Here is a 51039-nt window from a genome sequence, read left to right on the forward strand (position 1 = left end):
GGTGGTGCCGGGTGGGCTAAACGATTCCCCGCGCCACTGACAGCTCCACCAGATCCTGTGGCCGCAGCCGCAGCTGGTTCGCCGTTGCGGGCACCTGGTCGTCGCGCCGTTTGAGGATCGCGGCGGCCGCTTCCGGGGACGTGACCGAGAAGTAGCTGTCCGGCGTCACCCACGTCCGGCCCGGGGCGGCGAAGGCCAGGGCACCGCCCGAACCGCCCTCGCCGATCACCAGCGTCGTCACCGGCACCGACGCGCCTGCGATCGCCCCGAAGAGCTCCGCGATCGACGGGCCCGCGCCCGCACGTTCGGCCGCCGCATCGTTGGCCGCGCCGGGGGTGTCGACCAGCGTGAGCACCGGGATCCGCAACCGGTCCGCGAGCCGCACCAGCCTCGCCGCGGTACGGAAACCGGACGGCAGCGTCGCCGTCCCGCACTGCGCCGCGTACGCGATCGTCACGCCGCCGCGCGAACCGAACCCGCACCGCACACCCGGGTCCACGCCACCACAACGATCGCCGCTGACGTCGCAGCGCCAGTCGAAATACGCGTCGAGGTAGGCGTCGGCGTGCGGGCGGCCGGGCGCGCGGGCAGCCCGCACCGCGTCCCAGCCGGTCTCCGGCAACGTCTTCGCGCCCAGCGCCGCCGGAGGCTCCGGCGGACGACCGTCGGCACCGGTCAGCAGTTTCAGCCAGCGGGCCAGCTCGTCCGGCAGCCCCGCGGGTTCGACGATCTTGTCGACGTGCCCGGACGCGAACTGCGCCTCCGCGTTGTAGGCGTCGTGGTCGCCGGGCGGGCGCACCCGCGACCCGGCGAACCCGACCTGCGCGCCGGGCAGCGCGAGCACCACGTCCGCACCCGCACCGAGCGTCGCCCACCCGCCGCCGGTCGTCGGGTCGCGCAGCACCGACACCAGCGGCAGGCCGGCCTTGCGCGTCAACGCCAGCTGCGCAGCGATGCGCTGCAGCTGCGACAGCGCCGCCATGCCCTCCTGCATGCGGCTGCCGCCGGTCGCGACCAGCGACACCACCGGCGTGCCGAGTTCCCGCGCCCTGGTGAACGCCGCTTCCAGCCGGTCGCCGGTACGGCTGCCCAGCGACCCGCCGAGGAACCCGAACTCGAACGAGACGACCGTCGCCTCGACGTCGCCGATCTTGCCTGCGCCGCAGGCCACCGACTCCCGCTCACCGGTGCGTTCCTGCGCTCGGCGGCGGGAATCCTCGTAACCGGGCCAGCCGATCGGGTTGTCCACAGTGGACTCCGGAGCGGTAAACTCCGTGAAGCCCGAGCAGATCGAGGCGATCAGCTCACGCACCGAGGGCCCGCTTCATCACCTTGCCCATATCGTTGCGCGGCAGCGCATCCAGGAACCGCACCACGCGCGGGCGCTTGTGCGGGGCCAGCAGCCGCGCGACGTGGTCGGCCAGCTCCTGCTCCGCGGGCGGTTCACCGGAGGGCACGATCCACGCCACGATGCGCTCGCCGAGATCCGGGTCCGGCTCGCCGGTGACCGCGGCCTCGGCGACGCCGGGATGCTCCAGCAACGCGTTCTCGATCTCGCCCGCGCCGATCTTGTAGCCGCCGCTCTTGATCAGGTCGGTGGCCTTGCGGCCGACGATCCGGTAGTACCCGTCCTCGTCGCGCACCGCCATGTCGCCCGTGCGGAACCACCCATCGACGAACACCTCCGCGGTGGCGTCGGGACGGTTGAGGTACTCGGTGAACAGGTTCGGCCCGCGCACATGGATCTCACCGACCGTCTCGGTCTGCTCGATCGGCACACCGGCCTCGTCCACGAGCCGCACCTCGACGCCCCGCAGCGGCACCCCGACGGTGCCGGGTTTGCGCTCGCCGTCCGCGCGGACGCTCGTGTTCATCAGGGTCTCGGTCATGCCGTAGCGCTCGACCACCCGCTGCCCGGTGGCGGCGGTGATGCGCTGATGGTCGTGCACGGGCAGCGCCGCCGACCCCGACACGAGCAGCCGCGCCTGCCCGAAAGCCTTGGCCAGCTCGGGCTTTTCGGCGACCTCGCCGGCGACGCGGTGATACATCGTCGGCACGCCGAACATCATCGTCGCCCCGCCGGCCAGCTCGTGCGCCGCGGCCTCGACGGAGAACCGGCCGAGATGGCGGACGCTGCCGCCGCGCCGCAGCGGGCCCAGGATGCCGAGGATCAGCCCGTGCACGTGGAACAGCGGCAGGCCGTGCACCAGCACGTCCTCGCTCGTCCACTCCCAGGCGTCCTCCAGGGCGTCGAGCGTGCTGGAAATCGCCCGGCGGGGGAGCACCACGCCCTTGGGCGGGCCCGTGGTGCCCGAGGTGTAGACGATGAACGCGGGTGCCTCCGGCGAGGGCTCGGCAGGCAGCTCGCCCCCGGTTCCGGTGAGCTGAATGTCCTTGCGGGGCAACGCGTTCAGAGCCGCGGGCAGCTCCGCGCCGGCTTCGGCGAGCACGAGCGAGGGGGCGCTGTCGGAGACGATGTGCCCCAGTTCGCGCTCGCCGATCTTGGGGTTGACCGGAACCACCGGCACCCCGGCGAGCAGCGCGCCGACCACGGCGACGCTGGTGTGGATCGTGGGCGTGGCCCACACCGCGACCCGGCCCGGCGGCAGGTCACGCGCGAGGGTGCCGGCCGCCGCGGCGAGTTCGGCGTAGGTCAGCGTGGCGTCCGGGAAGCGCAGCGCTTCCTTGCCGGGCGGGGTCTCGAGCGCGGGGAACAACCGATCTGCCACGCCGTGCCTCCTCGAACTCAGTGGCTAAGTGGCTGAACCACTTTGCGGCGAATTGCCGTACCCTGTCAAGCGTGTCCGACGCGCTGCGCCCGATGAGCCGAACGCGCCTCTACGAACAGGTGCTCGCCCGGCTGCGGGCGTACGTGTCCGACAACGGCCTGCGCGCGGGCGACCGGCTGCCCGCCGAACGTGACCTCGCGGCACGGCTCGGGGTGAGCCGCGCGTCGGTGAAGCAGGCCATCGTGGTGCTGGAGGTGCAGGGGCTGGTCGAGGCCCGGCACGGCGGCGGCACCTACCTGGTGCGGGACTCGCTGGACGCCGAGCCCGTCGAAGAGCTGGTCGAGCGGCGGCAGCGGCTGCCCGACGTGCTCGACGCGCGCGAGGCGCTGGAGACCAAGCTCGCCGAACTCGCCGCGCTCCGGCGCACGGACGAGGACGTGCGGACGCTGGAGGACGCGCTGGCCCACATGGCCTCGGAGATCGCCTCCGGCGGCGAGGGCGCCGAAGGCGACCGGCGGTTCCACGCGGCGGTGACCGCGGCCGCGCACAGCGCGCTGCTGGCGCAGTTCATGCGGTCGATCGCCGAGCAGATCACCGAAAGCCGCACCGAATCGCTGCGCCAGCCGGGACGGCCGCGCGGTTCGCTGGAGCAGCACCACCGGATCCTGGACGCGATCAAGGCGGGCGAGCCCCGCGCCGCCGCCACCGCGATGCGCCGCCACCTGCGCACGGTCGCCAAGGTCCGCCTCCTGACCTGGATGCCGCAAGACTGACGGCAAGCGACCGACGCCGCTGAACTCGGCGTTCGCGGGCTCGGTATCCTGGGAAATCGTGCTGGTTCTCGCCATTGACACCTCGACGCCCGCGGTCACCGCGGGGGTGGCGACGCTGGCGGGTACCGAGGTCACCGTGCTCGCCGAGCGCGTCACGCTGAACCCCCGCGCCCACGGCGAGCTGATCACTCCCCACGTGCTGGACGCGGCACGGGAAGCCGACGTCACGCTGCGCGGGCTCGACGCAATCGTTTGCGGTGTCGGTCCCGGCCCGTTCACCGGCCTGCGCGCCGGTATGGCCACCGCAGCCGCGCTGGGGCACGGCCTCGCCCTCAACGTCTATCCCGTATGCGGCCTCGACGCCATCGCCGCCGAGGTCGGCTCCGCCGAGCCGTTCGCCGTCGTCACCGACGCGCGCCGCAAGGAGATCTACTGGGCCGCCTACTCGGCCGACGGGTCGCGTCAGGACGGGCCGCACGTCGAGGCGCCGCGTGAGCTGGGGTACGCGCTCGCCGCGGGCGACGGCGCCCGGCTGTACGAGGACAGGCTCGGTGCCCGCGTCGTCGAGCCGTACTACCCGGCGACGAAGGGCCTGGTCACGGCCGCCGCGTCCGTGCTGACCGCGGGCGAGCCGCCCGCCCCGCTGACCCCGCTCTACCTCCGCCGTCCCGACGCGACCGAGCCGGGCGCGCGCAAGCGGGTGACCGTGTCGTGAAGCTCGCTCCGCTCCGCCGCAAGGACATCGCGCGCTGCGTCGAGATCGAAAAGCAGCTCTTCGCCGGCGACGACCCGTGGAGCGCCCGCGCGTTCCACTCCGAACTGGACGCCGGCGGCTACTACCTCGGCGCATACGACGACGAGGACCGCCTGGTCGGCTACGCGGGCCTGGTCAGCGTCGGCCGCCCCGGCGATTTCGAGTCCAGCGTCCACACGATCGGTGTCGACGAGGCCTACCAGGGGCAGGGTGTGGGCACCGCGCTGCTGCGTGCGCTGCTCGCGCAGGCCGACGAGCTGAACGCGCCCGTCTTCCTCGAGGTGCGCACCGACAACGACCGCGCGGTCGGGCTGTACGAGCGCCACGGCTTCACGCGCATCGGCGTGCGCAAGCGGTATTACCAGCCCTCGGGCGCCGACGCCTACACCATGAAACGGCCCGCCCGCACCGCACAGGAGGTGCGCTGAATGTCCCGCATCATCCTCGGCATCGAAAGCTCCTGCGACGAGACCGGCTTCGGTCTCGTCCGCCTCGACGACGACGGCACGGTCGAGCTGCTCGCCGACGAGGTCGCCTCCAGCGTCGAGCAGCACGCCCGGTTCGGCGGGGTCGTGCCCGAGGTCGCCAGCCGCGCCCACCTGGAGGCGCTGGTGCCCACGGCCGACCGGGCCTTCGAGTCCGCGGGCCTGAAACTGTCCGATGTGGACGCCATCGCGGTCACCGCGGGTCCTGGTCTCGCGGGTGCGCTGCTGGTCGGCGTGTCGGCGGCCAAGGCCTACGCGGCAGCGCTGGACGTGCCGCTGTACGGGGTCAACCACCTCGCCGGGCACATCGCCGTGGACACGCTCCAGCACGGGCCGTTGCCGAAGCCGTGCCTGGCCCTTTTGGTGTCCGGCGGGCATTCGCAGCTGCTGAAGGTCGACGACATCGCCACCAGCATCACCGAGCTCGGATCCACTGTGGACGATGCTGCCGGTGAGGCCTACGACAAGGTCGCGCGCGTGCTCGGCCTGCCCTACCCCGGCGGCCCGCCGATCGACAAGGCGGCCAAGCAGGGCAACGGATGCGCGATCGCGTTCCCGCGCGGAATGACCGGGCCGCGCGATGCGAAGTACGATTTTTCCTTCTCCGGCCTGAAAACCGCGGTCGCGCGGTGGGTCGAGGAGGTCGAGCGGCGCGGCGAGGAGATCCCCGTCAACGACGTCGCGGCCTCGTTCCAGGAGGCGGTCGCGGACGTGCTGACCGCGAAGGCGGTGCGGGCCGCCCGCGAGCTGGAGATCGGCACACTGGTGATCTCCGGCGGCGTCGCGGCGAATTCGCGGCTGTCCGAACTGGCGCGGGAACGTTGTGCCGAGGCGGGTATCGAACTGCGCGTGCCCCGGCCACGCCTGTGCACCGACAACGGGGCGATGATCGCCGCGCTGGGTGCGCACGTGGTCGCGGCCGGGGTGAGTCAGTCCGCTTTGGACATCTCGGCCAACCCTGCGCTGCCGGTGGACGTCATCTCGCTCTAGGGAAGCCCCAGCACCACGTCGTCCAGCTTCACGAACGCCGCCCGGTGCCCGAACTGGATCTGCACGTACCGCGTTTCGCCGCGCACCACGACGTGCTTCGAGGCGTCGAACGTGGTGGCCCAGTAGTACTCCGAGGGCAGGGTCGGCCCCGCCACGTACTTCTGCCCGGCGAGCAGGGAGTGCTGCAGCGGCACGAGCTCCTGTGGTGTGATGCCCTCGGGATAGGCCCCGGCCTCGGGATACGCCCGCCCATACACCGGAATCGACGTCACGCCCGGCTTCGGGGTGACGACCTGCCCCAGCGCGGGCTGCGCGGCCGGTGCGCTCGCCGGGTTGTGGAACCAGCCCACCTGGCCCAGGAACCAGATCGCCGTCCAGTCGCCCCGGACCTCCGCGACCGCGTAGCGCTGACCGGCCGATACCCGGCTGCCGACGTCGGAGATATCCATTGTGGACGGCGAACCGCCGGGGTGCAGGCCCGGATCGGGCAGCAGCGGCGCGTCCACGCGCGGTTCGCTGCGCAGGACGACCGCCGAGGAACCCCGCAGCGTGCAGGCCGTGCCCGCGGACTCGCACCCGGTGAACGCGGGCCGGTTGGCGGCGAAATCGGGGTTGATCGTGACGAGACCGGTCGCACGCGTGGCCCACGACTTCAGCGGCGCGCCCATCAGCTCGAAGTAGTGCGCCCAGTCCCAGTACGGACCCGGGTCCCAGTGCATCCCGGCCACCGTGTCCGGGGTGGTGCCCGGCACGTTGTCATGGCCGAGGATGTGGTCGCGGTCCAGCGGAATCCCGAACCTGTCCGCCAGGTAGCGCACGAGTTTCGCGGACGTGCGGTACACCGCCTCGGTGTACCAGGTGCCTTGTGCCGCGAACCCCTCGTGCTCCACACCGATCGATTTCGCGTTGACGTACCAGTTTCCGGCGTGCCAGCCGACATCCTTGGTGAGGACGTGCTGCGCGATGTGCCCGTCGGTGGAGCGCAGTGTGTAGTGCCACGCCAGGTAGGTCGGGTCCTGCACGAGCCCGATCGCCGCGTCGTAGGTGCATTCGGTGTCGTGGATGACGATGTGCGTGATGCGCTGGCCGCGCGGCCGTTCCGCCTTGTCGTGGTTGCCGTAGCCGCCCTCGATCTCCTGGTACGGCGCGGGAATCCACTCCGCCGACAGCTCCGTGGGCGCCTCGACGCCGCCGCGTTGCCCGGCGGGCAGGTCCAGCGAGCGCAGCTGCGTGCGCCGCGGCTGGACACCGGGCCGGGCGTCCAGCCGCACCGCCTGCCCGTCGTCGGTGATCCGGCTCGCGCCGCCGGAGATCGTGCCGAACACCTCGTCCGCGAAGAACGCCGCGGCGGTGGAGTCCGAGGCGCCGCTGTAGCGGGCCACCGCGCCGTACCAGTCCGCCGGATCGCTGCTGTCGATACGGAGTTCTCGTTGGTAGTGCGCGAGAACCGCCGCGCCGCCCCGGATGTTCTGCACCGGATCGGTGCGCAGCGATTCGGGTGTGGCGTGCGTCAGTTCGGCCGCAAGATCGACGGTCTGCAGCGACGGGACCGCGGCCGCGGCCTCCGGCGCCCGAACGGTCAGCGGTGTGCGTGCCGTGTCGCCGCGCGGGTCCTCTGCGCCCTTGTCGTGGTGGCTGCCGCCGCCCGCGACCGTGCGCAGATCGGTCAGGTGCATCGGGCCGAACCCGGCGCCGGTGCTCGGTGTGCCCGCGTTGTAGTCCCAGCGGGACTTGAGGTAGGAAACGGCCAGCAGCACGGGTTCGGGCACGGCGAACTCCTCGGCCGCCGCCGCGAACGCGCGCTGCCGGGCCCCGCCCGCGGTACCGGCGAGCGCCCGGCCCGGTGTCGTGACGGTCAGGCCCGCTGTCCCGGCGGCCAGTGCGCGCAACGCGTTGCGGCGCGTGAACGGGTTCATCAAGTCTCCTCGCGTGCGGACGACGGGAGGAAACCTACAACCTGTCCGGGATGTGCGGTACATTCTGTCGTTCGTTGGTGTCAGATTCGCTGCAGATGCGGGTCCCTGTCCGCCACGACGAAGCTCGCCGCGGTTTCCACGGCCGCGCCCGGTCTGGTGACGTAGCGCAGGATCCGGTAGTCGGCGCGCAGCTCGGTGGGCGAAACCTTGGCGCGGACGTAACCGCGCCGGTTCTTGTAGAACTTCACGTGCGGGTTGTCGTCCAGCACCGCTTGTCCCGTGTCCTCGTCACCGTCGCGTTCGGAACTGATGGACGTGGTGATCAGCTCGACGCCCTTGGTCAGTTCGGCCGCGTAGTGCCGGTGCACGTCGCCGGAGAGCACCATGGCGTTGCGCACGGGCGCGAAGGCGGCCTCGACGCGATCACGGTTGGCGACGTAGCCGTCCCACGCGTCGGTGTTGTAGCCCTGGACCGGGCCCGCGATGCGGTCCATCTGGCAGAACACGACCTGCTGGCCGATCAGGTCCCAGCGCGCCGTGCTCTGCCGGAGCCCGTCGGTGAGCCACCGTTCCTGCGTCGCGCCGGTGATCGTGCGCTCGGGCCGGAACCGCTCGTCGCAGCCGACCACGATCCCGTCGCGGCAGGCCTGGTCGTCGCGGTACTGGCGGGTGTCGAGCATGTGGAAGGTGGCCAGTCCGCCCCAGTACAGCCGCCGGTACAGCTGCATGTCGGGGCCGGTGGGGCGAGCGGCCCTGCGTAGCGGCAGATGCTCGTAGTAGGCCTGGAACGCGACGGCGCGCCGGGGACGGAACACGGGGTTCGCGGTCCAGTCGTTCTGGACCTCGTGATCGTCGAACACCGTGATCCAGGGCGCCGTGGCGTGCGCCAGCTGGAGATCCGGATCGCTCTTGTACAGGCCGTAACGGCGGCGGTAGCCGGCGAGCGTGACGGCCTCTCCGCCGGGCACCTCGCGGGCGTCCCCGTCGGCGTGCGCGGTCTCGTACACGTAGTCGCCGAGGTGCAGCACCACGTCCGGCTGGTCCTCGGCGAGCCGGCGGTAGGCGGTGAAGTAGCCGTGGCCGTAGTTCGCGCAGGAGGCGAAGCACATGGTCAGCTCGCCGAGACTGCCGGCAGGCGGCGCGGTGCGGGTGCGGCCGACAGGCGAGAAGGCGTTGCCGGCGCGGAAACGGTAGAAGTACTCGGTACCGGGCCGCAGCCCGTCCGCCTCGACGTGCACACTGTGGGCGCTGTCCGGAACCGCCATGATCTGTCCGGATTGGACGATCGCGGCGAACCGTTCGTCCTCGGCGATCTGGTAGTCGACCGGAACCGCGCGATCCGGCATCCCGCCGTGGCCGTCCTCGGCCAGTGGATCGGCGGCCAGCCGCGTCCACAGCACCACCCCGGTCGGCGACGGATCGCCCGAGGCCACGCCGAGCGTGAACACGTCGGGTGTGCGCGGCCCGCAGCCCGCGGCGAGCGCGACGGCGGCGCCACCGAGCAGGACCGACCTGCGCGTGAGGTCAGGCGAGCGGCGCCGGCTCGGGTCGTTCGTCGAAGGCCTTCCGTGCGGCGAGGATCTCGTCAACATGCTGCTCCGACCATTCGCCAAGGCTGTGGAACAGGTCGCCGACCTCCGCGCCCAGCGTCGTGACGGCGTACTCGACGCGTGGCGGCACGGTGGGGTAGACGGTGCGGCTGACCAGGCCGTCGCGTTCGAGTGCGCGCAGGGTCTGGGTGAGCATCTTCTGCGTGACGCCGTTGAGCCTGCGGCGAAGTTCGTTGAACCGCAACGGCCCGTCGCTGTTGCGCAGCGAAGCCAGCACCAGCAGCGTCCACTTGTTCGCCAACGTGGTGAGCACCGTCCTGGCCGGACATGCGTGCAGGTACGACTGGACGGTATCCATGAGGTACCTGGATATCAAAAAGGTGCCTTCTTCACAACGGGTACCACCGGCTTCCAGGATGAGCGCATGCGAGCGATCACGGTGCGGGCCCTCGGCGGCCCGGAAATGCTGGAGTTCGGGGAGGTCCCCGAACCCGAACCCGGCCCCGGCGAGGTACTGGTGCGAGTGCGCGCGGCGGGGGTCAACCCGGCCGACTGGAAGGTGCGATCGGGACAGGTCGACGGGGTGGGCGCGCCGCCGTTCCGGGTCGGCTACGAGTTCTCGGGCGAGGCGCGGGGCCGCGAGGTTTTCGGGATGTGGCTGACCAGATGGGGTGCCTACGCCGAGTACGTCGCGGTGCCCGAGCACGTGCTGGCACCCAAGCCGCCGAGTCTCGATCACGTACCCGCCGCGGCCTTGCCGACCGCGGCGCTGACCGCATGGCAGGCGCTGCGCGAGGTGTCGGGGAAGCGGGTGCTGATCCACGCGGCGGCGGGCGGGGTCGGGCATCTGGCGGTGCAGGTCGCCAAGGCGGGCGGCGCGTACGTCATCGGCACCGCCCGCGCGGCGAACCACGAGTTCGTGCGTGCGCTCGGCGCGGACGAGCTGATCGATTACTCGGCCGTCGACTTCACCGAAGCCGTCCGGGACGTGGACCTGGTGTACGACCTGGTCGGCGGTTCGTACGGCAAACGGTCGCTGGCGGTGCTGGCGCCCGGCGGGGTGCTGCTGGACGCCCAGGGCAACGACGCCGAGGGCGATCCGCGGTACCGGCGCTTCTACGTGCAGTCCTCCGGGGAAGACCTGGCGCGGATCACCGAAATGGTCGAGTCCGGACGGCTGCGAGTGCACGTCGAGCACACCTTGCCGCTGGCGGAAGCCGCGAAGGCGCACGAGCTGAGCGAGAGCGGGCGGGTACGGGGAAAGATCGTGCTGACCGTGTGAAAGAAGGCCCCCGGTCGACGTTGACCGAGGGCCTTGGCAGGCAAGGCTATGCGATCAGCATTTGCCGCAGCATCCGCACCCGTGACCGGTGCACGAGCTGCAGCAGTTGCATCCACCCATCGGAAGACACCATCCCTTCAGACTGGTCAGTCCCGGGCTGTTTTCGAAGGTAGAGGCGGCGGGCGTGCCGGATAACCGCCCAACGAGTGAGATGGCGGTATCGCTGTGTGACTACCGGTCGCCGTCGCGGAGCAGCGCGGGCACCCGGTTGTCGACGAGTTTGAACAGCACCGCGAACACGATCGCGACGGCCACGACGAGAAGCGAGTTGACCAGCGCCGTGCCGAAGCCGAGATCGGTGACGTCGAGGAAGGGATATGGGTACCAGTCCGTGAAGGCGCCCTGCGTGAAGATGTAGACCAGCCACAGGACGGGCCAGACGAACGCGCCGGCGATGGTGCCCCAGGTGATCCGGCGGCGCGGGCCGAAAACCAGCCAGGCGAGGATCGTCGCCCACGGCGAGATGTAGTGGAAGCCGATTCCCGCGGCGAGGGCCGCGCCGGTCAGGTGCACGATCGGGGCGAGCACGATGTCGTACACGACGCCGGTGATGAGGATGCCCAGCAGCCCGTCGAGACGCACGACCCGCCAGATCCGGCCGTCGGCGGCGGGCCTCAGTGCGAGCACGACCGCGGTCGCGAGCACGAACAGGTTGCTCTCGATGGTGAAGTAGCTGAACAGCCGCCACAGCCGCACGCCGACGCTCACCACCTCGCCCGCCTGCCCGGAGTTCGCGTCCGCGCCGCCGCTGAGCAGCAGGGCGATCTGGACGACCAGCGAGGCGGCGACCACCGCCGCGATCAGTGCGTGGCAGACCCGTGCGGCGACGACGGCTCTCGACGACCGGACGGTGGTGGTGGCGACGGCTTCCATGCGGTTCCTCCCCAAGGCTCCTCTGCGGCGGAGGTAAAGTAACCCGAGGTCATGCGGGACGCCTGTCGAAAACCACGGCGTCCGTGCAGGTCGAAAGCGACCCTGCTTGCGCGGCTAGCACTCGCGTGGCTAGAGTGCTAATTGCACGGCACCGCACACGCCCCGGCACCCGCGACGGCGGGGGTGGTAGGCGCCGAAACCTAGTAAGTACCTGCCAACGCTTTCGACGACCCGTGGAGGTCAACCCGGTGAGCGTGAACATCAAACCGCTCGAGGACAAGATCGTTGTCCAGACGAGCGAGGCCGAGGAGACGACGGCTTCCGGTCTCGTCATCCCCGACACCGCCAAGGAAAAGCCCCAGGAGGGCAAGGTTCTGGCCGTGGGCCCGGGCCGCGTGGACGACAAGGGCAACCGCATCCCGGTGGATGTGGCTGTCGGCGACGTCGTCATCTACTCGAAGTACGGCGGCACCGAGGTCAAGTACAACGGTGAGGACTACTTGATCCTGTCCGCTCGCGACGTGCTGGCTGTCGTCAACTGACAACCGGCTCAAGCGTCGAACGCCCCGGGCCCCGCGAAAGCCGGGGGCCGGGGCGTTCGTCGGTCTAGAGAGGACCCACATGCCTAAGCAGATCAACTTCGACGAGGATGCTCGTCGGGCACTGGAGCGCGGCGTCAACAAGCTCGCCGACGCAGTGAAGGTGACCCTCGGCCCGCGTGGCCGGCACGTCGTGCTGGACAAGAAGTTCGGCGGCCCCACGATCACCCTCGACGGCGTGACCGTGGCGCGCGAGATCGACCTGGACGACCCGTTCGAGAACCTGGGTGCCCAGCTCGCCAAGAACGTGGCCACCAAGACCAACGACGTCGCCGGCGACGGCACCACCACCGCGACGGTGCTGGCGCAGTCGCTGGTCCGCGTCGGCCTGCGCAACGTCGCCGCCGGGGCCAACCCGACGGCGCTGGGCGCCGGCATCGAGAAGGCCGCCGAGAAGGTCGTGGAGGTGCTCAAGGGTAAGGCCACGCCGGTCAAGGGGCGCGAGAAAATCGCCCAGGTCGGCACGGTGACCTCCCGCGACGCCACCATCGGCGCGCTGCTCGGCGAAGCCGTCGAGAAGGTCGGTGAGGACGGCGTGGTCACCGTGGAGGAGTCCTCCACGCTGGCCACCACGCTCGACATCACCGAGGGCGTGCAGTTCGACAAGGGCTACCTGTCGGCGCACTTCGCGACCAACCCCGAGGAGCAGCGGGCGATCCTGGAGAACGCCTACGTGCTGCTGCACCGCGAGAAGATCTCGGCGCTGGCCGACCTGCTCCCGGTGCTGGAGAAGGTCGTCGAGGCCAAGCGGCCGCTGCTGATCATCGCCGAGGACGTCGACGGCGAGGCGCTGTCCACCCTGGTGGTCAACGCGCTGCGCAAGACGATCACCGCGGTCGCCGTGAAGGCGCCGTTCTTCGGTGACCGTCGCAAGGCGTTCCTGGACGACCTCGCGGTCGTCACCGGTGGTCAGGTCATCTCCTCCGAGGTCGGGCTCAAGCTGTCCGAGATCGGGCTGGACTCGCTGGGTTCCGCGCGGCGGATCGAGGTCACCAAGGACACCACGACGATCGTCGACGGTGCCGGGACCAAGGCCGACATCGACGCGCGCATCGCCCAGATCCGCAAGGAGATCGAGACCACCGACTCCGATTGGGACCGCGAGAAGCTGCAGGAGCGGCTGGCCAAGCTCGGTGGCGGCGTCGCCGTCATCCGGGTCGGTGCGGCCACCGAGACCGAGCTGAACGAGCGCAAGCACCGCATCGAGGACGCCGTGGCTTCGACCAAGGCGGCCGTCGAGGAGGGCATCGTGCCCGGCGGTGGTTCGGCGCTCGTGCACGCGGTCAAGGAGCTGGACGACCTCGGGCTGACCGGTGACGAGGCCACGGGCGTCAAGATCGTCCGTGACGCGCTCACCGCGCCGCTGCACTGGATCGCCAGTAACGCCGGCTTCGAGGGCGCGGTCATCGTGTCCAAGGTGCAGGAGCAGGGCTGGGGGCACGGCTTCAACGCCGCCACCGGCGAGATCACCGACCTGCTCGCGGCCGGCATCATCGACCCGGTGAAGGTCACGCGCTCGGCGGTCGCCAACGCGGCCTCCATCGCGCGGCTGGTGCTCACGACGGAAAGCTCCGTCGTGGACAAGCCGGTCGAGGAGAACGAGCAGGCCGGCGGCCACGGCCACGGCCACGCGCACTGAGTTCTCGTTCCGCATTATCGTCCCGCACAAAGGTGCCCCGGAGCCCCCAGCTCCGGGGCACCTTCCTGTCGCGCGCCTACTACGCGAGTCCAGCCTTCCGCGCGCCCGAGTCGAGGGTTGCGTGCGCCCGAGTCGGGCGTTGTGTAGGGCTGAGTCGAGGGTTGCCTGCGGCTGAGTCCGGGTTTGGGCGGAGGCGGCGAGTTGGGCTTTCCGTGCGGCCGAGTTGGGGTTGCGCGGGGCCGAGTCGGGCCTTGGGCGCGGCCGAGTCGGGCGTTGTGCGCGCCCGAGTTGGGGGTTGCGCGCGCCCGAGTCGAGGGTTGCGTGCGGGCGAGTCGGGCGTTGTGTAGGGCTGAGTCGAGGGTTGCCTGCGGCTGGGGTGGGTGTTGCGTGCGGGCGAGTCGGGCGTTGGGCGCGGGCGAGTGGGGCTTCGCGTGGGGCCGAGTTGAGCGTTCCGTGCGGCCGAGGTGGGGGTTGCGCCGGGGCGAGTCGGGCGTTGCGTGCGGACGAGCGGGGCGTTGTGTGCGGCCGAGTTGAGATATGCGGGCGGCCGAGTCGGGCTTTGTGTGCGGCCGAGGAGGCGTTGGGTGCGGGCCGGGTCCAGATTTGCGGGCGGCCGAGTCGACTATTGCCTGCCGCCGAGCCGGGCGTCGGGCGGCCGAGTCGGGCGTTGGGTGCGGCGACCCGCTTGCCCAACCTGCCCCGGCCGACGGGCACGGCCCGTTGACGTTGCTTCGCTCGCCACCCAACACCCCAGCCGGACCTCGCCACCCAACACCCCAGCCGGACCTCGCCACCCAACACCCCAGCCGTACCTCGCCACCCAACACCCCAGCCGGACCTCGCCACCCGACGCCCTACGCCGCGCTGCCGCCGTCGACCGTGATGGCTGAGCCGGTGATGAAACGACCCGCCGGGCCCGCGACGTAGGCGATCGACGCGGCGACGTCGATCGGCTCGGCGTGGCGGCCCAGGGCGCTCGCCGCCCGGCTGCCCTCCGCGCGCGGGCCGTCGGCCGGGTTCATGTCCGTGTTCGTCGGGCCCGGCTGCACGAGCACCGCCGTAATACCGCGCGGGCCGAGGTCCCTCGCCAGCGCCCTGTTCAACCCCACCAGCGCCGACTTCGTCGCGGCGTACACGCTCAGCCCCGGCCGCGGCACCCGCTCCGCGCCGAGGAAGCTTCCGACCGTGATGACGCGCCCGCCCTCCGGCAGGTGCCGGACCGCCGCGATCACCGCGGTGAACACCGCCCGCACGTTGATCGCCAGCGCCCGGTCCACCTCGGCGATCGTGACCTGGTCGATCGTGCCCGTCGGCAGGATCCCGGCGTTGTTCACCAGGATGTCCAGCCCGCCCAGGCCCTCCGCGGCCTGATCGACCGCCGCCGTGACGGCATCCGCGTCGGCCGCGTCCGCCTGGATCGCGACCGCCTTCCGGCCGAGGCCTTCGATCCGGGCCACCACTTCGGCGGCACGGTCGGCCGCCTTCTCGTACGTGATCGCCACGTTCGCCCCGTCCTCGGCCAGGCGCACCGCCGTCGCGGCGCCGATGCCCCGGCTGCCCCCGGTGACCAGTGCGTTCTTCCCCTCCAGTGCCGGCACGAGCTACCTCCTATTTCTGTAGTGATCGGCACAAAATTAGGACCTCGCGACGACGACGGTCAAGGGTTTTTGTGTCGATCGGTATAGAATCATGGCCATGACAGCTCGCGGCCGCCCTCGCGCCTTCGACCGGGACGAGGCGCTCGACAAGGCGATGCGGGTGTTCTGGCACCGCGGCTACGAGGGCACTTCGCTGTCCGACCTGACCACGGCGATGGGCATCGCGTCACCAAGCCTGTACGCGGCCTTCGGCGGCAAGGAAGCCCTGTTCCGCGAGGCCGTCGAGCGGTATCGCGAGCGCTACGGCCAGCCGTGGCGCGAGGCCCCGACCGCCTTCGAGGAGGTGGGCGACTGGCTGCGCACCTCGGCGCGCCGGTTCGTCGACCAGAACCGTCCGCGCGGCTGCATGGTCGTGCTGAGCGGAATCAACTGCACCGACCAGAACCAGCCGGTGCGGGACTTCCTGGCGGTCAAGCGACGGGAAAACCTTGAACTACTTCGCGCCCGCCTCGAACGCGGCGTCGCCGACGGCGATGTGCCGGAAAACGCCGATCTCGATGGCATGGTCCGGTTTTACGGCACCGTTTTGCACGGCCTGTCGATCCAGGCTCTGGACGGGGCGGAGGAAGACGAACTCGTTTCGGTGGTGGAAAACGCGATGGCGTGCTGGCCGCGGTTCACGCACGAAGAAGGGGTGGCACCCGCCTGACGCGGATACCACCCCTTCCCCGCTCCCCCTACTTACTGGCCGGAAAGACTGAGGGTCTTGCCCGCCTTGAGAATGTTCTCCCGTTCGGCTTCCGAAAGCCCACCCCAAATCCCGTAGGGTTCGTGCACGGCAAGCGCGTGCTCACGGCACAGGCGCAGTACCGGACACGCCTGGCATATGGCCTTCGCCCTGGCCTCCCGCCGGGCTCGGGCCGGTCCGCGCTCCCCGTCGGGATGGAAGAAAGCAGCGCTGTCCATCCCTCGGCAGGACCCCTCCAGCTGCCAGTCCCAAATATCGGCATTCGGGCCTGGGAGCCTGCGCGTATCTGCCATCGTGACCGCCTCCGTTTTTCGGTCGGTGACCCTCACTGATCAGTTGCGCTGGGACTACTCCATTCGGTGCAACGGCGGTAACGTTAGAAGCGCGCCAATAGTTGTTCAAGGAAATCTCCCGGATTCAGCCTTTAGGTGTCCCCCGCAAGCGTGAGAACAGATCTTTTCCCAGGTCGCGCTGCATAACATTCGGGTTGCTGGGTAGTCATGCTCCCTGGATATTGGGGTGAATGGACCACCGAGGGTGTGCGGGGAAGGCGGAGCCGACGATGCCGGTTTCGGCCGTGGCCCGCAGGCTCGGCGTCGCCCCCGCGACGCTGCGCACGTGGGATCGCCGCTACGGGCTCGGCCCGAGCAGGCACACCGGCGGCAAGCACCGCCGCTACGGTGCCGCCGACATCAACCGCCTCGAGCTGATGCAGCGGGCGCTGCTGCGCGGCGCCTCCACCGCCGAGGCCGCGCGGTTCGCGCTGGCGCAGGCGCCGGGAACGGTTCCGGACGCCGAGGTAGCCGAACCTTTCGGCCTTCCCGAACCCGCCGAGGCGCCGGACCGGTCGCTGGCCAGACAGCTGCGCTCGGCCGCGCTCGCGATGGACGGGGCGGCGGTGCAACGCCTGCTCGCCGATTCGATCGCCGACGCCGGTGTACTGGCGTCGTGGGAGAACGTGATCGACCCCGTGCTGACGGCGTTCGGCGCGGGCTGGGACGGCACCCACGCCCGTCCGGAGGCCGAGTACCTGCTGTCCGAATGCGTGCTCGGCGCACTGATCAGGGCCACTCCGGTGCCGCGCGAACCTCGTAACCAGCGGCCCGTGCTGCTCAGTTGCGTGCCCGGCGAGCGCGGCGCCCTTCCGCTGTACGCGCTGGCCGCGTGCCTCGCCGAACGTGACGTCGGCACGCAGCTGCTCGGCGCCGCGCCACCGGCCGACGTGCTCGCGGTCGCGGTGCGGCGCAGCGCGCCGTCGGCGGTCGTGCTGCTCGCCCGTCGCGAACCGGTCGCCGAGCCCCGGCTGTTCTCCCGGCTCGCGCGCGGCCGCCAGCGCAGCCGCCTGTTCGCACTGGGCGAGGGCTGGTCGAGGGCGGCGCTGCCCGGCAAGATCGAGATGCTGTCCGACCTGCGGCAGGCCGTCGGACGCGTCGAATATGTCCTACTGGGCCGCTAGGGTGGCCGACGTGCCATCGGAAGCGCTGCGCCGTGCGGCCTTCGGCGACCTCGCCGACCCGGATCCGGCGCTGCTCGCCGCTCCGCGTGCCGCCGGGGACCGGCTGCTGGCCGCGATCGTGCTCGGTGGCCAGGGTCGCTACGCGGCCGCGGCCGCGCTGCTCGGCCCGCTCGCCCACGTGGCGGATCCGGTCCTCGCCTCGCTCGCGCTGAGCACGTTCGCCTCGCATCGCAGGCAGCTCGGCGGGCACGCCGCCGCCTTCGGCCCCGACGGTGCCGCGCTCCGGCTGGTCGCGGGACGTTCCGGCGCCGGGGATGCCGACGGTCTCGACGTCCAGGGCGCCCGCACCGACGCGCTGCTCGGGCTCGCCGCCGACAACCTCGGCACGGGCAGGCTGACGGTCGCGCACCGGCTGCTCGCCCGCGCCGAGCCGGTGTCGTGGCGCTCGCGGGTCCGGCTCGGCTGGGTCACCGCCGAGGTCATGCTGGCCGGTGGCCGCGGGCACGAGGCCGTCCCGCCCGCCGAGACGGCGCTGGAGATCGCGACCGCCGCCGGCGCGCGCAGGCACATCACGAAGTCACAGCTGGTGCTCGCCGCCGCCCTCGGAGCGACCGGCGATCGGGAACGAGCGATGCACCTCGTCGACGACGCGTTCGCCGTGTCGGAGAAATTCGCACTAAGCTCCTTGAGTTGGCCCGCCGGCCTGCTCGCCGCGGACATGCGGCCCTCCGCGAGCGAGGAGTATCGATCCAGGGTCGACGCGACCTTGCACGCTGTGTTACGACGTTCTGATCCGGTTGGGAGGCGGCTCGCGCATGAATCGCCCTGGCTACCGGGTTGACTCCGGCTGGAGCAGTCAGGCCATCCATACCGACATCCGGGCGAAGATCTTCCAAAAAAAGCCACCGGATCGTGTCAAGGTGCGGCCTAAAGCGTCCGATAGGGGATATGGAATGTCACCCGGCTGCAGGAAGGAAACCCTGTGACTACGGTCTTGATCTGCGACGACCGACGCAGTGTCCGCGAAGGGCTCACTCGCGTGATGTCTGCTGTTCCCGGCGTCAGTCGCATCGACTGCGTAGCGCACGGTGACGAGTTGCTGGCCAGGTACTCGCGGCAGCCGGTGGACGTCGTCCTCGTCGGCACCCAGCGCGCGATGCCGGCCGGGGTGGAGGCGACTCGGCGGCTGGTGTCCGCCAATCCCACGGCTAACGTCATCGTTTTCGGCGCTCCCGACGATGCGAGCAGCATCGCCGCGGCCATCGCAGGCGGCGCTCGCGGATATCTGCGCTGGGACGCCTCCCGGCCCGAACTCGTCGCCGCACTGGCGCACACGCTGGCCAGCACCTCGGTGCCCGCACCGCGTCAGCCCGCCGACCCCGGGGTCCAGCTCACCGAGCGCGAGCTGCAGGTGCTGCGGGGCATGAGCCAGGGCAAGAGCAACGGCCAGATCGGTCGCGAGCTGTACCTGTCCGAGGACACCGTGAAGACCCACGCGCGGCGGCTGTTCCGCAAGCTCGGGGTCCGTGACCGTGCTCAGGCGGTCGCGCACGGCTTCCGGCGCGGGCTGGTTTCCTGACCACCCCGGTCTCGCTACACTCAACCCTTCGTTGAACACTTGAATATCTCCATCTGACGGTTTGTGCGCGTCTTCAACCAGCAGGGCGTGCTGGACGAGACCGTGCACTACGACGTCGGACCCGAGCGGTACGGTGACATCACCGGTGCGAGGGATGCGGAATGCCGCGCGCCGTCATTTTGTACGCCTACACGTAACGCTGGGACTGTTGTCTGCGATGGCCAATGTGGGGGACGGACTGGACGAGTCAGTCGCCGCCGCTGTCGAGGGGGATCCTCAGGCGGTCGAGCGGCTGCTGGCTGCCATCCGTCCTTTAGTGGTGCGGTACTGCCGCGCCAGGGTTGGCAGGCAGGAGCGTTCGTTCGCTTCGGCCGACGACGTAGCTCAGGAGGTGTGTCTCGCGGTGCTCACGGCCCTGCCTTCGTACCGTGACCAAGGACGCCCGTTCCTGGCTTTCGTGTACGGCATCGCCCAGCACAAAGTGGCTGACGCGCACCGTGCCGCCGCCCGCAACCGGGCCGAGCCGGTGGCCGAGATCCCCGACGAGATCGAAGGGGATGTCGGCCCTGAGCAGCGCGCGCTGCAGGGAGAGCTCAACGAGCGCATGGCCCAGTTGCTCCAGGTGTTGCCGGACAAACAACGCGAGATCGTGGTGCTTCGAGTGGTCGTGGGGCTTTCCGCTGAGGAGACCGCGGACGCGGTCGGTTCGACTCCCGGCGCCGTCCGGGTCGCGCAACATCGTGCTCTCGCGCGGCTCCGCAAGGCGCTGGCGTCCGAGGAGGTGGCCTGAGTGACCGACCACGACCCCCGGGACGAGGGTAGACGCGAGCCGCAGGGTGAGCTGACCTACGACGACACGATGAGTTCGTCGCAGGCGGCGTTCGAGGCGGATCTGTCGGCGGTGCACGCCGACGACGCCCTGCTCGACGCCCTCGGTGGTTCCGACCCGCAGATCGCGGACGGCTTCGGCGACCAGGAGCTCAACGCCCTGCTGCTCGCCTGGCGCCGCGACATCGACAGCGAGCCGCTGGCCGAGCTGGTGGACACCGACACCGCGGTGACCACGGTCAAGGCGGCGGCCATGGCGCAGCGGCACAAGCAGCGGCCGCGCAGGCTTCGGCTGCTCGTGCCGGTCGCGGCGGCCGCCGCGGTGCTGGCCATCGCGTTCACCGGCACCAGCGTGGCCGCGCGCGACGCTCAGCCCGGCGACACGCTGTGGGGCCTGACCAAGGTGCTCTACGCCGACCACGCGCGTTCGGTCGAGGCCGCCTCCGCGGCCCGCACCGATCTGCAGCAGGCGAGCATCGCCCTGTCGCAGGGCCGCATCGCCGAGGCGCAGAAGGCGCTGTCCGAGGCCGCGGCCAAGCTCACCCAGGTGTCCGCGGAGGACAACCTGGACCAGCTGATGCTCGAGCACAAGCAGCTGTCGGCGATGCTGCACGACCCGAGCTCGTCGCCGCCGTCGTCGAGCACCACCACACCGCCGTCCTCGTCGGTGCTGTCGTCCTCGTCGGTCACGCCCTCGCAGCCGCCGGTCGTGCCGCCGACCTCGTCGACACCACTGCCGTCCACCACCTCGCCGTCGCCGCCCACGTCGAGCACCTCGTCGACGCCGCCGACCACGAGCAGCAGCACGGCCAGTGCGGCGGGCAGCGGCTCGGGCAGCACGATCCGTTACGACACGGGCACCGCGAACACCGGTGCCGGCGGTCAGGCGCCGGCCGGGACGACCGGTAACTGACCCCGAAGACACGAAAAGGCCCGGCCGGAAAAATCCGGCCGGGCCTTCTTCGTGGTCGGTCAGTAAGCGCTCTCCGTCGTGGTCACGCCGTCGGCGAACCCCCGGCAGTACTCCCAGCTGACGTAGTTCGCCGGGTCCGGGTCGTAGGCGGGCTCGTGCGGCCGCATCCGGCCGTCGGCGAGCAGCTGCTCCAGGCTCGAGCGCAGCAGATGCCAGTCGTGGTAATGCGGTTGGTCACATTCACCGCAGTCGACCACGATCCCGCGCACCCCACGGGGCTCCAGCAACGCCTGGTAGACGGCCAGGTCCGACAGGTCGGCGAGCAGCTCGGCGCGTGCCTGCGCGTCGAGCGGTTCCTCCAGGTCATCGCCGAAATCGGCGAGTCCCGCGGCCGGGTCGTCGGGGTCGTCTGCGAACGGATCGGGGGGCAACACATCGTGCGGCACGCGTCGCACGGTACCGGGCGGGGGTGGTGCGCTGTCCAGATACCATCGTTAAAAGGTTCACCGACATGCCGAGGAAGGTCAGCGACCAGCCATGACGAGCGAGTTCTCCACCTCTGACAAGTTCGCGATGCTGGGCCTGACCTTCGATGACGTGCTGTTGCTGCCCGCCGAATCGGACGTGGTGCCCAGTGCCGTGGACACCAGCACCCGGCTTTCCCGCAACGTGACGCTGCGCGTGCCGCTCGTCTCGGCCGCGATGGACACGGTCACCGAGGCCAGGATGGCCATCGCGATGGCGCGCCACGGCGGAATGGGCGTACTGCACCGCAACATGCCGGTCGATGAGCAGGCGGCCGCCGTCGAGGTGGTCAAGCGCTCCGAGGCGGGCATGGTCACCGACCCGGTCACCTGCTCGCCGGACGACACGCTCGCCGAGGTCGACGCGAAGTGCGCCCGGTTCCGCATCTCCGGCCTCCCGGTGACCGACGCGTCCGGCAAGCTCGTCGGCATCATCACCAACCGCGACATGCGGTTCGAACTGGACCACAGCCGCCCGGTCAGCGAGGTCATGACCAGGCAGCCGCTGATCACCGCGCAGGTGGGGGTCACCGCGGACGCGGCGCTGGGCCTGCTGCGCCGGCACAAGATCGAGAAGCTGCCGATCGTGGACGGCGCGGACAAGCTGCGCGGCCTGATCACGGTCAAGGACTTCGTCAAGACCGAGCAGTACCCGAGCGCCACCAAGGACCCGGACGGCAGGCTGCTGGTCGGCGCCGCCGTCGGGGTCGGCGAGGCCGGGCACCAGCGGGCCATGGCACTGGCCGACGCGGGCGTGGACGTGCTGATGGTCGACACCGCGCACGGGCATTCGCGTGCCGTGGTCGACATGGTCGCCACGCTCAAGAAGGAACTGGGCGACACCGTGGACGTGGTCGGCGGCAACGTCGCCACCAAGGCCGGTGCGCAGGCGCTGGTCGACGCGGGCGCGGACGCGGTCAAGGTCGGTGTCGGCCCGGGCTCGATCTGCACCACCCGGATCGTGGCCGGGGTCGGTGTGCCGCAGATCTCGGCGATCTACGAGGCGGACAAGGCCTGCCGTCCCGCCGGTGTCCCGGTGATCGGTGACGGTGGCATCCAGTACTCCGGCGACATCGCCAAGGCCATCACGGCGGGCGCGTCGAGCGTGATGCTGGGCAGCCTGCTCGCCGGCACCGCCGAATCGCCGGGCGATCTGATCCTGGTCAACGGCAAGCAGTTCAAGACCTATCGTGGCATGGGCTCGCTGGGTGCGATGGCCTCGCGTGACGGCCGCAAGTCCTACTCCAAGGACCGCTACGCGCAGGACGACGTGCTCTCCGAGGACAAGCTGGTGCCCGAGGGCATCGAGGGCCGGATCCCGTTCCGCGGCCCGCTGGTCAACGTCGTACACCAGCTCGTCGGCGGCCTGCGGTCCGGGATGGGCTACGCGGGTGCGGAGACGATCGTGCGGTTGCAGCAGGCGCAGCTCGTGCGGATCACCGCCGCGGGCTTGAAGGAGAGCCACCCGCACGACGTCACGATGACCGTCGAGGCCCCCAACTACACGTCCCGCTGACGCGGGCCGTCCACAACGAGAAGGGATCCGCACGTGCGGGATCTGGTCGAGATCGGCATGGGCCGCGAGGCTCGCCGGGCGTATGACCTCGACGACGTGGAGATCGTCCCGTCGCGCCGGACGCGGTCTTCGGCGGTCGTGTCGACCGCGTGGCAGATCGACGCCTACCGGTTCGACCTGCCGCTGGTCACGCACCCGACGGACGCGATCGTCTCCCCGGCGAGGGCGGTGGAGATCGGCAAGCTGGGCGGCCTCGGCGTGCTCAACGCCGAGGGCCTGTGGGCACGTCATTCGAACGTCGAGGACGCCATGCGGCGGCTGAGCGACGCGGCGAAGAGCGAGGACCACACCGCGCTGGTGCGGCTGCTGCAGGAGCTGCACTCGGCGCCGATCCAGCCGGAACTGCTGACCGAGGCGATCCGCATGGTCCGCGAGGCCGGGGTGACCGTCGCTGCGCGGGTCAGCCCGCAGCACGCGGCCGAGCTGACGCCGGCGCTGATCTCGGCCGGGGTCGAGATCCTCGTCGTGCAGGGCACGATCATCTCCGCCGAGCACGTGTCGGGGGAGAAGGATCCGCTGGATCTCAAGGAGTTCATCGGCGGGCTCGACGTTCCCGTCATCGCCGGTGGCGTCGCGGACTACCGCACCGCGATGCACCTCATGCGCACCGGCGCGGCCGGGGTGATCGTCGGTCACGGCTACACCCCGGGCATCACCAGCACCGACCGCGTGCTGGGCATCGGCGTGCCGATGGCGACGGCGATCATCGACGCGGCCGCCGCACGCCGCGACTACCTCGACGAGACCGGCGGCCGGTACGTGCACGTGCTCGCCGACGGCGGCATGACCTGCTCCGGCGACATCGCGAAGGCCATCGCGTGCGGCGCGGACGCGGTGATGCTGGGTTCGCTGCTGGCCACTCCCGCCGACGCGCCGGGCCACGGGCTGTACTGGACCGCCGCCGCGGCGCACCCGTCGGTGCCGCGTTCGCGCGTGGCCACGGCGTCCGACGTGGACGTGGACCTCAACACGCTGCTGTTCGGGCCCTCCTCGGACGCCGACGGCACCGTCAACCTGTTCGGCGCCCTGCGCCGGGCGATGGCGAAGACGGGCTATTCGGACCTCAAGGAGTTCCAGCGCGTGGGGCTTACCGTCCGCGCCTGAACCCGTCGGTAACTTACTCCTGGTCAGAAGTTGCGTCGCGCGTTACCCTTTTATGTGTGACCGCGAGTAACAGCAGTGCAGCTGACTATGACGTGATCGTGGTCGGATCGGGCTTCGGCGGCAGCGTCGCGGCCCTCCGGCTCACGGAGAAGGGCTACCGGGTCGCCGTCGTGGAGGCGGGCCGCCGGTACGCCGACGACGAGTTCGCCAAGACCTCGTGGGACCTCAAGCACTACTTGTGGGCTCCCGCGCTCGGCTGCTTCGGTATCCAGCGCATCCACCTGCTGCGCGACGTGATGATCCTGGCCGGTTCCGGGGTCGGCGGCGGCTCGCTGGTCTACGCGAACACGCTCTACCGGCCGCTGAAGCCCTTCTACCAGGACAGGCAGTGGTCGCACATCACCGACTGGGAGTCCGAACTCGCGCCGCACTACGACCAGGCGAGCCGGATGCTCGGCGTGGTCACCAACCCGAGCGTCACGCCCTCCGACGAGGTCATGCGCAAGGTCGCGGCCGACATGGGCGTCGCGGAGTCCTACCATCCGACGCCGGTCGGCGTGTACTTCGACAAGCCGGGCCAGGACGTCGACGACCCGTTCTTCGGCGGCGCCGGTCCGCGGCGCACGGGCTGCACCGAATGCGGCGCCTGCATGACAGGCTGCCGGGTCGGCGCCAAGAACACGCTGGTCAAGAACTACCTCTACCTCGCCGAACAGGGCGGCGCGCAGGTGCTGCCGATGACCACGGTAGACGCCGTGCGCCCGCAGGCCGACGGGTCGTTCGTGGTGGACGTGCACAAGACGGGCAAGCGTTCGCGCCGCTTCCGCAGCAGTCTCACGGCGGGCCAGGTCGTGCTCGCCGCCGGCACCTGGGGCACCCAGCAGCTGCTGCACAAGATGCGCGATAACGGCGTGCTGCCGGAGTTGTCGAGCCGGTTCGGCGAGCTGACCCGGACGAACTCCGAGGCGATCATCGGGGCGGGACGGCCCGCGGTGGACCCGGAGCACGACTACAGCCGCGGCGTCGCGATCACCTCGTCCATCCATCCGGACGAGAACACGCACATCGAACCGGTGCGCTACGGCAAGGGCAGCAACGCGATGAGCCTGCTGCAGACGCTGGCCACCGACGGTTCGCTGCCCACCCCGCGCTGGCGGCAGATGCTGCGCACGCTGGTCAAGGAGCCGATCACATCGCTCAAGCTGCTCAACGGCTACAAATGGAGCGAGCGGACCGTGATCCTGCTGGTGATGCAGAGCCTGGACAACTCGATCACCACGTACACCAAACGCGGCCTGTTCGGGCGCCGGAAGTACACGTCCAAGCAGGGGCACGGCGAGCCGAACCCGACGTTCATCCCCGCCGGGCACGAGGCGAACCTGCGCACGGCCGAGCACATCGGCGGCGTCGCGGGCGGCACCTGGGGCGAGATCTTCAACATCCCGCTGACCGCGCACTTCATCGGCGGCGCGCCGATCGGCACGTCGGCCGAGGACGGTGTGATCGACCCGTACCACCGGGTCTTCAACTACCCCGGTCTCTCCATTGTGGACGGGACGGCGGTGACGGCGAACCTCGGCGTGAACCCGTCGCTGACCATTACCGCGCAGGCGGAGCGGGCGTTTTCCTTGTGGCCCAACAAGGGTGAGGCCGACCCGCGTCCCGCGCAGTCCAGGGGTTACCGGCGGCTGGACCCAGTGGCGCCGAAGAACCCGGCCGTTCCGGCGGAGGCGCCCGCGGCGCTGCGGCTACCGATCGTCGGCTGAGCGGGGGCCGAGGAAAACGGTCGCCACGGCACCGGCCGCGACGACCGCCGCGAGTGTCAGCAGGCTGGGCCACATGCCGTCGGTGAAGGCGGACTCGCCGGCCTTGGCGAGTGCCGCACCGGCCGGTCCGGACTGCTGCGCCACGCCGAGCGTGCCCGCCAGCGATCCGCTCGCCACGTCCCGTACGGGCGCGGGGAGCGCGGCCGCGGCGGGCGCGATGGCGTGGCCGTAGGCGGCCGAAAGGATGCTGCCCGCCAGCGCGATGCCCAGCGCCGCCCCGATTTCGCGGGTGGCGTCGTTGACGGCGGAGGCGACGCCGTACTTGTCCGGCGGCACGTTGTCCAGAATGGCGCTGGTGCTCGCGGGCGCGGTCAGCCCGAGCCCGAGGCCGAGCACGGCGGCCGCGATCGCGAACCGGACGTAGCCGCTGTCCGGCTGCAGCACGCTGAACAGGTACATGCCCGCCGCGACGGCGAGCAGGCCGCCGACGGTGAGCGGGCGCAGGCCGAGCTTCTTGGCGATGGTGGCGGAGACGACCGACAGCGGCAGCATCGTCACCGCGAGCGGCCACAGCGCCAGTCCGGCCTTCAGCGGCTGATAGCCAAGGATCAGCTGCAGGTACTGCACCAGGACGAAGATTCCGCCGTAGGCGGCCGTGAACTGCAACGTCATCGACAGCGAACCGGTCGCGAACGCGCGGTTGGCGAAGAGCCGGACGTCGAGCAGCGGGTCGGTGCGCCGCGTCTCGGCCCAGGCGAAGAAGCCGCCGAGCACGCAGGCCGCGACCAGCGCGGCGATGACGAAGACGTCGCCCCAGCCGTGCTCGGCGGCACGCAGGATCCCGAAGACGAGCGCGCCGATGGACAGCGTGGACAGCGCGGCGCCGGGCAGGTCGAACGGGTGCGGCCGGTACTCGCGCGAACTCGGCACGGTGCGCGCGGCGACGGCCAGCACGGCCGACAGTACGGCCGGGCCGAGGAACACCGAATGCCACGAGAAGTGCTGCAGCAGCAGCCCGGCGAGAACCAGGCCGATCATCGCGCTGATCCCGGCGACCCCGGCCCACAGCCCGACGGCCCGGCCGCGCTGACCTTCCGGGAAGCTCGCGTTGATGATCGACAGCGTCGCGGGCAGGACCAGCGCGGCGCCGAGACCGGTCACGCCCCGCGCCGCGACGAGCCAGCCCGCCGAGTCGGCGAACAGCGGCGTCGCGCAACTGACCGCGAAGATCGCCAGCCCGATGATCAGCACGCCGCGGCGGCCGTACCGGTCGCCGAGCGCTCCGGCCGGCAACACGAGCGCGGCCAGCACCAGGGTGTACACGTCCACGATCCAGGCCTGTTGTGCCTGCGTGACACCGGTTTCCGAGGCCATCGACGGCAGCGCGATGTTGATGATCGTGACCATCGCCATGACCAGCCCGACCGAGGTGCACATGACGCCGACCGTCCACGCGCGACGGCCACCGGACAGCGGGGGCGCCTCGGACGCCAGGACGGAAACCTGCATGGCACCTCGTTCCGGACGGGAAACGAAACCATCGGTATCGTAGCAGGACCAGTAGTTCTGAAAGCTGGTCGTCGTGAGCGATGAGGAAGAATCGGTCGCATGAAGACACAGCGCGATCCACGGCTGGACCGATCGCGCGCGGCGATCCTGTCCGCCGCCGTCGAACTGCTGTCCGAAGGCGGAGTGCAGCGGGTGACGATCGAGGCGGTCACCGCGCGCAGCGGCGTCGCTCGGTCCACGCTGTACCGGCATTTCCGGAACAACACCGAACTGCTGGCGGCCGCGTTCCGGGAACTGCTGCCGCCGCTGCCGGAACCCGACCCCGCGCTGCCCGCCCGCGACCGGCTGCTCCAGCTCGTGCTCGACCAGGCCGACCAGATCGCGCACGTGCCCGCGATGGCCGCGGTGACCTGGATGGCGGCCAGCGGCTACTCCGCCGAGACGCCCTCGGCCGGGGAGCGCACTCGGCTCGACGCGCTTCGCCAGCACATCATCGACAACTACCGGCGCCCGTTCGACCCGGTGCTGACGGAATGCCTCTCGGATTCCGAACGCGAGATCGACCTGGCGCTGGCGCGGCTGATCGGGCCGCTGGTGTTCAACGCGCTCGTCACCGGGCGGCCCAACGACCGCGAGTTCTGCACCCGGCTGGTCGACGAGTTCCTCGCGGCTACAGCTCGATCCCGGTGAAAACCGTGACCTTCTCCTCGGTCAGGTCGTTCATCGCGGCCAGCACGCCTTCGCGGCCGATGCCAGAGCCCTTCACGCCGCCGTAGGGCATCTGGTCCGCGCGGTAGGAGGGCACGTCGCCGACGATGACTCCGCCGACCTCGAGTTCGGCCGAGGCGCGGAAAGCCAGCCGCACGTCGCGGGTGAACACGCCGGCCTGCAGGCCGTACGCGGAGGCGTTGACCGCCTCGAAGGCCTCGTCCGAACTGTCCACAACGGACACCGCGAGCACCGGCCCGAAGATCTCCTCGGCCCACGCCTTGGCGTCGGCGGGCACGTCGGAAAGCAGCGTCGGCTCAACGGTCGCGCCGTCGCGGGAGCCGCCGGTGAGCACCTTCGCGCCGCCCGCGACGGCCTCGTCGATCCACTCGACGATCCGCTTCGCCGCGGCCTCGTCCACGACCGGACCCACGTCGACCGTCGTGTCGTACGGGTCGCCGGTGCGCTGGGCGCGCACGGCGTCGGCCAGCGCGGGCAGGAACTCGTCGGCCACCGAACGTTCCACGATGACACGCTGCACCGAGATGCAGGACTGCCCCGCCTGGTAGTTGCCGAACGTGGCGATGCGGGCGGCCGCGCCCGCCAGGTCCGGCCAGTCGCCGAGCACGACCGCGGCCGCGTTGCCGCCCAGTTCCAGCACGACGTGCTTGCGCGGCGCGGCCTCGGCCAGCGACCAGCCCACGGGGCCGGACCCGGTGAACGACACGACCGGCAGCCGGGGGTCGGCGACGAGCTCGGCGGTGTCCTCGTTGCCCAGCGGCAGCACCGAGAACGCGCCCTCCGGCAGGTCTGTCTCGGCGAGGATCTCGCCGAGGATCAGCGACGACAACGGCGTGCGCGGCGCGGGCTTGACGATGATCGGCGCGCCCACCGCGAGCGCGGGCGCGACCTTGTGCGCCACCAGGTTCAGCGGGAAGTTGAACGGCGCGATGCCCAGCACCGGCCCGCGCGGCACCCGCCGCACCACCGCCAGCCTGCCCTCGCCGCCGGCGTCGGTGTCCAGCCGCTGCAACTCGCCGGTGAACCGCCGCGCCTCCTCGGCCGCGATCCGGAACACCGAGATCGCGCGCTTCACCTCGGCCTCGGCCCATTTGAACGGCTTGCCGTTCTCGGCCGTGATCACCTCCGCCAGCTCCTCGGCCCGCTCGGCCAGCCCGCGCGACACGTGGTCCAGCGCGGCGGCGCGGACGTGCGCGGGGGAGCGGCGGAACTCCGGCGCCACCGCGACGGCGGCGGCGACCGCGCGGTCGACCTGCTCGGCGGAGGGCACGGCGACGGTGGCGACCTCGCTGCCGTCGAAGGGATGGGTGACCAACAGCGTGTCCTCGCCCTGCTCCGGCCTGCCGGCGATCCACGCGGCCCGGGGCTCCGGGGTGATGGTGTCCATGGGTAAACGGTAAGGCCACGCACGCCCTGTCGGGCCGGGGGCCGGGTGGCGCAGCTCACCTGGGACGATAGGGGTACAGATTTACGTCCCGAGGAGGCGCCGGTGGGTCCGGTCATCGTGGTGGACTTCGGTGCGCAGTATGCGCAGCTGATCGCACGCCGGGTTCGCGAGGTCCAGGTGTACTCCGAGGTGGTGCCGCACACCGCGACGGTCGACGAGATCATGGCCAAGAAACCGGCCGCGATCATCCTTTCGGGTGGGCCGGCGAGCGCGTACTCGCCCGATGCCCCCGGGATGGATCCCGAGCTCGCCAAGCAGGGCGTGCCGATCTTCGGCATCTGCTACGGCTTCCAGGTCCTCGCGCAGGCACTCGGGGGCACGGTCGAGGCGACGGGTTCGCGCGAGTACGGCCGCACCGAGGTCGCGGTGGCCTCGGACGGCGGCATCCTGCACCGCGAACTGCCCGCGCGGCACCAGGTGTGGATGAGCCACGGCGACAGCGTCACCAAGGCGCCGCCCGGCGCCGCGGTGACCGCCTCGTCGGAGCGCACTCCCGTTGCCGCCTACGAAAACCCGGACGAGCGCTACGCGGGCGTGCAGTACCACCCCGAGGTGCTGCACTCGCCGCACGGCCAGGAGGTGCTGCGCCGTTTCCTGCGCGACATCGCCGGCATCCGTCCGGAATGGACGACCGCGTCCATTGTGGACGAGCAGATCGGCAGGATCCGTACGCAGATCGGCGACGGCAGGGCCATCTGCGGCCTGTCCGGCGGGGTGGACTCCGCCGTCGCGGCGGCGCTCGTGCAGCGCGCGATCGGTGACCGGCTGACCTGTGTGTTCGTCGACCACGGTCTGCTGCGTGCCGGCGAGCGGGCGCAGGTGGAGCGGGACTTCGTCGCCGCGACCGGCGTCAACCTCGTCACCGTCGACGCGCGGGAGCGCTTCCTCGACGCGCTCGCCGGGGTCACCGACCCCGAGCAGAAGCGCAAGATCATCGGCCGTGAGTTCATCCGCGTGTTCGAGCAGGCCGAACGTGACCTCAAGGCGAAGGGCGACTACCGGTTCCTGGTGCAGGGCACGCTCTACCCGGACGTCGTGGAGTCCGGCGGCGGTGCCGGCGCGTCCAACATCAAGAGCCATCACAACGTGGGCGGCCTTCCCGAGGACCTGCAGTTCGAACTGGTCGAGCCGCTGCGTCTGCTGTTCAAGGACGAGGTGCGCCGGGTCGGCCTGGAACTGGGGCTGCCCGAGACGATCGTGCACCGCCAGCCGTTCCCCGGCCCCGGCCTCGGCATCCGGATCATCGGCGAGGTCACGCACGACCGGCTGGAAACCCTGCGCGCCGCCGACGCGATCGCCCGCGAGGAGCTGACCTCGGCCGGGCTGGACCGCGACATCTGGCAGTGCCCGGTGGTGCTGCTCGCGGACGTGCGCAGCGTGGGTGTGCAGGGTGACGGCCGTACCTACGGGCATCCCGTGGTGCTACGGCCCGTCTCCAGCGAAGACGCCATGACGGCGGACTGGACGCGGCTACCCTACGACGTGCTCGAGCGCATCTCGACGCGCATCACCAACGAGGTGAGCGAGGTCAACCGGGTGGTGCTGGACGTGACCAGCAAGCCACCGGGCACCATCGAGTGGGAATGATCGACGCGACACTGGGGGTAGCGCATGTGGCTGTTCGGAATCCTGCTGATCGTGCTGGCGGGAGCCGGGTTCACCTACATGCAGTCGACCAAGCGTGAGCTGCACGCGATGATCGGCACGGAGACGCTGCCGATCCCCGAACTGGAGGATCTGCGGCGGATCTCCGACGAACTGGGCGCCCGCGGCGGATTCCGCAAGACCGCCGAGGTGGTCGGCGCCGCGCACCAGCGGCCGGAGGGCCTGCTGACGGCGGAGATCAGCAAGACCCCGTGTGTCTGGTACCGCTACCGGATCGAGCGCGAGTACGAACACGTCGAGTACCGCGACGGGCGGCGGCGCTACTCCAAGCGCAAGGAGAAGGTCGCCGACCACACGTCGAACGAGGGCTACGCGCTGATCGACCAGGACGGCCGCACGATCGGTGTCGCCCCGGACGGCACCAAACCGGAAGGCGTCGAGCAGAGCGTCGACCGGTTCGAGCCGTACCAGGGCGGGGACCAGTCCTTCGAGCTCTTCGGCATCCGGCTGCCGGGATTCCTTGCCGGCAACCAGAATTCGACGATCGGCTTCCACTACAAGGAGTGGCTCATCCGGCCTGGCACACCGCTGTACATCCTGGGCGAGGTGCACGACATCATCGGCCCGCTCGTGATCGCGAAGCCCCAGGAGAAGGGGCACTTCATCATCTCGGCCAAGAGCGAGGAGCAGCTGCGCGCGGACCGTACGCGGCGCCACAAGCTGCTCTCGATCGGCGTGCTGGTGGCCTTCTTCGCCGGGCTCGCGCTCGTCGTGGTGGGCATCATCCGCTGACGGACCTGGTGAAGCGGCCGCCCCAGTCCCGCGCCAGAGCGCGCAGTTCCGGCGGGCCGAGCACCGTGAACTCGGCACCGGTCGTGCCGAGCGCCATCGCGGGCCATTCCAGCGAATCGGCCGTCATCCGCACGCGGCAGCTTCCGGTGCCGGTCTCCTCGACCGTGCTCCACCGGCCGATCCGTGCCCGCACGTCCGCCGCCGGGGCCTCGACCAGTGCCTCCACCTGGTAGGGATGTGCCACGGTGTCCAGTGCCGCGCGGACGAACGCGGCGGCGTCCTCGGCGGGCAGCTCCCGAGCCCGGAACCGGGCGCCCGTGCCGGCCGGTTCGGCGAGCCGGTCGACCCGGAAGTTGCGCCAGTCGTGCCGGGCCAGGTCGTAGGCGACGAGATACCAGCGGTACCCGAGCGAGACCAGCCGGTGCGGTTCGGCGTGCCGCTCGGTGCGCTCGCCGCTCGCGGCGGTGTAGCCGAAGCGGACGCGTTCGCTGTCCCGGCAGGCCAGTGCGAGCGTCGTGAGCACGTCCGGATCGATGCCCGCTCTCGCCGGTCCGCCCCAGACCGCGGGCACCGTCATCGCACGCAGCGCGTCGACCCGGCGCCGCAACCGGGCCGGCATCACCTGCACCAACTTGGCCAGCACCCGCACCGAGGATTCGGCGATCCCTTCCACCGCGCCCTGCGTCGCGGTCTGCAGGCCCACGGCCAGCGCCACCGCCTCCTCGTCGTCGACCACGAGCGGAGGCAGCGCCGCACCGGCCGCGAGCTGGTAGCCACCGTCGGCGCCGCGCTGCGCCTCCACCGGATAACCCAGCTCGCGCAGCCGGTCGATGTCCCTGCGCAGGGTGCGCACCGAGACGCCGAGCCGGTCGGCCAGCTCGACGCCCGGCCAGTACCGGTGGGTCTGCAGCAGGGACAGCAGCCGCAGCGTCCGGCTGCTCGTGTTCGCCATGTTCTCGATTCTCTCGCACATTCAGGTCAGAAAGTGACCGCTATACGTTCTAGCGTGGTCTGCAGACCCCATCGAGAGAAGGAAGGCGAAACACCATGAGCGACACCGCGACCGCCACCGATGAGCGCGCCGACCTGCTGGCGGTGCTCGCCCAGCAGCGGTACTTCCTGCGCTTCACCACCCGGGACCTGACCGACGAGCAGGCCGGGCGGCGCACCACGGTCAGCGAGCTGTGCCTCGGCGGGTTGATCAAGCACGTGACGTCGGTCGAGCGGGGCTGGGTGGACTTCATCCTGGAAGGCCCCTCGGCGATGCAGGACTTCACGAAGATGACCGAGGCGGACTTCCAGAAGCGTGCCGACGAGTTCCGGATGCTGCCGGGGGAGACGCTGGAGGGCGTGCTGGCCGAGTACGCCAAGGTGGCCGCCCGCACCGACGAAATCGTCGCCACCCTGCCCGACCTCGGGGCGACGCACCCGCTGCCGAAGGCGCCCTGGTTCCAGCCGGACGCGGAGTGGTCGGCGCGCCGGGTGCTCATGCACATCATCGCGGAGACCTCCCAGCACGCCGGGCACGCCGACATCGTCAGAGAGTCCCTTGACGGCGCGAAGACGATGGGCTGAAAAAAGAGAAGACCTCCGGTGAGTGGTGACCGGAGGTCTTCTCGTCGTCGTTCGGTCAGTCGCGCCTGCCGCCGCGTAGCGACGCGCCGAGCATCAGCACCCCGATGAGCACCGCACCGCCCGCGAGCACCCAGCGCCAGTCCACGGAGGGCAGCCAGCTCACGCCGTCGCTGAGTACGTAGGCCGACACGAACAGGGTGGCGATCCCGACGATGAGGGTGAAGATGTCCACCCCGCGCCGCCGCGGCTGGAGCTCGGTCGTTTCGTCGTACCCGTAAGGGTTCTGCTCAGCCACGATGCACCTCTACGGTTCCCGCTCCCTGTTCGATGTCCAGCTGGATTCGTGGCCCGCCCGGCCCGTCGGTGCCGTTGTCCGTGCCGGACACGGCGGGCCGCCGCAGACCGTCGGTGGCCTGTCCGAAGCAGTCGACGTTGCCCGCTCGCACGTGGCAGGTGTAGGTCACGTCCGCGTTCGAGGGCACCATCACCGTGGTCGTGCCGGCGCCGCTGTGGATCCTGGTGCCCACCACCGCGTCCGCGGGCAGCCGGGTCAGATCCAGATGGATGTCGCCCGCGGTGTGCGCGTACACCGGCTGCACCTCCGCGACGGTCGCGGGGGTGGCGTTGATGTCCCCGAAACCGCCCGCATAGCTCTCGACCGGCACCGTCGTCAATGCCACGCCCGCGACCGACAGCGGCACGGCCAGCCAGATCAGGCCACGGCCGCCGCCGGCGAACGCGCCCGCCACCATGCCGATCCCGAGCACGCCGAGCACGAGTCCGATGATGTGCTGCGCCGAGAACCAGGTCTCGCCGGTGGTACCGAGCGCGAACCCGGTTCCGGCCACGAGCAGCGCGATGCCGAACACCGCGATGCCGATCTTGGACTTGCGCCTCGGCGCCCGCGGCGGCCGCACGGGCGGAGGCGCGGACACGACCGGCTCCGGATCGGGCAGATCCCACGCCAACGGCGCGGCGCCCAGCGGATCGTCGGTCTGCGCGGCCGGGGCGGCCATCGCGAACGTCGTGGCGGCCGGGGTCGTCGCGATCGGACGGTTCTCGTGGCCGCGGCTGCGGTGCAACAGGTAGATCGCCGTCACCAGCAGGGCGAGCCCGATGATCGCGCCCCCGTCGAACCAGCCGTTGCCGAACACCCAGCCGCTCAACGGGAACAGCGCGATCAGCCCGATGATCGTGCCGGCCTTCGGCATCGAGCTGCGGCCCCGGCCGAACAGCGCCTCCACCGGCGACACCTCGTCGTCGACCCGGGCGAAGAACAGCCAGCACAGCAGGTACACCGACAGCCCGACCCCGCCGAACACCGTCGCGGCGACGAACGCCACCCGTACGAGTACCGGATCGATGCCGTACCGGTTGCCGATACCGGCCGCGACGCCGGCCACCTTGCGCCCGCTCAACGGCCGCCGTGGTCTGCTGACCCAGAAATCCTTGAGAGTTTCCTCGAAGCCACCCATTCCCTGGGGCTTCGTCGTATCCGCTGCACCACTCATGGCATCGAGCATCCGGCACCGCCCGTCCCGGCACATCCGGGACCTTCCCCGATATTCACGATCAGGGTCTTTCCCTGATGAATCCCGCTTGCGTGCGTGTGACCATGAGGAAACGATGGAAAACGTGCAGGAAGAGGCCCGCGAGCGGGCCGTCACGCGGATCCCGCGCGCCACGCCCGTCACCGGGCAGGCGTCGCGGGCGCTCGCCGAGCCCGAGGGACCGCCCAAGCTGTACCGGCACCGCGGGGACCGCGCGCTGGCCGGCGTCGCCGCCGGGATCGCCGAACACCTCGGCGTGCGCGTGCTGTGGGTGCGTGCCGCCTTCGCGGTGCTCGCCGCGTTCGGCGGCGCGGGCCTGCTCGCGTACGGCCTGCTGTGGGTGTTCGTGCCGCAGAAGGCACAGGAGGACACGGCGAAGCAGGCCTCGCCGAAGGAACGCCAGCAGGCGATGGCGCTGCTGGTGCTGGGCATCGGGCTCGCCGTCGCGGGCAGCACGGTCACCGGGGCCATCAAGGGCTGGGTCGCGTTGCCGCTCGCGGTGGCGCTGGTCGGTGCCGCGGTGGTGTGGCGCGAGGCCGACGAGTCCCAGCGGCGGCGCTGGCGCAGCGGCGCGAAGTCCGGGGTCGCGGGCGTCGTGCTCGGGGGCGGCGGCTGGTCGGCGACCGTGCGTGTTCTCGCGGGCGTCGCGCTCGTCGCTACCGGCATCGGTGTCGTGGTGCTGCGCAGCGGCAGTTTCGACCAGGTGCAGTTCGCGCTGATCGCGGTGGTCGCCACGCTGGTCGGGGTCGCGGTGCTGACCGTGCCGTTCTGGCTGCGCATGGTCCGCGATCTCGGCGACGAGCGCCGCGCCAGGATCCGCACCGAGGAACGCGCGGAGATCGCCGCGCACCTGCACGATTCGGTGCTGCAGACGCTGGCGCTGATCCAGAAGCAGTCGGACATGCCGAAGGAGGTCGCGCGCCTGGCCCGCGGCCAGGAACGCGAGCTGCGCGGCTGGCTGTACGGCCCGGCCGGGTACGGCGGGGTGAAGGAAGAGGTCGCCTCGGGCAAGCTCTCCACCGCGGTGGCCGCCGCGTGCGGCGAGGTGGAGGACGCCTTCGCCATCAGCGTCTCGCAGGTCGTGGTCGGCGACGTCGAGCTGGACGAGCCGTTGATCGCGCTCGTGCAGGCCGCCCGCGAGGCGATCGTCAACGCCGCCAAGCATTCCGGAATCGAAGAGGTCAGCGTCTACGCCGAGGTCGAGCCGACGACGGTCACCGTGTTCGTCCGCGACCGCGGCAAGGGCTTCGACCCCGACGACGTGTCCGAAGACCGGCATGGCCTCGCCGACTCGATCCGGGGCAGGATGGAGCGCAACGGCGGTACGGTCCGGCTGCGCACCGCGCCGGGAGAGGGCACCGAGGTGCAGCTGGAGATGCCGATCAAGACCAAGGGGGCAGCGTGAGCGACACGCCGGTGACCGTTTTCCTCGTCGATGACCACGCGCTGTTCCGTGCCGGGGTACGCACGGAACTGGACTCGATCACCGACGAGGTGCGGGTGGTCGGCGAGGCCGGTTCGGTCGCCGAGGCCGTGGCCGGTATCGCCCGCACCAAACCGCAGGTGGTGCTGCTCGACGTGCACATGCCCGACGGTGGCGGTGCCGAGGTGCTGCGGCGGGTGCGGCCCGAGCTGCCGGACGTCGTGTTCCTGGCGCTGTCGGTGTCCGACGCCGCCGAGGACGTCATCGCCGTGATCCGGGCCGGCGCCCGCGGCTATGTCACGAAGACGATCTCCTCGAAGGAGCTGGTGCGCGCCATCGTCCGGGTCGCCGACGGGGACGCCGTGTTCTCGCCGCGGCTGGCCGGGTTCGTGCTGGACGCGTTCGCCGACCGGCCGGGCTCCGCGCCGATCAGTGACCCCGAGCTGGACCTGCTGACCCCGCGCGAGCGGGACGTGCTGCGGCTGCTCGCGCGGGGTTATGCGTACAAGGAGATCGCGTCGGAGCTGTTCATCTCGGTGAAGACCGTCGAGACGCATGTGTCGAGCGTGCTGCGCAAGACCCAGCTGTCGAACCGCTACGAGCTCTCGCGATGGGCCTCAGACCGCCGCCTTGTCTGAGGTGAGCACCACGGCGCGCCGCCGGACCCGGGTGAGCGCGACCCCGGCGAGCACGACCACCATGCCCGCCAGCACGCGCGGGTTGAGTTCCTCGTGCAGGAACACGGTGCCCAGCAGTACGGAGACGACCGGCATCAGGTAGCCGACCATGGACGTCGCCACCGCGCCCTCGGTCGCGAGCAGGCGGTAGTTCAGCATGAACCCCAAGCCGGTGGAGAACACGCCGAGGATCACCAGGGCCACGACGGCGGTCGCGGACAGGTGCACCGGTGCGATCCCGCCCGCGGGCATCGCGAGCAGGATGAAACCGGTCGCGGCCATCATCTGCGCGCCCGCGAGCGCGAAGGGGGACGTCCCGGTGCCGGAGAGGTACTTGTTCTCGTAGGCGAACACGAAGCCGTAGCTCATCGCGGCCGCGACGCATGCGAAGGCGCCCCAGCTCACCAGCCCGTTCGCCTGCCACGGCGCGAAGATCAGCAGTACTCCGGCGAACCCGGTCGCCAGGCCCGCGACGCGCGGAACGGAGAACGTGCGGTCGATACCGAACGCGGCCACCGCCAGCACCGTCCACAGTGGAGTGGTCGAGTTGAGCACGCCGGTGAGGCCGGAGCTGACGGTCTGCTCGCCCACCGCGAAGAGCAGGAACGGCCCCGCGTTGTGGAACAGCGCCGCGACCGTGAGGTGCAGCCAGACGCGACGATCCGAGGGCAGTTTCCGGCGCTGCGCGTAACACAGTGCGACGAGTACGAGTGCGCCCAGCACCAGGCGCCCCAGCACGAGCTGGACCGGGGTGAAGGCGGCCAGTGCCAGCTTGATCCACAGAAAGCTCGATCCCCACATCAGCGCCAGCGCGCCCAGCCGCAGCAGTGTTCTCGTTTCGCCCACGAGGCCAGATTGCCGCCGCGGTTCCTTTAGAACAAGCGAATTAAACTACACACACCTTTCAGTAAAACTGTAAGCTCGGCACATGCTCGACGTCCGGCGACTGCAGGTACTGCGCGCGGTGATCAGCAGCGGATCGATCTCCGCGGCGGCCCGGAACCTGGGCTACACGCCGTCCGCGATCAGCCAGCAACTGGCGGCGCTGGAACGGGAAGCCGGGGCCGCGCTGCTGGAACGAGTGGGGCGCGGGGTGCGGCCGACGCCCGCCGGGGCGCTGTTGTCCCAGCACGCCGAGGTGCTGGCCACGCAGCTGTCGAAGGCGGAGGCCGAGCTGGCCGATCTGAAGGCGGGGCGGACCGGGCGGCTGGTGATCCGCTACTTCGCCACGGCGGGTGCCGCGCTCGTGCCGCCGGCCGTGGCCAGGCTGCGGCGTGAGTTCCCCGGGGTGCGGCTGGATTTGAAGCTGCTGGAGCCGCACGATTCGGTGCCGCTGATCGAGGCGGGCGAGCTGGACGTGTCGGTCATCGTGTGGGCGCGGGAATGGCGGTCGAAGACGGTCGATCTCGTGCCGCTGCTGGATGATCCCTATCGTGTCGCGCTGCCGCGTGCGCATCCGCTGGCCCGTAAGCGCGTGCTCGAGCTGGCCGATCTGGCCGAGGAGCCGTGGGTGGGCAACGAAGGTGTGCCGGGCCCGTGCCGCGAGGTGATCATGGCAGCGTGCGGGGCGGCCGGTTTCGCGCCGAACTTCGTGATGGAGTGTGAGGACTATCAGACGGCGCAGGGGTTCGTCGCCGCCGGGCTGGGGGTCAGCCTGGTGCCCGTGCTGGGGCTCGGTTCGCCGCACCCGGGCGTGGTGATCAAGCGCCTGCGCAACCCGGAACCGGTGCGCCACATCCACGCGGCCGTCGCGGCGCGGGTGCGTGACCAGCCCGCCGTCGAATGCCTGCTCGAGTCCCTGCGCAGCGCGGCGCCGGTCGCGGCCTGACGTTTTGTCGTGAATCGCCCCCATGGCGGCGAGCGACCTATTACCCTCGGTGCAGGAGCTGGGGAGGGTAAGGATGGGCTTCTTCGACGGCATCAACTTCGCCGTGTCGGACGGCGTCGCGGCGGTGGCGCAGGGCGCGAAGGCCGGCGCCGCGGCAGGCGGTGGCCTCGTTTCGTGGACGGACGTCGGCACCGACGTCGCGAAGGGCGCGACCGGCACCACGGCGAGCCCGTTGTCGTCCGGCGGCATCATGATGGACCGCGACGAGATGACGGCGTTTCTGACGCAGGTGAAGCAGACCAGGGAGCTGTGTATCCAGCAGGTACAGGGCAACCGTACGGGGGATTCGCTGACGCCTCCCGCAAGCGACCAGGCCAGCACGATGTTCACAAACGCAGCTCAGACCTCCAGGGACGGCCGGAACCAATACCTGCAGCAACAGCTCGCTATGTACAACGAACTGGTCGATAAGCTGTCGAAGGCTCTTGGGCTCACAACGGAGTCGGACGTACTGGCGGGCGGCGCGGTGCAGCAGGCCGCAGGGGGAGGCAAGTACTCGTGACCAGGCGATTCGGCGTTTTTTTCGCTCTGGTGTGCGCCAGCGCGGGACTGCTGACGGCGTGTGCCGGTGGCAAGGTCGGAGGCACGCCGTCTCCAACAACCGGGGCCATGCAGGCGAGTAGCGGCGCGGCCCCGTCGTCGGGGACGGGCGCGGCAGACGTACCGCAGGTACAGACGCCGCTGCCCGCCACGGCGCTCGACGGCAGTCCCTGTGACAGCGCTTTGACCACCGAGCAGGTAGTGAGCTTCATCGGGTCGCCCAAGGCTCCGGATCGGCAAGACGACTTCGACACGGGCCCGGCGTGCACCTGGTTCAGTGCGGACGGCGTCAGCGGTCAGATCGGCGTCTACTACGAGACCAAGATCGGTGGCGGAATGAACGTCATCTACCGCAACCTCAAGCCAAAGTCTGGACGCTGGGAGCCGACGACCCTGCAGGGCTACCCCGCAGTGGCTGGCACGTTCAAAGGTGAAGATCAGAGCATCACCGGTAGGTGCGACGTGACGGTCGGCATCCGAGACGATCTCGTGTTCGCCGTCGGTCTCACCCTCGGTGACAACGCCCGCAAGCGTGGCGTCGACTCCTGTGAAGGTGCCAAGGACGTGGCCAACACAGTGCTCACGAACCTGAAGGGCAGAGCCTGATGAGTGTCTGGGGTTTGATCGAGGGCACCGCCGAGGTGCTCGGTGGGCCCGCTGTCACCGCCGCCATCGAGGGCGGCAAGGCACTGACCAAGCTCTTCGGCGGCACCGAGACCATCGCGGGACAGGCGACCATGTCGCCCGAGGCGCTGGTCAAGATGATCACCTCCGGCGCCGGCCCCGAGGGGCTCGAGGGCGAGCGCCAGGAGAACTCCGCCAAGGCGCAGACCCAGAACCAGATCGAGACCGACACCCGCAGGCACATGACTACGCTCGAGTCCGCGTGGACCGGCGGGGGTGCCGACGCCGCCCGCGAGAAGCTGCAGGCCGCAACGGTGCCCGTCGCCAACTCGTCCCAGGCGATGGTCACCAACGCCGGCGTCATCACCAGCCAGATCGACTCGTTCACGAACCTGAAGAACTCGCTGCACTCCGACGTCACCGACAACCCGCCGCAGAAAAGCTTCTGGGACACGGTCACGCCGTGGGACACCGACACCGAGAACGCGATCAACGCGAACAACGCCAAGGTGCAGGAGAACCTCCAGGCGTACAACACCTACGCCCAAAGCTCGCAGGCCAACGCCCCGCAACTGAAGACCGACTACGGCCAGGTCACCAACCTCGGCGGCGGCAACTTCGAGATCCAGCAGCCGAACCTCCCGCCGGACAAGCCCGGCCCCGGGCCCGGCAACCCGAACGGCACCGAGAACATCACGGGCACCAACAACCAGCGCACCAGCAGCGTCGGCACGACCGGCACGAACGTGCCCAAACAGTCGACCGGCCAGACCGGCAGGACCGACAGCCCCGTCGGCAGCACCGGCATTCCGACCTACTACCCCGGCGACACCGGCAGGACCTCCGGTTCCCTCGACGACACGACCCACTCGGCCGGGTACACCACACCCGGCACCACCGGCTCGAGCTACACCCCGAGCACGTTCGGCAGCAGCTTCGGCCCGGGCAGCAGCGGCGGAGCCGACTACACGTCCGGCGGTCTCGGCGGCGGCGGGGCATTCGGCCCGATCGGCGGCGGGGGCGCTGCGGGCGGAAGCGGTGGCGCCTACGGCTCCGGTTCCGGCTCGGGCGGCTCGACCGGCAGTGGCGCGCTGACCGGCGGCAAGGCCACCGGCGGAGTCGCGGCCGAGGCCGGCGCGGCGGGCGCGGCGTCCAGGGCGGGCGCGGCCGGGGCCGCGGGCCGCGGCGGCGCCAGCGGGATGGGGGGAATGGGCCATGGCGGCAAGGGCCAGGGCGGCGACGACGAGGAGCACCAGCGTCCTTCGTGGCTGGTCGAAGAGGATCCGGAAGGCATCTTCGGGACGGACGAGAAGACCGCCCCACCGGTCATCGGGCTCTAGCGGCCCACGAGTCAGGGGGAGACACCGGTGCCTGTTCAACGCACCGTTCTGCTGCCGGCGGCGGCGTTCCGGCAGGCCTGGGAATGGGAGTTCCGGGAGCAGCCGCCGACCGCGCTCGGCCAGAACAACTACTGGCTGTCCGGCGAGATGAAGCGCCAGTTCGAGGACCAGACGCTGGACGTGCTGGCCGCAGCGGGTCTCGCCGCGGGCGGCACGGTGACGCACGAGTTCCGTGACACCCTGGCCACCCTCGCCCGCGGCTACCGCTTCAGCGCCTACGTCGGCGACATCTACAACGACCGCACAGGCACGGCCGTCGTGGCGACACTGGGCCCGGTCGCGGTCCGCGCCGTGTGCGCGGACGACATGGTCCGCATCGATCCGGTGCCCGCCGAGGCCGCGCTCGAGTCCCTGATCGAGACACTGCCCGCGATGCCACCCGCGCGCCTGGACCCGATCGCCCTGCCGAAATCGCGCTACCGTCCGGACGGCCCGGTGCGCAGCGAGCAGTACGAGTTCTCCATGCCCACCAAGGAGCCGGATCGCGACCCGGCCGAGCGCCCTCGCAAGCTCATGGCCGCGCCGAGACTCGGCATGCACCAGCTCTACGCCGGATCAGGCGCGCCGGCGACCGTCCTGGACATCTCCGGGGAGGGGCGAGTGATCACGTTCGTTTCCCAGGCACCTCGCGAGGAACCGAAGGTTCACTTCCTGCCCGGCACCCGCGAACACCTCATCGGCACCCTCAGAGGAAGAACAGCTGCGTAACGCCGATGCCGATCGCGGCCGCCACGAACACCGCGAGGGTCGCCAGGATGATCTGACGGATCCGCGTCGGCGACAGCGTCGCCACCACAGCCGGCCGCTGCGGCGGCATCGGCTGTTGCTGAGCGGGCAGCGGGATCGGCCGCACGACGGGCACCGTCGGCAACGCGGGCGCGGTCGGCGGGATGAACGCGGTCTGCCTGCCCTGCGTGATCGCCTGGAACGCGGTGATGCTGTCGTTCAGCGTCGGCCGGTTCAGCGGGTCCTCGCGCAGCATCTTCAGCAGCGCACCGGTGAGCTGACCGGCCCGCTGCGGCTGCCGTAGCGGGCCGGTCCCGTGCTCGCCGAACGGCGGCACCCCCTCGACCGCCTGATACAGCGTCCCGCCGAGCGCGAAGACGTCCGCGGCATGGTCCGGCGGCGCGCCGCCCGCGACCTCCGGGGGCCGGAACGCCGGATTCGGGCCGGGCCCGGTGATGCCGATGTCGGTGACCTTGACCCCGCCGTCGTCGGCGAGCAGGACGTTGCGTGGTTCGAGTCCTCGGTGCAGGATCCCGGCCCGGTGCGCGGCGGCGAGCGCCGAGGCGAGCTGGATGCCGAGGAACGCCGTCTGTTCCGGGGTGAGCGTGCCGTGCTCGCCCAGGAAGTCCGCCATGTTGCGCGAGGGCACGAACTCCATCACCAGCCACGCGTCCGGCCCGTCCCGCACCACGTCGTACACGGTGATCGCGCAGTTGTGCAGTACGCGGGTGGCCGCACGGCCCTCCTGCGTCGCGGCGGCGACGGCCTGCTCGTTGTGCGCGCCGTCGAGTCCGGGCTGGACGTACATCCGTTTGGTCGCCACGGTGCGGTGCAGGAGTGTGTCGTAGGCAAGCCACACGATTCCGGCTCTGCCCCGGCCGATCGGCTGGTCCAACCGGTACCGGCCGCCGACGAGTGCGCCCTCAGTACCCACAGCAACCTTTCGTCGCGCCGACGGTCAGATTCTCGGCTTCCACCCTACTGGGCTATCGCCTTGGTGCAGGGTGAAGCGTTACGGCGTGGGGGTGGCGCTCGCCGTTCCGGTGTTCGTGTTCGGGTTCGACGACCGCGATATCGGTGACTGGCTCGTCGACGGAGGCTTGGAGGAGCTCGACGTCTCCTGCGGTGTGCTCGTGTCCGCGGCCGAACTGGACCGCTTCGGCGTACTCGACCGCGTCGACCGGGTCGAGGACTCCACCGACGAACTGGGCGCCTCGGTGGTCGTCAACGACGAGCTCGGTGCCGGGGGCGGCGCGATCGGGCTGTTGTCCGTGATGTTGCTCGTACCGGTGTTCGGGCTGCTGAACAGCCAGAAGCCCAGCGCGACCAGCCCGGCGACGACGACAGCGCCGATCGCGGCGGGCACCTTCCACTTGCCCTTCGGCTCCTCTTCCTCGCCGGCCGCGCCGGCGGGCGGCGGAGCACCCTCTTCGTAGGCGGCGGGAGCGACCCTGGTGGCGCCGTCGTAGTCCTCGGTCGGATAGGCGGAGGTCGGCGCGTACGGGTCGTCGTACTCGTCGTAGTCGTCGTAGAAGTTGTCCGCGTTGCCGAGGTTGCCGCTGAACGCACGCGTCGCGCCCGCACCGAGAGCCGCGCCGCCTGCCGCACCCGCGGCGGCCGCGCCCAGCGCGCCGCCGGAGGGCGCGATCTGCGTCTCGTCCGTGGGGCCGCCCAGCGGGGTCTCGCCACGGGCGACCGCGTCGAGCAGGTCCTCCGCCTCTTCGGCGGTGGGCCGGTGCTGCACCTCGGGGTGCAGCATGACCGCGAGCACACTGGCCAGCGGACCGGACTGGCGCGGCGGGTTGATCTGCCCCGCGGCGACCGCGTGCAGCAGGCTCAGCGTGTTCTCGGACAGGCCGAACGGCGGCTGGCCCTCGCAGGCCGCGTACAGCGTCGAGCCGAGGGAGAACACGTCCGACTCGGGACCGGGATCGCCACCGACCGCGACCTCGGGAGCCAGGTAGGCGGGAGTACCGGCGATCATCCCGGTCTTGGTGACCGTGACGTCGTCCTTCGCGCGCGAGATGCCGAAGTCGGTGATCTTCACGACGCCGGTGTCCCCGAGCAGGATGTTGCCCGGCTTGATGTCGCGGTGCACGATGCCGACCGCGTGCGCCTCTTTGAGCGCCGACGCGATCTGCGCGCCGATTCGCGCCACATCCCTCGGCGGCAGCGTCTTCCGCTCGCGCAGCATTTCCGCGAGGCTCGTCGACGGCAGGTATTCCATGACCAGGCACGGATGCCCGTTGTCGTCGGTGACCACGTCGAAGACGGAGATCGCGTTGGGATGGTGCAGCCGGGCGGCGATCCGGCCCTCGCGCATGGTGCGCTGCTTCGCGTCCTCGGCGTCGTGCTGGTCGAGTCCCGGCTGCAGCAGCAACTGCTTGATCGCGACCGTGCGCGCGAGCACCTCGTCGTGCGCCTGCCACACCGCGCCCATGGCGCCGCTGCCGATACGCCGTTCGATGCGGTACCGGCCGGCGACCAGGCGACCCTCGTCGCTCACGCGACCTCCTTCTGGGCTGCTTTCAGAGCGCGGCACCGTACCGCGCGCCCGGAGCTTATGCACATATCGCGGGCCCGTGGGCCGCTTCTACCGAGACCAACTCGCGTCAAGGCTAGGGCGCTCACTCTGTGCACATACATCCGGCACGCATTGGGGCGGCCGGAGGTTGCCTGCTATGGCCCGGCGTCACAACTGCTGGGCCGACAGCAGCACGGCCTGGGAAATGATCCCGTCCGCGTCGCTCGCGAGGCTGAACACCTGGGTGACCCGAAGTCTCGTGTTGTCCTGCTGCCGCATGGTGGCCACCGCCCGCACCGTTCCGTCCGGCTGCACCTGGACGTCGTCCACGTGAATGTCCCGCATCGAACTCCAGGCGCGAACCAGGTCGCCCGGTTCGTCACCGGCGAGCCCGGGGGCGAGCATCGCGAGCGCGTCCTGGGGGTGCTGCGATCCCATCCGCTGGTAGAACTCGCGGACGACCTTGATCCGTTCGGCGTCGCTGAGCTGCCGCGGGGTCGCGCTCGTGGTGGCCGCGCTCTGGCTGGCGGGAGCCGTGTCCGCGGCCGGCGGCGAGACCGGCTGCGACGCGGACGAGGCCGCGGGCACGCCCTGGCCCGCGGGCTGTCCGCCCGCGCCCGGCTTGCCGTGGTACTGCGCCGGATGTTCGTCCGCCGGGACGAAGCCGGCGAGCGCGGCGGCCCCGGTGATCTGCGGCGGGGCCGGGCTGGGCCTGCCCTCGGCCGGCCGTTCACGAGTGAGCATCGAGGACGCGACCACCGCGCCGACCAGAAGCGACGCCGCCGTGGTGAGCCCGGCGAGCTTGGCGACCTTGGACAGCCTGCTCTCCGGCTCGCGTGGCGGCGCGACCGCGCGCCGGGAGTTCAGGCGTGGCGGCGGCAGGTAATCGCGAGGTGCTCGGACCGGTTCGGCGAGCTGCTCGATCTCGGCGGGTTCGACGTCGAGGACATGCCCGGACAGCAGGTCCTCGACGGTGATGGCGTCCGACGGATGCCGGGAACGCCGCCGATCGTGCGCGACTCTCATGGCCTCTGGTTTCGGTTGGTCGGGGTCTCTGGTTCGTTCATCAGCGAACCGTGCCAAATCGTTACCTGCCACCCCTGATCGGTGGAGTGCGGTCAGCGCACGACGAACGGCAACCAGACATCACCCACTCGGCGCAATCGGGCAGGAAACAGCTCTCACGAACCGTCGCTGGAGATCTTGCCGTTCTGGAACGTGATGGTCTTCTGCTCGGTGGTCTCCGAGCCGTCCTTGCCGACCTTCTTCACGGTGCACACCGTCTTGCCGTCGTACTGATGCACCTGCACGTGCTCGACCTCGAAATACGCGACGTCGGAGTACTTCCGCTTCAGCCCCTGCGGCCCCTCGTCGGACAGCTCGCCGGTGGTCATCGCGGACGCGGCCTGCGGGTCCTGGGTGACGGTGTCGAGGTACTTCTGCGAGTCCTTGGCGAACGTGGCCGGATCACCCTGAGGCCAGGCGAACTTGTTGGGGTCGGCGTCGTAGGGCGCGGGCGTGGGCGGCGGCTTCTGGGGGACCGGCGTCGTCGTGGGCGCGGAGCTGGAGTCGCCGCCGCTCGGCGAGCCGGACGTGGCCGTGCCGTGCCCCGGCGAGGTGGTCGAGTCCGGCGCCTGCTGATGCCGGCCCGTGCTCTGCCGCGAGGAGTCCGTGGAGGTCAGCTCCTGCAGCGAGGTGGTTCCGTCGGAGGTCCTGGCCAGGCCGTCCGGCCTGCCTCCACCCGCGGGGCCGGGTGCGATCTGCTCGCCGCCGATGGTCGGGATGCCGCCGCCGAGCCCGGGAATCCAGCCGCCGCCCGCCTGGTCGGGCGAGGGTTTGCCGACGAGCGCGGAACCGGCGAACAGCAACGCCACGACGACTCCGCCGGACGACGCGGTCGCGAACCACGCGGCTTTGCGCCAGCTGCGCGGGGGCGTCACCGAGGCCGGGACGCTGCCGAGGTCGAACGTGGACAGACCCGTCTCGGGAGGTGCCACGTACACCCGGACGTCCTCGTCGTCGGGGGTCTCCTCGTGACAGGTCGGGGGAGTGAGCGTCACCTTCTGCCGTGACGGCCGTTTCGGGGCGGGCGGTGGCACCGGCAGCTCGCCGCTCGCGGCCGGGAAGGCGGAGGGTGAGTTGTCGCCGAGCGGGCCGATCGGGAGCGAGCCGCGCATGGGCGGGTCCAAGGGCGCGTGTCCGGAGGAGTGGCGGCCGCCGGCGGCCGGGGACGGAACGCTCGGAGTCCAGGTACCCGCGCCGCCGCGCCGGTGCCTGCCAGTGGAAGCCGGAAGTTGCTCCGTGGAGTCCGCCCCGCTCGTCATGCCGAGTGGATTCCTCTCCACGTGGCCCATGACGCCGGCCGGAGAAGTGTTAAGCCGAAAGGAGCAACCTGCACGCGGGGAAATGCACGTTCATATGCGCGTGCACGGGCCGCAGCCCAGCAAGCACCTCTCAACGCGCAAAGTCTCACGCCTCAAGGGTAAGAGTCCTCGGCGGCATCTGGAGCGCGGGTTGCCAAGTTCACTCTGTCGGGGACCTGCGGCTTCGAGAAGTGCGACTTGCAGTATGAAAGTGCGTCCTATCGCGCTGGTCAGCCGCCGCTGCGGTACTTCGCTTGAGTCGACTGGAGGGCCTTGACGGACACCATTCCGCTACCGCCCGCGAGGATGATCGCCAGAATGTCCATCGGGAGGGGCCCCGCGGTGAACAGCCAGGCGAGCAACGAGGCCGCTGTGGTACCGCCCGCGATCGCCCACCTGCTGCGGACGTACTCCGCGATGGGCGCCCCGCCGGCGCGCTTGTTCGCCGCGTTGTTGAGTAGCGCCAGGTAGCCGACATGGCCGAGCGCGGCGAGCACACTGGCTATCGCGATCACGACCGCGATGAGGTTAATCATGACTCCAGTGTGCCCGCGCCGCGCAGGGCGTGGGTCGGGGAAACACCCTGATTTTCGGGGTGTTTCTCAGCGGCCGAGCCTGCCGCGGCCGAGATTCAGCAGCGCCATCGCCAGCTGCCTGCCCTCCGGCCCCAGCTCGCGGTAGCGGGCGAGCACGTCCATCTCCCGGTTGTAGACGATGCGGGTGCCGCCCGCGGCCATCCGCGCGGCGCCGATCGTCTTGGAGACCTCGACCCGGCGTTTGACAAGGCGCAGGATCTCGCCGTCGAGCCAGTCGATCTCCTTGCGCAGCTCCGCGATCTCCTCCGCGGACGCGACGGGCTCCGCCGAGGAGACGCTGCTTTCGTGTGCCTGAGCGTTCATCTGGACCTCCGGTCGGTCCGGACTCCCACTTGGTCCCCGAGCCGACGAAAGCCCCGGGGTCCGTGGACTCCGGGGCTTGGTGACTGTGATGGCGGCTGGTGCACTACGCGATCACGGGAGCCGGAGTCCGGGTCCCGTAAAAAAATCGGTAGCTGTGGTGCCGCACGCACTCAGTATTGCACAACTCGGCGCCGCGCCCGGATCCCGGCGTGTACGACAAGGCTCACACCGAGCCAGAACATCGGCATGGCGGGCCAGAAGAACGGCACGCCCGAGACGGCCCAGCGGGCGATGAGCAACGCCGAGAGGAGCACGACCAGCGCGGCGTGCAGCCGCAGCGGCGGCGGGAACCGGGGCGCGCGCGGCGGCGGTTCGGCGGGCAGGTCCGAGACGAACTCGTCCAGCTCGTCGACGTATTTCGCGGCATAAACGTCGCCGAGTCGTTGTTCTGTCTCGTCGAGGGTCAGTCGTCCCTGGGTGCTCGCTTCCTGGATCCGGGCGGCGACACGTTCGCGGTCGGCATCCGAGGCGCGGAGTCTGGTCGGTGAGGTCATAGAGTCGATGTTCCGCAAGCAGGCGGGGCCTGGCGTCGGTTCCCCGGCGACACTTCGCCGTACGTCCGCATGCGTAGAACGTCAGTGCCCCCGAGTAGCGTGAGTAGCCGATGAGCACCCTCTTCGATCTCCCCTCAGAGCCCAAGGCATCCGCACGTCACGCGGAGTTGCTGGACGATCTCAACCCGTCCCAGCGCGAGGCCGTCACGCACGCCGGTGCCCCGCTGCTGGTCGTGGCCGGTGCGGGTTCGGGCAAGACGAGGGTGCTGACCCGGCGCATCGCGTACCTGCTGGCCGCCAGGGACGTACATCCCGGCCAGATCATGGCCATCACGTTCACCAACAAGGCCGCCGCCGAGATGCGCGAGCGGGTCGGCGAGCTGGTGGGCAGGCGCGCCAACGCGATGTGGGTGTCGACGTTCCACTCCATGTGCGTGCGGCTGCTGCGTCGCGAGGCCAAGACGCTCGGGATGTCCTCGAGCTTCTCGATCTACGACTCCGACGACACCAAACGGCTCATCACGCTGGTCGCGCGGGATCTGGACATCGACCCGAAGCGGTATCCGGCACGCACGCTCGCGGTGCACATCTCGAACCTGAAGAACGAGCTGATCGACCCCGACGGCGCGAAGGACAAGGCCGCCAACGACCTGGAGCGCCGGGTCGCGGAGGTCTACGTCGAGTACCAGCGGCGGCTCTCGCAGGCCAACGCGATGGACTTCGACGACCTGATCATGCGCACGGTCGAGCTGTTGCAGGTGTTCCCCGACGTCGCCGAGCACTACCGGCGGCGGTTCCGGCACGTGCTGGTCGACGAGTACCAGGACACCAACCACGCGCAGTACACGCTGGTCCGGGAGCTGGTGGGCACCGAGCGGACGGAATCGGGCGTGGAACCCGCCGAACTGTGCGTGGTGGGCGACGCGGACCAGTCGATCTACGCCTTCCGCGGCGCCACGATCCGCAACATCGAGGAGTTCGAGCGCGACTTCCCGAACGCGCGCTCGATCCTGCTGGAGCAGAACTACCGGTCCACGCAGACGATCCTCTCCGCCGCCAACGCGGTGATCGCGCGCAACCCGAACCGGCGCGCCAAGCGGCTGTGGACCGACTCCGGCGACGGCGAGAAGATCAGCTGCTACGTCGCGGACAACGAGCACGACGAGGCGGCGTTCGTCGCGGGCGAGATCGACGCGCTGGCCGACAAGGGCGAGCTGCGGTACTCGGATGTGGCGGTGTTCTACCGCACCAACAACCAGTCGCGGGTGTTCGAGGAGATCTTCATCCGGCTGGGACTGCCGTACAAGGTCGTCGGTGGCGTGCGCTTCTACGAGCGGCGCGAGGTCCGGGACATGCTGGCGTACCTGCGGGTCATCGCCAACCCCGAGGACACGGTGAGCCTGCGGCGGATTCTGAACGTGCCCAAGCGCGGCATCGGCGACCGGGCCGAGGCCGTGCTCGCGACGCACGCCGAGCGCGAGCGGATCTCCTTCGCCGCGGCGCTGCGGGACGCGGTCGAGGACAAGGTGCCGCTGCTGAACCCCCGTTCGGCGCGTGCGATCAAGGGCTTCGTGGAGCTGCTCGACGGTTTGCAGGAGCTCGCCTCGGACGGTGCCGAGGTCGCGGACATTCTCGAAGCCGTGCAGGAGCGCACCGGGTACCGCCAGGAGCTGGAAGAGTCGGACGACCCGCAGGACGCGTCGCGGGTGGAGAACCTCACGGAGCTGGTGACGGTCGCGCGGGAGTTCGCCGAGCAGGCCGCCGCGATCGAGGCCCCACAGGACGAGGTCGACGCCGGGGTTCCCGAGCCGGGTTCGCTGGCGGCCTTCCTGGAGCGCGTGTCGCTGGTGGCGGACGCGGACTCGATTCCCGCGCCGGACGGTTCCGACGACGAGGACGAGGAAGACCCGGGCGTGGTCACGCTGATGACCGTGCACACCGCCAAGGGCCTGGAGTACCCGGTCGTGTTCTGCACGGGCTGGGAAGACGGGATTTTCCCGCACATGCGTGCCCTCGGTGAGCCCGCCGAGCTGGCGGAGGAGCGCCGCCTGGCGTACGTGGCGATCACGCGGGCGCGTCAGCGGCTCTACCTGTCGCGGGCGCTGGTCCGCTCGGCCTGGGGACAGCCGATGACCAACCCGGCTTCGCGGTTCTTCGACGAGGTGCCCGCAGAGCTGATCGACTGGCGCAGGGAAGAGCCGTCCGCGGAGTCCTCGGGTTCACCCCGGGCGGCGACGACGTGGGGCCGGCGCTCGTTCGGGACCGACTCGGCGCAGGCAGGCGTGGCGGCCCGCGGGATGCGCACCACGAACTTCAAGGGCTGGCAGAACACGGTCGCGATGAAGCTCGACGTTGGCGACCGGGTCAGCCACGACAAGTACGGCCTGGGCACGGTGGTCGAATCCCAGGGCGAAGGCCCCCGGGCCACCGCCACGATCGACTTCGGCGCCGCAGGCAAGGTGAAGCTGATGC

At 70.5% G+C, this 51039-nt stretch carries 50 protein-coding genes; 28 read left to right on the plus strand and 22 right to left on the minus strand.

The genetic code is table 11. The features are described from left to right. Window positions 1-16: 16 nt before the first annotated feature. Window positions 17-1303, minus strand: a complete 1287-nt coding sequence (locus HFP15_RS35140) for a carboxyl transferase domain-containing protein (RefSeq protein ID WP_210718282.1) — start codon at window positions 1301-1303, stop codon at window positions 17-19. 1 nt (window position 1304) lies between these two features. Further along, window positions 1305-2729: an acyl-CoA synthetase gene (locus HFP15_RS35145; RefSeq protein ID WP_168521626.1), complete on the minus strand. Its 1425-nt coding sequence runs from the start codon at window positions 2727-2729 to the stop codon at window positions 1305-1307. A gap of 71 nt (window positions 2730-2800) precedes the next feature. Here HFP15_RS35145 and HFP15_RS35150 point away from each other — a divergent pair, with 71 nt between their 5' ends. Genes HFP15_RS35150 through tsaD form a run of 4 tightly spaced genes read left to right on the plus strand, consistent with a single transcriptional unit; the run spans window position 2801 to window position 5731 of the window. Beyond that, the gene (locus tag HFP15_RS35150) at window positions 2801-3502 is read left to right on the plus strand and encodes a FadR/GntR family transcriptional regulator (protein ID WP_168521628.1); all 702 of its coding nucleotides are present in this window, start codon (window positions 2801-2803) and stop codon (window positions 3500-3502) included. A gap of 58 nt (window positions 3503-3560) precedes the next feature. Beyond that, complete coding sequence (gene tsaB / locus HFP15_RS35155; RefSeq protein WP_168521630.1) at window positions 3561-4217, plus strand: tRNA (adenosine(37)-N6)-threonylcarbamoyltransferase complex dimerization subunit type 1 TsaB; 657 nt, start codon at window positions 3561-3563, stop codon at window positions 4215-4217. Further along, window positions 4214-4684 carry a ribosomal protein S18-alanine N-acetyltransferase gene (gene rimI, locus HFP15_RS35160; protein ID WP_168521632.1) on the plus strand — a complete coding sequence of 157 codons (471 nt, stop codon included), beginning with the start codon at window positions 4214-4216 and terminating at the stop codon, window positions 4682-4684. The genes tsaB and rimI overlap by 4 nt, the downstream gene beginning before the upstream one ends. Further along, complete coding sequence (gene tsaD / locus HFP15_RS35165; protein WP_168521634.1) at window positions 4685-5731, plus strand: tRNA (adenosine(37)-N6)-threonylcarbamoyltransferase complex transferase subunit TsaD; 1047 nt, start codon at window positions 4685-4687, stop codon at window positions 5729-5731. Here tsaD and HFP15_RS35170 read toward each other — a convergent pair. The 3 genes from HFP15_RS35170 to HFP15_RS35180 form a co-directional block, all read right to left on the minus strand. Further along, window positions 5728-7647: an N-acetylmuramoyl-L-alanine amidase gene (locus tag HFP15_RS35170; protein ID WP_168521636.1), complete on the minus strand. Its 1920-nt coding sequence runs from the start codon at window positions 7645-7647 to the stop codon at window positions 5728-5730. The genes tsaD and HFP15_RS35170 overlap by 4 nt on opposite strands. An 80-nt stretch (window positions 7648-7727) precedes the next feature. Then, window positions 7728-9239 (minus strand): alkaline phosphatase D family protein, encoded by a 1512-nt coding sequence (locus HFP15_RS35175; RefSeq protein ID WP_168521639.1) that lies wholly within the window; start codon window positions 9237-9239, stop codon window positions 7728-7730. Then, a complete protein-coding gene (locus HFP15_RS35180) occupies window positions 9172-9555 on the minus strand; it encodes a winged helix-turn-helix transcriptional regulator (RefSeq protein ID WP_168521640.1) in 384 nt (127 codons plus the stop codon). The genes HFP15_RS35175 and HFP15_RS35180 overlap by 68 nt, the downstream gene beginning before the upstream one ends. A 66-nt stretch (window positions 9556-9621) precedes the next feature. On the opposite strand from HFP15_RS35180, the gene HFP15_RS35185 reads away from it, so the two are divergent. Next, a complete protein-coding gene (locus HFP15_RS35185) occupies window positions 9622-10479 on the plus strand; it encodes an NADP-dependent oxidoreductase (RefSeq protein ID WP_168521642.1) in 858 nt (285 codons plus the stop codon). A 231-nt stretch (window positions 10480-10710) separates the two neighbouring features. On the opposite strand, the gene HFP15_RS35190 is transcribed toward HFP15_RS35185, so the two are convergent. Continuing rightward, window positions 10711-11412 (minus strand): Pr6Pr family membrane protein, encoded by a 702-nt coding sequence (locus HFP15_RS35190; protein WP_168521644.1) that lies wholly within the window; start codon window positions 11410-11412, stop codon window positions 10711-10713. 248 nt (window positions 11413-11660) lie between these two features. On the opposite strand from HFP15_RS35190, the gene groES reads away from it, so the two are divergent. Continuing rightward, window positions 11661-11954, plus strand: a complete 294-nt coding sequence (gene groES / locus HFP15_RS35195) for a co-chaperone GroES (RefSeq protein ID WP_168521646.1) — start codon at window positions 11661-11663, stop codon at window positions 11952-11954. A gap of 79 nt (window positions 11955-12033) precedes the next feature. Then, complete coding sequence (gene groL / locus HFP15_RS35200) at window positions 12034-13650, plus strand: chaperonin GroEL (protein WP_168521648.1); 1617 nt, start codon at window positions 12034-12036, stop codon at window positions 13648-13650. An 854-nt stretch (window positions 13651-14504) separates the two neighbouring features. Here groL and HFP15_RS35205 read toward each other — a convergent pair. After that, the gene (locus tag HFP15_RS35205; RefSeq protein WP_168521650.1) at window positions 14505-15248 is read right to left on the minus strand and encodes an SDR family NAD(P)-dependent oxidoreductase; all 744 of its coding nucleotides are present in this window, start codon (window positions 15246-15248) and stop codon (window positions 14505-14507) included. Between the two features lie 97 nt (window positions 15249-15345). On the opposite strand from HFP15_RS35205, the gene HFP15_RS35210 reads away from it, so the two are divergent. Continuing rightward, entirely contained in the window at window positions 15346-15957 is a 612-nt protein-coding gene (locus HFP15_RS35210) for a TetR/AcrR family transcriptional regulator (protein ID WP_210718279.1), read from the plus strand. 32 nt (window positions 15958-15989) lie between these two features. On the opposite strand, the gene HFP15_RS35215 is transcribed toward HFP15_RS35210, so the two are convergent. Continuing rightward, entirely contained in the window at window positions 15990-16289 is a 300-nt protein-coding gene (locus tag HFP15_RS35215) for a WhiB family transcriptional regulator (RefSeq protein ID WP_168521652.1), read from the minus strand. A gap of 269 nt (window positions 16290-16558) precedes the next feature. Here HFP15_RS35215 and HFP15_RS35220 point away from each other — a divergent pair, with 269 nt between their 5' ends. The 5 genes from HFP15_RS35220 (at window position 16559) to HFP15_RS35240 (ending at window position 20772) form a co-directional block, all read left to right on the plus strand. Beyond that, window positions 16559-17452 (plus strand): MerR family transcriptional regulator, encoded by an 894-nt coding sequence (locus tag HFP15_RS35220; protein WP_168521654.1) that lies wholly within the window; start codon window positions 16559-16561, stop codon window positions 17450-17452. Then, window positions 17433-18293, plus strand: coding sequence for a hypothetical protein (locus tag HFP15_RS35225; RefSeq protein WP_210718280.1), 861 nt, complete (start codon window positions 17433-17435; stop codon window positions 18291-18293). The genes HFP15_RS35220 and HFP15_RS35225 overlap by 20 nt, the downstream gene beginning before the upstream one ends. A gap of 141 nt (window positions 18294-18434) precedes the next feature. After that, a complete protein-coding gene (locus HFP15_RS35230) occupies window positions 18435-19031 on the plus strand; it encodes a response regulator transcription factor (RefSeq protein WP_168521657.1) in 597 nt (198 codons plus the stop codon). A 217-nt stretch (window positions 19032-19248) separates the two neighbouring features. Then, complete coding sequence (locus HFP15_RS35235; protein ID WP_168521722.1) at window positions 19249-19821, plus strand: sigma-70 family RNA polymerase sigma factor; 573 nt, start codon at window positions 19249-19251, stop codon at window positions 19819-19821. Next, window positions 19822-20772 (plus strand): anti-sigma-D factor RsdA, encoded by a 951-nt coding sequence (locus tag HFP15_RS35240; RefSeq protein ID WP_168521659.1) that lies wholly within the window; start codon window positions 19822-19824, stop codon window positions 20770-20772. 59 nt (window positions 20773-20831) lie between these two features. On the opposite strand, the gene HFP15_RS35245 is transcribed toward HFP15_RS35240, so the two are convergent. Further along, complete coding sequence (locus tag HFP15_RS35245; protein ID WP_168521661.1) at window positions 20832-21227, minus strand: DUF5319 domain-containing protein; 396 nt, start codon at window positions 21225-21227, stop codon at window positions 20832-20834. Window positions 21228-21309: 82 nt separating this feature from the next. Here HFP15_RS35245 and guaB point away from each other — a divergent pair, with 82 nt between their 5' ends. Genes guaB through HFP15_RS35260 form a run of 3 tightly spaced genes read left to right on the plus strand, consistent with a single transcriptional unit; the run spans window position 21310 to window position 25742 of the window. Then, window positions 21310-22812, plus strand: a complete 1503-nt coding sequence (gene guaB, locus HFP15_RS35250; RefSeq protein WP_168521663.1) for an IMP dehydrogenase — start codon at window positions 21310-21312, stop codon at window positions 22810-22812. A gap of 33 nt (window positions 22813-22845) precedes the next feature. Further along, the gene (locus HFP15_RS35255) at window positions 22846-23976 is read left to right on the plus strand and encodes a GuaB3 family IMP dehydrogenase-related protein (protein WP_168521665.1); all 1131 of its coding nucleotides are present in this window, start codon (window positions 22846-22848) and stop codon (window positions 23974-23976) included. 56 nt (window positions 23977-24032) lie between these two features. Then, entirely contained in the window at window positions 24033-25742 is a 1710-nt protein-coding gene (locus HFP15_RS35260) for a GMC family oxidoreductase (protein ID WP_168521667.1), read from the plus strand. Here HFP15_RS35260 and HFP15_RS35265 read toward each other — a convergent pair. Then, on the minus strand, window positions 25725-27251 hold the full coding sequence (locus HFP15_RS35265) for an MFS transporter (protein ID WP_168521669.1): 1527 nt from the start codon (window positions 27249-27251) through the stop codon (window positions 25725-25727). The two genes, HFP15_RS35260 and HFP15_RS35265, sit on opposite strands and share 18 nt — an antisense overlap. A 99-nt stretch (window positions 27252-27350) precedes the next feature. On the opposite strand from HFP15_RS35265, the gene HFP15_RS35270 reads away from it, so the two are divergent. Then, window positions 27351-27941: a TetR/AcrR family transcriptional regulator gene (locus HFP15_RS35270; RefSeq protein WP_168521671.1), complete on the plus strand. Its 591-nt coding sequence runs from the start codon at window positions 27351-27353 to the stop codon at window positions 27939-27941. Here the strand turns inward: HFP15_RS35270 and HFP15_RS35275 are convergent. Next, window positions 27922-29367: an aldehyde dehydrogenase family protein gene (locus HFP15_RS35275; protein WP_168521673.1), complete on the minus strand. Its 1446-nt coding sequence runs from the start codon at window positions 29365-29367 to the stop codon at window positions 27922-27924. The genes HFP15_RS35270 and HFP15_RS35275 overlap by 20 nt on opposite strands. 102 nt (window positions 29368-29469) lie before the next feature. On the opposite strand from HFP15_RS35275, the gene guaA reads away from it, so the two are divergent. Both guaA and HFP15_RS35285 read left to right on the plus strand, forming a co-directional pair. Next, window positions 29470-31014: a glutamine-hydrolyzing GMP synthase gene (gene guaA / locus HFP15_RS35280; RefSeq protein WP_168521675.1), complete on the plus strand. Its 1545-nt coding sequence runs from the start codon at window positions 29470-29472 to the stop codon at window positions 31012-31014. Between the two features lie 24 nt (window positions 31015-31038). After that, the gene (locus HFP15_RS35285) at window positions 31039-31824 is read left to right on the plus strand and encodes an E3 ubiquitin ligase family protein (protein ID WP_168521677.1); all 786 of its coding nucleotides are present in this window, start codon (window positions 31039-31041) and stop codon (window positions 31822-31824) included. On the opposite strand, the gene HFP15_RS35290 is transcribed toward HFP15_RS35285, so the two are convergent. Continuing rightward, window positions 31814-32776: a helix-turn-helix transcriptional regulator gene (locus tag HFP15_RS35290; protein WP_168521679.1), complete on the minus strand. Its 963-nt coding sequence runs from the start codon at window positions 32774-32776 to the stop codon at window positions 31814-31816. The two genes, HFP15_RS35285 and HFP15_RS35290, sit on opposite strands and share 11 nt — an antisense overlap. Before the next feature lie 95 nt (window positions 32777-32871). Here HFP15_RS35290 and HFP15_RS35295 point away from each other — a divergent pair, with 95 nt between their 5' ends. Continuing rightward, a complete protein-coding gene (locus HFP15_RS35295; protein WP_168521681.1) occupies window positions 32872-33399 on the plus strand; it encodes a DinB family protein in 528 nt (175 codons plus the stop codon). A 55-nt stretch (window positions 33400-33454) separates the two neighbouring features. Here HFP15_RS35295 and HFP15_RS35300 read toward each other — a convergent pair whose 3' ends face one another. Together HFP15_RS35300 and HFP15_RS35305 are read right to left on the minus strand one after the other, a co-directional pair. Continuing rightward, the gene (locus tag HFP15_RS35300) at window positions 33455-33694 is read right to left on the minus strand and encodes a hypothetical protein (protein WP_168521683.1); all 240 of its coding nucleotides are present in this window, start codon (window positions 33692-33694) and stop codon (window positions 33455-33457) included. Continuing rightward, window positions 33687-34910: a PspC domain-containing protein gene (locus HFP15_RS35305; RefSeq protein WP_246272331.1), complete on the minus strand. Its 1224-nt coding sequence runs from the start codon at window positions 34908-34910 to the stop codon at window positions 33687-33689. The genes HFP15_RS35300 and HFP15_RS35305 overlap by 8 nt, the downstream gene beginning before the upstream one ends. A gap of 115 nt (window positions 34911-35025) precedes the next feature. On the opposite strand from HFP15_RS35305, the gene HFP15_RS35310 reads away from it, so the two are divergent. Next, complete coding sequence (locus tag HFP15_RS35310) at window positions 35026-36354, plus strand: ATP-binding protein (RefSeq protein ID WP_168521687.1); 1329 nt, start codon at window positions 35026-35028, stop codon at window positions 36352-36354. Further along, entirely contained in the window at window positions 36351-37010 is a 660-nt protein-coding gene (locus tag HFP15_RS35315) for a response regulator (protein WP_168521689.1), read from the plus strand. The genes HFP15_RS35310 and HFP15_RS35315 overlap by 4 nt, the downstream gene beginning before the upstream one ends. Here the strand turns inward: HFP15_RS35315 and HFP15_RS35320 are convergent. Beyond that, window positions 36990-37895 carry a DMT family transporter gene (locus HFP15_RS35320; protein ID WP_168521691.1) on the minus strand — a complete coding sequence of 302 codons (906 nt, stop codon included), beginning with the start codon at window positions 37893-37895 and terminating at the stop codon, window positions 36990-36992. The genes HFP15_RS35315 and HFP15_RS35320 overlap by 21 nt on opposite strands. 82 nt (window positions 37896-37977) lie before the next feature. On the opposite strand from HFP15_RS35320, the gene HFP15_RS35325 reads away from it, so the two are divergent. The 5 genes from HFP15_RS35325 (at window position 37978) to HFP15_RS35345 (ending at window position 42209) form a co-directional block, all read left to right on the plus strand. Beyond that, entirely contained in the window at window positions 37978-38877 is a 900-nt protein-coding gene (locus HFP15_RS35325) for a LysR family transcriptional regulator (protein ID WP_168521694.1), read from the plus strand. Window positions 38878-38950: 73 nt separating this feature from the next. Then, window positions 38951-39439: a hypothetical protein gene (locus HFP15_RS35330; RefSeq protein ID WP_168521696.1), complete on the plus strand. Its 489-nt coding sequence runs from the start codon at window positions 38951-38953 to the stop codon at window positions 39437-39439. Then, on the plus strand, window positions 39436-40083 hold the full coding sequence (locus HFP15_RS35335; RefSeq protein WP_168521698.1) for a DUF3558 domain-containing protein: 648 nt from the start codon (window positions 39436-39438) through the stop codon (window positions 40081-40083). Before HFP15_RS35330 ends, HFP15_RS35335 begins: the two co-directional genes overlap by 4 nt. Further along, window positions 40083-41441, plus strand: a complete 1359-nt coding sequence (locus HFP15_RS35340; protein ID WP_168521700.1) for a hypothetical protein — start codon at window positions 40083-40085, stop codon at window positions 41439-41441. Before HFP15_RS35335 ends, HFP15_RS35340 begins: the two co-directional genes overlap by 1 nt. 27 nt (window positions 41442-41468) lie before the next feature. After that, window positions 41469-42209 carry an ESX secretion-associated protein EspG gene (locus tag HFP15_RS35345; protein ID WP_168521702.1) on the plus strand — a complete coding sequence of 247 codons (741 nt, stop codon included), beginning with the start codon at window positions 41469-41471 and terminating at the stop codon, window positions 42207-42209. Here the strand turns inward: HFP15_RS35345 and HFP15_RS35350 are convergent. The 7 genes from HFP15_RS35350 to HFP15_RS35380 all read right to left on the minus strand — a co-directional run bounded on the left by HFP15_RS35350 (window position 42187) and on the right by HFP15_RS35380 (window position 48567). After that, the gene (locus HFP15_RS35350; RefSeq protein ID WP_168521704.1) at window positions 42187-43161 is read right to left on the minus strand and encodes a serine/threonine-protein kinase; all 975 of its coding nucleotides are present in this window, start codon (window positions 43159-43161) and stop codon (window positions 42187-42189) included. The two genes, HFP15_RS35345 and HFP15_RS35350, sit on opposite strands and share 23 nt — an antisense overlap. 78 nt (window positions 43162-43239) lie before the next feature. After that, complete coding sequence (locus HFP15_RS35355) at window positions 43240-44733, minus strand: serine/threonine-protein kinase (RefSeq protein WP_168521706.1); 1494 nt, start codon at window positions 44731-44733, stop codon at window positions 43240-43242. Window positions 44734-44919: 186 nt separating this feature from the next. Next, on the minus strand, window positions 44920-45777 hold the full coding sequence (locus HFP15_RS35360; RefSeq protein ID WP_168521707.1) for a hypothetical protein: 858 nt from the start codon (window positions 45775-45777) through the stop codon (window positions 44920-44922). Window positions 45778-45932: 155 nt separating this feature from the next. Then, window positions 45933-46928 carry a hypothetical protein gene (locus HFP15_RS35365; protein WP_168521710.1) on the minus strand — a complete coding sequence of 332 codons (996 nt, stop codon included), beginning with the start codon at window positions 46926-46928 and terminating at the stop codon, window positions 45933-45935. A gap of 416 nt (window positions 46929-47344) precedes the next feature. Further along, entirely contained in the window at window positions 47345-47650 is a 306-nt protein-coding gene (locus HFP15_RS35370; protein ID WP_168521712.1) for a hypothetical protein, read from the minus strand. Between the two features lie 66 nt (window positions 47651-47716). After that, on the minus strand, window positions 47717-48013 hold the full coding sequence (locus tag HFP15_RS35375; protein ID WP_168521714.1) for a chorismate mutase: 297 nt from the start codon (window positions 48011-48013) through the stop codon (window positions 47717-47719). Between the two features lie 170 nt (window positions 48014-48183). Further along, the gene (locus HFP15_RS35380) at window positions 48184-48567 is read right to left on the minus strand and encodes a DUF1707 SHOCT-like domain-containing protein (RefSeq protein WP_168521716.1); all 384 of its coding nucleotides are present in this window, start codon (window positions 48565-48567) and stop codon (window positions 48184-48186) included. Window positions 48568-48677: 110 nt separating this feature from the next. Between HFP15_RS35380 and pcrA the strand changes: the two genes are divergently transcribed. After that, window positions 48678-51039, plus strand: a 2362-nt coding sequence (pcrA, locus tag HFP15_RS35385; RefSeq protein ID WP_168521718.1) for a DNA helicase PcrA, incomplete at its 3' end; no start/stop codon positions are given.

The sequence above is a fragment of the Amycolatopsis acididurans genome (genome assembly GCF_012328925.1).
Taxonomy (GTDB): Bacteria; Actinomycetota; Actinomycetes; order Mycobacteriales; family Pseudonocardiaceae; genus Amycolatopsis_E; species Amycolatopsis_E acididurans.

Excerpts from the sequence above, each read along its gene's own strand:
- HFP15_RS35175 (WP_168521639.1), bottom strand. The coding sequence starts at position 9,239 with ATGTTGACGAGATCCTCGCCGCACGGAAGGCCTTCGACGAACGACCCG.
- HFP15_RS35330 (WP_168521696.1), top strand. The coding sequence starts at position 38,951 with ATGGGCTTCTTCGACGGCATCAACTTCGCCGTGTCGGACGGCGTCGCG.
- HFP15_RS35180 (WP_168521640.1), bottom strand. The coding sequence starts at position 9,555 with ATGGATACCGTCCAGTCGTACCTGCACGCATGTCCGGCCAGGACGGTG.
- HFP15_RS35325 (WP_168521694.1), top strand. The coding sequence starts at position 37,978 with ATGCTCGACGTCCGGCGACTGCAGGTACTGCGCGCGGTGATCAGCAGC.
- HFP15_RS35265 (WP_168521669.1), bottom strand. The coding sequence starts at position 27,251 with ATGCAGGTTTCCGTCCTGGCGTCCGAGGCGCCCCCGCTGTCCGGTGGC.
- HFP15_RS35220 (WP_168521654.1), top strand. The coding sequence starts at position 16,559 with ATGCCGGTTTCGGCCGTGGCCCGCAGGCTCGGCGTCGCCCCCGCGACG.
- HFP15_RS35380 (WP_168521716.1), bottom strand. The coding sequence starts at position 48,567 with ATGACCTCACCGACCAGACTCCGCGCCTCGGATGCCGACCGCGAACGT.
- HFP15_RS35270 (WP_168521671.1), top strand. The coding sequence starts at position 27,351 with ATGAAGACACAGCGCGATCCACGGCTGGACCGATCGCGCGCGGCGATC.
- HFP15_RS35375 (WP_168521714.1), bottom strand. The coding sequence starts at position 48,013 with ATGAACGCTCAGGCACACGAAAGCAGCGTCTCCTCGGCGGAGCCCGTC.
- HFP15_RS35215 (WP_168521652.1), bottom strand. The coding sequence starts at position 16,289 with ATGGCAGATACGCGCAGGCTCCCAGGCCCGAATGCCGATATTTGGGAC.
- guaB (WP_168521663.1), top strand. The coding sequence starts at position 21,310 with ATGACGAGCGAGTTCTCCACCTCTGACAAGTTCGCGATGCTGGGCCTG.
- HFP15_RS35190 (WP_168521644.1), bottom strand. The coding sequence starts at position 11,412 with ATGGAAGCCGTCGCCACCACCACCGTCCGGTCGTCGAGAGCCGTCGTC.
- groL (WP_168521648.1), top strand. The coding sequence starts at position 12,034 with ATGCCTAAGCAGATCAACTTCGACGAGGATGCTCGTCGGGCACTGGAG.
- HFP15_RS35225 (WP_210718280.1), top strand. The coding sequence starts at position 17,433 with ATGTCCTACTGGGCCGCTAGGGTGGCCGACGTGCCATCGGAAGCGCTG.
- tsaD (WP_168521634.1), top strand. The coding sequence starts at position 4,685 with ATGTCCCGCATCATCCTCGGCATCGAAAGCTCCTGCGACGAGACCGGC.
- HFP15_RS35235 (WP_168521722.1), top strand. The coding sequence starts at position 19,249 with ATGGCCAATGTGGGGGACGGACTGGACGAGTCAGTCGCCGCCGCTGTC.
- HFP15_RS35210 (WP_210718279.1), top strand. The coding sequence starts at position 15,346 with ATGACAGCTCGCGGCCGCCCTCGCGCCTTCGACCGGGACGAGGCGCTC.
- HFP15_RS35360 (WP_168521707.1), bottom strand. The coding sequence starts at position 45,777 with ATGAGAGTCGCGCACGATCGGCGGCGTTCCCGGCATCCGTCGGACGCC.
- HFP15_RS35290 (WP_168521679.1), bottom strand. The coding sequence starts at position 32,776 with ATGGCGAACACGAGCAGCCGGACGCTGCGGCTGCTGTCCCTGCTGCAG.
- HFP15_RS35365 (WP_168521710.1), bottom strand. The coding sequence starts at position 46,928 with ATGCGCGGCTCGCTCCCGATCGGCCCGCTCGGCGACAACTCACCCTCC.
- HFP15_RS35305 (WP_246272331.1), bottom strand. The coding sequence starts at position 34,910 with ATGAGTGGTGCAGCGGATACGACGAAGCCCCAGGGAATGGGTGGCTTC.
- HFP15_RS35285 (WP_168521677.1), top strand. The coding sequence starts at position 31,039 with ATGTGGCTGTTCGGAATCCTGCTGATCGTGCTGGCGGGAGCCGGGTTC.
- HFP15_RS35185 (WP_168521642.1), top strand. The coding sequence starts at position 9,622 with ATGCGAGCGATCACGGTGCGGGCCCTCGGCGGCCCGGAAATGCTGGAG.
- HFP15_RS35170 (WP_168521636.1), bottom strand. The coding sequence starts at position 7,647 with ATGAACCCGTTCACGCGCCGCAACGCGTTGCGCGCACTGGCCGCCGGG.
- HFP15_RS35340 (WP_168521700.1), top strand. The coding sequence starts at position 40,083 with ATGAGTGTCTGGGGTTTGATCGAGGGCACCGCCGAGGTGCTCGGTGGG.
- HFP15_RS35275 (WP_168521673.1), bottom strand. The coding sequence starts at position 29,367 with ATGGACACCATCACCCCGGAGCCCCGGGCCGCGTGGATCGCCGGCAGG.
- HFP15_RS35370 (WP_168521712.1), bottom strand. The coding sequence starts at position 47,650 with ATGATTAACCTCATCGCGGTCGTGATCGCGATAGCCAGTGTGCTCGCC.
- HFP15_RS35310 (WP_168521687.1), top strand. The coding sequence starts at position 35,026 with ATGGAAAACGTGCAGGAAGAGGCCCGCGAGCGGGCCGTCACGCGGATC.
- HFP15_RS35295 (WP_168521681.1), top strand. The coding sequence starts at position 32,872 with ATGAGCGACACCGCGACCGCCACCGATGAGCGCGCCGACCTGCTGGCG.